Origin of the sequence: Borborobacter arsenicus, from assembly GCF_003934165.1 — a bacterium.
In the GTDB taxonomy this organism is placed as follows: Bacteria; Pseudomonadota; Alphaproteobacteria; order Rhizobiales; family Rhizobiaceae; genus Pseudaminobacter; species Pseudaminobacter arsenicus.
The window spans coordinates 507,908-550,454 of record NZ_ML133508.1; the positions used below are offsets into that span (position 1 = coordinate 507,908).

40 protein-coding genes (1 of these 40 only partly in view) are annotated in these 42,547 nt (G+C 62.0%); 22 read left to right on the plus strand and 18 right to left on the minus strand.

The features are described 5' to 3' along the window. Together EET67_RS02515 and EET67_RS25530 are read left to right on the plus strand one after the other, a co-directional pair. On the plus strand, positions 1–708 hold the 3' portion of the coding sequence (locus EET67_RS02515) for a type 1 glutamine amidotransferase (protein WP_128624609.1). It extends 3 nt beyond the left edge of the window; the window shows 708 of its 711 coding nt (coding positions 4–711); its start codon lies off the left edge, out of view; it ends in the stop codon at positions 706–708. Positions 709–914: 206 nt separating this feature from the next. Further along, positions 915–1,055, plus strand: coding sequence for a hypothetical protein (locus tag EET67_RS25530; protein ID WP_165899766.1), 141 nt, complete (start codon positions 915–917; stop codon positions 1,053–1,055). Positions 1,056–1,113: 58 nt separating this feature from the next. Here the strand turns inward: EET67_RS25530 and EET67_RS02520 are convergent, their stop codons facing one another. Then, positions 1,114–2,265, minus strand: coding sequence for an alpha-hydroxy acid oxidase (locus EET67_RS02520; protein ID WP_128624610.1), 1,152 nt, complete (start codon positions 2,263–2,265; stop codon positions 1,114–1,116). A 21-nt stretch (positions 2,266–2,286) separates the two neighbouring features. Further along, complete coding sequence (locus EET67_RS02525; protein ID WP_128624611.1) at positions 2,287–3,081, minus strand: FCD domain-containing protein; 795 nt, start codon at positions 3,079–3,081, stop codon at positions 2,287–2,289. Positions 3,082–3,303: 222 nt separating this feature from the next. Between EET67_RS02525 and EET67_RS02530 the strand changes: the two genes are divergently transcribed. From EET67_RS02530 to glcF, 6 genes are all read left to right on the plus strand, one after another. Further along, complete coding sequence (locus EET67_RS02530) at positions 3,304–4,623, plus strand: DUF3422 family protein (protein WP_128624612.1); 1,320 nt, start codon at positions 3,304–3,306, stop codon at positions 4,621–4,623. A gap of 207 nt (positions 4,624–4,830) precedes the next feature. Continuing rightward, positions 4,831–6,327 carry an FAD-linked oxidase C-terminal domain-containing protein gene (locus EET67_RS02535; RefSeq protein WP_128624613.1) on the plus strand — a complete coding sequence of 499 codons (1,497 nt, stop codon included), beginning with the start codon at positions 4,831–4,833 and terminating at the stop codon, positions 6,325–6,327. An 11-nt stretch (positions 6,328–6,338) separates the two neighbouring features. Then, complete coding sequence (locus EET67_RS02540) at positions 6,339–6,851, plus strand: endonuclease domain-containing protein (protein ID WP_128624614.1); 513 nt, start codon at positions 6,339–6,341, stop codon at positions 6,849–6,851. Between the two features lie 181 nt (positions 6,852–7,032). Then, positions 7,033–8,289 (plus strand): glycolate oxidase subunit GlcE, encoded by a 1,257-nt coding sequence (gene glcE / locus EET67_RS02545; RefSeq protein WP_128624684.1) that lies wholly within the window; start codon positions 7,033–7,035, stop codon positions 8,287–8,289. Beyond that, positions 8,286–8,666: a DUF4870 family protein gene (locus EET67_RS02550; RefSeq protein WP_128624615.1), complete on the plus strand. Its 381-nt coding sequence runs from the start codon at positions 8,286–8,288 to the stop codon at positions 8,664–8,666. The genes glcE and EET67_RS02550 overlap by 4 nt, the downstream gene beginning before the upstream one ends. A gap of 16 nt (positions 8,667–8,682) precedes the next feature. Next, a complete protein-coding gene (glcF, locus tag EET67_RS02555; RefSeq protein ID WP_128624616.1) occupies positions 8,683–9,990 on the plus strand; it encodes a glycolate oxidase subunit GlcF in 1,308 nt (435 codons plus the stop codon). Between the two features lie 6 nt (positions 9,991–9,996). On the opposite strand, the gene EET67_RS02560 is transcribed toward glcF, so the two are convergent. Continuing rightward, complete coding sequence (locus EET67_RS02560) at positions 9,997–10,920, minus strand: bifunctional 5,10-methylenetetrahydrofolate dehydrogenase/5,10-methenyltetrahydrofolate cyclohydrolase (RefSeq protein WP_165899776.1); 924 nt, start codon at positions 10,918–10,920, stop codon at positions 9,997–9,999. A gap of 415 nt (positions 10,921–11,335) precedes the next feature. Then, positions 11,336–12,130 carry a L,D-transpeptidase gene (locus EET67_RS02565; protein WP_128624618.1) on the minus strand — a complete coding sequence of 265 codons (795 nt, stop codon included), beginning with the start codon at positions 12,128–12,130 and terminating at the stop codon, positions 11,336–11,338. A 211-nt stretch (positions 12,131–12,341) separates the two neighbouring features. On the opposite strand from EET67_RS02565, the gene EET67_RS02570 reads away from it, so the two are divergent. The 4 genes from EET67_RS02570 to hisG all read left to right on the plus strand — a co-directional run bounded on the left by EET67_RS02570 (position 12,342) and on the right by hisG (position 17,312). Beyond that, a complete protein-coding gene (locus EET67_RS02570) occupies positions 12,342–12,977 on the plus strand; it encodes a DNA-3-methyladenine glycosylase I (RefSeq protein WP_128624619.1) in 636 nt (211 codons plus the stop codon). Positions 12,978–13,854: 877 nt separating this feature from the next. Further along, a complete protein-coding gene (hisS, locus tag EET67_RS02575) occupies positions 13,855–15,324 on the plus strand; it encodes a histidine--tRNA ligase (protein WP_128624620.1) in 1,470 nt (489 codons plus the stop codon). A 171-nt stretch (positions 15,325–15,495) separates the two neighbouring features. Beyond that, the gene (locus tag EET67_RS02580) at positions 15,496–16,614 is read left to right on the plus strand and encodes an ATP phosphoribosyltransferase regulatory subunit (RefSeq protein ID WP_128624621.1); all 1,119 of its coding nucleotides are present in this window, start codon (positions 15,496–15,498) and stop codon (positions 16,612–16,614) included. Continuing rightward, entirely contained in the window at positions 16,611–17,312 is a 702-nt protein-coding gene (hisG, locus tag EET67_RS02585) for an ATP phosphoribosyltransferase (protein WP_128624622.1), read from the plus strand. The genes EET67_RS02580 and hisG overlap by 4 nt, the downstream gene beginning before the upstream one ends. Here the strand turns inward: hisG and EET67_RS02590 are convergent. Further along, positions 17,295–18,209 carry a hydrogen peroxide-inducible genes activator gene (locus EET67_RS02590; RefSeq protein WP_128624623.1) on the minus strand — a complete coding sequence of 305 codons (915 nt, stop codon included), beginning with the start codon at positions 18,207–18,209 and terminating at the stop codon, positions 17,295–17,297. The two genes, hisG and EET67_RS02590, sit on opposite strands and share 18 nt — an antisense overlap. Positions 18,210–18,352: 143 nt before the next feature. Between EET67_RS02590 and katA the strand changes: the two genes are divergently transcribed. The 4 genes from katA to EET67_RS02610 all read left to right on the plus strand — a co-directional run bounded on the left by katA (position 18,353) and on the right by EET67_RS02610 (position 22,592). Continuing rightward, positions 18,353–19,855, plus strand: a complete 1,503-nt coding sequence (gene katA, locus EET67_RS02595; RefSeq protein ID WP_128624624.1) for a catalase KatA — start codon at positions 18,353–18,355, stop codon at positions 19,853–19,855. Between the two features lie 149 nt (positions 19,856–20,004). Next, complete coding sequence (locus tag EET67_RS02600; protein ID WP_128624625.1) at positions 20,005–21,288, plus strand: RsmB/NOP family class I SAM-dependent RNA methyltransferase; 1,284 nt, start codon at positions 20,005–20,007, stop codon at positions 21,286–21,288. A gap of 157 nt (positions 21,289–21,445) precedes the next feature. Beyond that, entirely contained in the window at positions 21,446–21,904 is a 459-nt protein-coding gene (locus EET67_RS02605) for a PaaI family thioesterase (RefSeq protein WP_128624626.1), read from the plus strand. A 64-nt stretch (positions 21,905–21,968) separates the two neighbouring features. Then, complete coding sequence (locus EET67_RS02610; protein WP_128624685.1) at positions 21,969–22,592, plus strand: 5'-methylthioadenosine/S-adenosylhomocysteine nucleosidase; 624 nt, start codon at positions 21,969–21,971, stop codon at positions 22,590–22,592. 60 nt (positions 22,593–22,652) lie between these two features. Here the strand turns inward: EET67_RS02610 and rnk are convergent, their stop codons facing one another. The 6 genes from rnk to EET67_RS02640 form a co-directional block, all read right to left on the minus strand. Further along, positions 22,653–23,072: a nucleoside diphosphate kinase regulator gene (rnk, locus tag EET67_RS02615; RefSeq protein ID WP_128624627.1), complete on the minus strand. Its 420-nt coding sequence runs from the start codon at positions 23,070–23,072 to the stop codon at positions 22,653–22,655. 393 nt (positions 23,073–23,465) lie between these two features. Continuing rightward, positions 23,466–24,221: an ABC transporter ATP-binding protein gene (locus EET67_RS02620; protein ID WP_245450687.1), complete on the minus strand. Its 756-nt coding sequence runs from the start codon at positions 24,219–24,221 to the stop codon at positions 23,466–23,468. A gap of 5 nt (positions 24,222–24,226) precedes the next feature. Further along, complete coding sequence (locus tag EET67_RS02625; RefSeq protein ID WP_210211086.1) at positions 24,227–24,994, minus strand: ABC transporter ATP-binding protein; 768 nt, start codon at positions 24,992–24,994, stop codon at positions 24,227–24,229. 4 nt (positions 24,995–24,998) lie between these two features. Continuing rightward, positions 24,999–26,150 (minus strand): branched-chain amino acid ABC transporter permease, encoded by a 1,152-nt coding sequence (locus EET67_RS02630; protein ID WP_128624629.1) that lies wholly within the window; start codon positions 26,148–26,150, stop codon positions 24,999–25,001. Positions 26,151–26,153: 3 nt separating this feature from the next. Then, the gene (locus tag EET67_RS02635) at positions 26,154–27,179 is read right to left on the minus strand and encodes a branched-chain amino acid ABC transporter permease (protein ID WP_128624630.1); all 1,026 of its coding nucleotides are present in this window, start codon (positions 27,177–27,179) and stop codon (positions 26,154–26,156) included. A gap of 83 nt (positions 27,180–27,262) precedes the next feature. Beyond that, positions 27,263–28,609, minus strand: coding sequence for a substrate-binding protein (locus tag EET67_RS02640; RefSeq protein WP_128624631.1), 1,347 nt, complete (start codon positions 28,607–28,609; stop codon positions 27,263–27,265). A gap of 202 nt (positions 28,610–28,811) precedes the next feature. Here EET67_RS02640 and EET67_RS02645 point away from each other — a divergent pair, with 202 nt between their 5' ends. The 4 genes from EET67_RS02645 (at position 28,812) to EET67_RS02660 (ending at position 33,716) form a co-directional block, all read left to right on the plus strand. Next, positions 28,812–30,320: a helix-turn-helix domain-containing protein gene (locus tag EET67_RS02645; RefSeq protein WP_128624632.1), complete on the plus strand. Its 1,509-nt coding sequence runs from the start codon at positions 28,812–28,814 to the stop codon at positions 30,318–30,320. Positions 30,321–30,404: 84 nt separating this feature from the next. Further along, complete coding sequence (locus tag EET67_RS02650; protein WP_128624633.1) at positions 30,405–30,776, plus strand: response regulator transcription factor; 372 nt, start codon at positions 30,405–30,407, stop codon at positions 30,774–30,776. 4 nt (positions 30,777–30,780) lie between these two features. Next, positions 30,781–31,032, plus strand: a complete 252-nt coding sequence (locus EET67_RS02655) for a hypothetical protein (RefSeq protein ID WP_128624634.1) — start codon at positions 30,781–30,783, stop codon at positions 31,030–31,032. Next, the gene (locus EET67_RS02660; protein WP_128624635.1) at positions 31,032–33,716 is read left to right on the plus strand and encodes a sensor histidine kinase; all 2,685 of its coding nucleotides are present in this window, start codon (positions 31,032–31,034) and stop codon (positions 33,714–33,716) included. Before EET67_RS02655 ends, EET67_RS02660 begins: the two co-directional genes overlap by 1 nt. A gap of 79 nt (positions 33,717–33,795) precedes the next feature. Here the strand turns inward: EET67_RS02660 and EET67_RS02665 are convergent, their stop codons facing one another. The 7 genes from EET67_RS02665 to EET67_RS02695 form a co-directional block, all read right to left on the minus strand. Further along, complete coding sequence (locus EET67_RS02665; protein ID WP_128624636.1) at positions 33,796–34,500, minus strand: RNA polymerase sigma factor; 705 nt, start codon at positions 34,498–34,500, stop codon at positions 33,796–33,798. A gap of 31 nt (positions 34,501–34,531) precedes the next feature. After that, complete coding sequence (locus EET67_RS02670; protein WP_128624637.1) at positions 34,532–35,059, minus strand: plastocyanin/azurin family copper-binding protein; 528 nt, start codon at positions 35,057–35,059, stop codon at positions 34,532–34,534. Then, entirely contained in the window at positions 35,056–35,478 is a 423-nt protein-coding gene (locus EET67_RS02675; protein ID WP_128624638.1) for a DUF5602 domain-containing protein, read from the minus strand. Before EET67_RS02675 ends, EET67_RS02670 begins: the two co-directional genes overlap by 4 nt. A gap of 101 nt (positions 35,479–35,579) precedes the next feature. After that, positions 35,580–36,293, minus strand: coding sequence for a Tim44/TimA family putative adaptor protein (locus EET67_RS02680; protein ID WP_128624639.1), 714 nt, complete (start codon positions 36,291–36,293; stop codon positions 35,580–35,582). 55 nt (positions 36,294–36,348) lie between these two features. Continuing rightward, on the minus strand, positions 36,349–37,944 hold the full coding sequence (gene ctaD, locus EET67_RS02685) for a cytochrome c oxidase subunit I (protein WP_128624640.1): 1,596 nt from the start codon (positions 37,942–37,944) through the stop codon (positions 36,349–36,351). A gap of 163 nt (positions 37,945–38,107) precedes the next feature. Further along, the gene (locus EET67_RS02690) at positions 38,108–38,776 is read right to left on the minus strand and encodes a 5-formyltetrahydrofolate cyclo-ligase (RefSeq protein ID WP_128624641.1); all 669 of its coding nucleotides are present in this window, start codon (positions 38,774–38,776) and stop codon (positions 38,108–38,110) included. Positions 38,777–38,961: 185 nt separating this feature from the next. Next, positions 38,962–39,168, minus strand: coding sequence for a hypothetical protein (locus EET67_RS02695; protein WP_128624642.1), 207 nt, complete (start codon positions 39,166–39,168; stop codon positions 38,962–38,964). Between the two features lie 172 nt (positions 39,169–39,340). Here EET67_RS02695 and guaA point away from each other — a divergent pair, with 172 nt between their 5' ends. After that, on the plus strand, positions 39,341–40,903 hold the full coding sequence (gene guaA, locus EET67_RS02700; protein WP_128624643.1) for a glutamine-hydrolyzing GMP synthase: 1,563 nt from the start codon (positions 39,341–39,343) through the stop codon (positions 40,901–40,903). 319 nt (positions 40,904–41,222) lie between these two features. Continuing rightward, a complete protein-coding gene (locus EET67_RS02705) occupies positions 41,223–42,470 on the plus strand; it encodes a tyrosine-type recombinase/integrase (protein WP_128624644.1) in 1,248 nt (415 codons plus the stop codon). The last annotated feature ends 77 nt before the right edge of the window (positions 42,471–42,547 follow it).

Below are 42,547 nucleotides of genomic sequence, written 5' to 3' on the forward strand. Positions count from 1 at the left end.
CATGTCTTGGTTGTGCAGAATTTTGAGGGCACCGGCCTTGGCCAGGTCGGTAAGGCACTGCGCGAGGCCGGCGCGCGCATCGATATCCGCAATGCCCATCTCGGCGATGAACTACCAGCCGACGCCGGCCGTTACGATGCCATCGTCGTGCTTGGCGGCGGCCAGAACGCGCTTGCCGACGATGAGTATCCCTATATCCCATCGCTGCTGGGGCTGATGCGCGATTTCGAGGCGCGCGACCGGGCGGTGCTCGGCATCTGCCTCGGCAGCCAGCTTCTGGCGCGCGCCTACGGCGCGGAAAACCTGATCGGCACTTCGCCGGAATTCGGCTGGCACCAGATCGAATTGCGCGACGAGGCCAGCGATGATCCGGTTTTCGCTGCACTGCCGCGGCAATTCACCAGCTTCCAGTGGCATGACGACACTTTCACCCTGCCTGAAGGCGCGGTGCATCTGGCCACCAACGCGGCGACCCGCCACCAGGCCTTCCGGGTCGGCCGCGCCGCCTACGGCTTCCAGTTTCATTTCGAAGCCGACCAGGAGCTGGTGCGGCAATGGAACGTCACCTTCGCCGACACGATCTCGCGCAATCAGCCCGGCTGGTTCGACCGTTTCGAGAGCGAAGAGGCGTACCATGCAATCCGCGCCGATGCCGCCGGCCTGGCGCTCGCCCGCGCCTGGGTCGCCGCCATCCAGCCGGTCTCCTGAAGACCTACTTCTTTCGTACGTGGCAGAAATAGCACGCGCATGAAATTGTGCGTTGCGGCATGCCCGGACTGCTGGTGGATGCGTGCGCGAAGGCCTAGAAGGGCGCCGCCGTCATGGAAGACCCCGAGGGTGAGGGGCGGGAACTTTCAGTGAGCTGCAACGTATTCGTAACAAGTTCATGTTGAAATAGAAAAGTTTCCACCGAGATGACCGCCTTGAAAGCCACGCTCCTGTCCCTCGCCATGTTCAGCGCCATTGTCATGTGGGGTGTGGGCATCTACAGCGCCGATGCGGCAGGCGACCACATGGTCAGCGACGGCTACGGCATCAGCGCGGCTCGCTACTGAGCCGGCAGAGACCTGTCAGCCGGCAGGCCTCGATCAGTTTTTCCGGTTTTCTCCGCGCCTATCCGGCGTTTCGAGGCTGATAAAGCAGCTCTGGCCCGACATCCTTGATGTCGCGCTTGCCGCACAGCGCCATTGTCGTGTCAAGCTCCTTGCGGATGATCTCCAGCGCCAGCGTCACGCCATCCTTGCCCAGCGCCCCCAGCCCATAGAGGAACGACCGGCCGATATATGTGCCCTTGGCGCCCAGGCACAGCGCCTTCAGCACGTCCTGGCCGGAGCGGATGCCGCCGTCGAAATGCACTTCGATCCTGTCGCCCACCGCGTCCGCGATTTCCGCCAGCACCGAGATCGATGACGGCGCGCCGTCGAGCTGGCGGCCGCCATGGTTGGAAACGATGATGGCGTCGGCCCCGGTTTGGGCCGCCATCAAGGCATCTTCCTTGTCGAGGATACCCTTCAGGATCAGCTTGCCGCCCCAGCGTTCCTTGATCCAGGCGACATCCTTCCAGGACAGTTGCGGATCGAATTGCTCGGCCGTCCAGGTCGAGAGCGACGACAGGTCCGTCACCCCCTTGGCATGGCCGGCGATGTTACGGAAGGTTCGCCGCTTGGTGCCCATCATGCCGAGGCACCAGCGTGGCCGCGTCACCATCTGGTAGATGTGCTTGGGCGTGAATTTCGGCGGCGTTGACAGCCCGTTCCTGATGTCCTTGTGGCGCTGGCCGAGGATCTGCAGGTCGAGCGTCAGCACCAAGGCCGAGCATTTGGCGGCTTTTGCCCTGTCGATCAGCCTTCCGACGAAATCGCGGTCGCGCATCACATAAAGCTGGAACCAGAAGGGCGCCGTGGTCGATTCGGCGATGTCCTCGATCGAGCACACGCTCATGGTGGAGAGCGTGAAGGGCACGCCGAAGGCCTCGGCCGCCTGTGCCGCCAGGATTTCGCCGTCGGCATGCTGCATGCCCGTCAGCCCGGTCGGTGCCAGCGCCACCGGCATCGACACCTTCTGGCCGATCATGGTCGATTCAAGCGTGCGGTTGGTCATGTCCACCAGCACCCGCTGCCGCAGCTTGATCTTGGCGAAGTCCTCCTCGTTTGCACGGTAGGTGCTCTGCGTCCACGAGCCCGAATCGGCATAGTCGAAAAACATCTTCGGCACGCGCCGCCGCGCCAGTTCCTTCAAATCGTTGATTTCGACGATGCCGTTCATGATGCCCGTTTCCGTGTCTGCTTATTTTGCGTTTTTCTGTCCGGCCGCGCCGATCCGCTGGCGCAGCCGCAATTTCGACACCCGTTGCCAGTCGCCGGTCCGTTCGGCGTCCTGCATCGAGCGTTCGACATAGGTGATATGGTCCATCGCCGCCTTGCGCGCAGCTAGCGGGTCGCCGCCGGCCACCGCCGCATGGATTTGCCGGTGTTGCTCAAGCAGCGCCTCGCGTGCGCCCGCCAGGCCGAAGATCACCAGCCGGTTCTGAAACACGTCGTCGGAAAGCAGCCGGTAGCAGGAGCGCAGAGTGTGCAGCAGGATGATGTTGTGCGCGCATTCGCCGATGGCGTGGTGGAACTCCACGTCGATCTCGGCTTCGTCCTCGAAATCGGCGCGCTCATGCGCCTCTTCCATGCGCACCATGATGCGCTGAAGCAGCGCCAGATCGTCCGCCGTGGCGCGGCGGGCGGCATATTCGGCCGCCACTCCTTCGATCTCGCGGCGATATTCCAGATAGTCGGCGGTCGCCTTGCGGTGGGTCGCGATCAGATCCACCACCGGCTTGCTGAACACCTGGCCGATCACATCAGCGACAAAGGTGCCGCCGCCATGGCGCGTTACCAGCAGCCCGCGCATTTCCAAGACCTTCAGCGCCTCGCGCAGGATCGGCCGCGACACTTCGAACTGCCGCGCCAGTTCACGTTCGCCCGGCAGCCGGTCGGCAACGCGCAGCACGCCCTCGAGGATCAGGCTCTCGATCTGCTGCACCACCTCGTCGGCGGTGCGCGAATGTTCGATCCGGGAGAAGATGTCGCTCAATCGGTCTGTCCAACAGGAATGGGCTAGGACTGCCCTGATACGGGCATTTTTGCCCAGGATAGACGCTGCGTGGCAAAGTGGTCAATTTATTTATCCATTTAGGGCTGCCGCGACTTCTGCCAACAGGAGGATGCGGCGGATGCGGGCGAATTTGCCCTTTGCTTCGCCATCCGATAGGGCATATTTGCTGCGCATTTCAGCCACAGGCAGCCAGGGGCGACAATGCCGGCCGACCGATCAAAGCTCGATTTCACCCCCCGCACGACCGGCAGCGTGATGGGTTTTCCCGCGCATGAAGGCCGCCCGGAAGCGATCGGCGAGGTGCATGCGCGGCCGCGGCCGCCGATCGAGGCGCCGCGCGTGCTGATCCAGCTTGCCTTCATGACCGAGGGCGGTTCCAGCGTCGATCATGCCGTGCTCGCCGAATTGTCGCGCCGGCTCGGCATCGCCGCGCCCGAGCGCCAGGCCCGCCACCATGCCTTGAAATGGGGGCAGGGCGCGCTGCGCTGGGAGCGCCATACCGAATTTTCGACCTATCTCTGGGAGGGCCCGCTGGAGCAGGGACCTGTCGATTCGCCCTTCGGCAACGGTTTTTCCCCGCCCGGCACCGTCATTTCCGGCATCAGGCTGGAGATCCGCAAATGGACGCCTGAAAACGAAAAGCTGATTGCGGCTTTCGATCCGGCGAGCCTGTCCTATTCGCTGGTCGAGAACGGCAAGGCCGGCATCGCCACCGATTTCCATCAGGACGGAGACGGGCTGACCCGCATTCTGGTGCTCGACCGCGGCATGTCGCCCTCACGCATCGGCGCGCTGTCGCAGCGCCTGATCGACATCGAGAATTACCGCACGCTGGCCATGCTCGGCCTGCCCATGGCGCAGTCGCTCTCGGCACGCGTGCGCCGTATCGAGGATCGCCTGGCCGAGATCACACGCGAGATGAAGGTTCCTGAAACGCGCGACAGCGAGGCCCTGTTGGCCGATCTCACCGAGCTTGCCGCCGAGTTGGAGGCCGATGCCGCCGCCAGCTTGTATCGCTTCGGTGCCAGCCGCGCCTATAACGGCATTGTCGAGGAGCGCCTTCACGCATTGGCGGAAGAGGCGGTACCCGGCTACGAAACCTGGCTCGGCTTCCTGCAGCGCCGCGTCGCGCCGGCCATGCGCACCTGCCGTTCGGTCGAGGAGCGCCAGGCCAATCTGTCGCGCAAGCTCACCCGCGCCACCCAGTTGCTGCGCACCTGGGTCGATGTCGAGGTCGAACGCCAGAACCGCGACCTGCTCGCCTCGATGAACAACCGCGCCCGCCTGCAACTGCGCCTGCAGCAGACCGTCGAGGGCCTGTCGGTCGCCGCCATTTCCTATTACGTGGTCGGCCTCGTCGGCTATCTCGCCAAGGCAACGTCGCTGTTCGGCACTGTGGTAAAGCCGGAATTGGTCACGGCCGCAGCCGTTCCGGTCGCTATCCTGCTGGTCTGGTGGACCGTGCGGCGCATCCGCCACTCGCATGACGATGGCGCCAAGACCCCGCCGGCGGGCGAGTAAGCGCGCAACGTCCTTGCAATCCTGCCAAGCGGCAGATTGACGCGACGACGCATCCCTGCGCGCGCCTTGTCCCGTCTGCCACCTTTGTCGTGTTTGCAGGCAGGAAAAATCACTGGTAAAAGCTTTTTACCAGTAGTGCATGATCCTGCAAAATGGACGACCGGTTGGAAGGATCATGCTTTGACGGGAAGTGAGGAGGAGACGCCGATGACCGGTCTGGTCATGCCGACGCCGGATACAGAGACGATGCGCCGCCGCGCCGAGATCGTGGCGGATATGCGCATCATCGTGCCGGGCGAGGGCGTGGTCGATACCGTCAACGAGATGCGCGCCTTCGAAAGCGACGGGCTGACCGCTTACCGGCAGTTGCCGCTGGTGGTGGTCCTGCCGGAAACAGTGCTGCAAGTCGCGAAAATCCTGAAATATTGCGACGAACGCGCAATCCGCGTCGTGCCGCGCGGGTCCGGCACTTCGCTTTCCGGCGGCGCATTGCCGCTGGAAGATGCCGTGCTTCTGGTCATGAGCCGCTTCAACCGCATCCTCGAGATCGACTATCCCAACCGCACCGTCACCGCCCAACCCGGCGTCACTAATCTCGGTATCACCCATGCTGTCGAGCAGGAGGGCTTCTACTACGCCCCCGATCCATCCTCCCAGATCGCCTGCTCTATCGGCGGCAATGTCGCGGAAAATTCCGGCGGTGTTCATTGCCTCAAATATGGGCTGACCGCCAACAATGTGCTCGGCATCGAGATGGTGCTGATGAATGGCGAGGTGGTGCGCCTTGGCGGCAAGCATCTGGATAGCGAGGGCTACGATCTGCTCGGCCTCATGACTGGTTCGGAAGGCCTGCTTGGCGTCGTCACCGAGGTTACGGTGCGTATATTGAAGAAGCCGGAAACGGCTCGGGCGCTGCTGATCGGCTTTCCCACCAGCGAGCAGGGTGGGCAATGCGTGGCCGACATCATCGGCGCCGGCATCATCCCAGGCGGCATGGAGATGATGGACCGCCCGGCCATCCATGCTGCGGAAGATTTCGTCAATGCCGGCTATCCGCTCGAATGCGAGGCGCTACTGATCGTCGAACTTGACGGGCCGGGCGTGGAGGTCGACCACCTCATCGACAAGGTGGAGGCGATCGCGCTCGCCAATGGCTCGACCACCTGCCGCATCTCGCAGTCGGAGGACGAGCGGCTCGCCTTCTGGGCTGGGCGCAAGGCGGCGTTCCCGGCGGTCGGCCGCATCTCGCCGGACTATTACTGCATGGACGGCACCATTCCGCGCAAGGAACTGCCGAGGGTTCTGGCCGGCATGCGCGCGCTTTCGGAAAAATACGGCTTGCGGGTCGCCAATGTCTTCCATGCGGGCGACGGCAATCTGCATCCGCTGATCCTCTACGATGCCAATATCCCAGGCGAACTGGACAAGGCCGAGGATTTCGGCGCCGACATTCTGCGCTTGTGCGTCAAGGTCGGCGGCGTGCTCACCGGCGAGCATGGCGTCGGCGTGGAAAAGCGCGACCTGATGCCGGAAATGTTCACCGAAATCGATCTCGACCAGCAGATGCGGGTCAAATGCGCCTTCGATCCGCAGCACCTGCTCAATCCGGGCAAGGTCTTCCCGCAACTTCGCCGCTGCGCCGAACTCGGCCGCATGCATATTTCCGGCGGCAAGCTGCCTTTCCCGGACATTCCGAGGTTTTGAGGATGGCTGGGATGGCTCAGGATAAAGGTTCCTCGCCCCCGCGAAGCGGGGGAGAGGTGGCTCGGGCGCAGCCCGAGACGGAGAGGGGGGCTCTCGAACAGCCGAGCAGACGCTCTTCGGAAAATATCGAGCGCGCCCGCCAGCTCCGCCAAGGCGACAATATGGCCGAGGCAATGCTGTGGAACGAACTGAAGGCAAAAGGGCTGGGCGGCTATAAATTCGTGCGGCAGATGCCGATAGGGCCGTATTTCGCGGATTTTGCCTGCCGAAAGGCCAGGCTGGTTGTCGAGTTGGATGGCAGCCAGCATGCCGACAGCGAATACGATCGACGGCGTGATGCGCTCATGCGCACTGAAGGCTTTTCGGTGTTGCGCTTCTGGAGCTCGGACGTCGTAAAGCAGACGCCCAGCGTTTGCGAAACTATTCTGGCCGTGCTCGACGGGCGACTCAACGAAGATACGGTTGCCCCGGACCTGAGGTTCATTCTAGCCCGAACGCCCGAAACGACAGAGGGAGGTGTCTGATGATCTCCCCCTCTCCGCCTCGCTGCGTTCGGCACCTCTCCCCCGCTTCGCAGGGGCGAGGAACCGGCACCCACCAAGGTCGCGGCTTTTCAGAACTTGGGTTCCTCGCCCCCATGAAAATGGGGGAGAGGTGCCGAGCGCAGCGAGGCGGAGAGGGGGCGCTTTGCGCGTCTGCATGCTCATGACCACCTTCACTCCCACCTCCGCCGCCGAGACGCTCTCCGTCATTCAATGGGCGCTGGCCAATGAAGCGCCGCTTGAAATCATCGGCCATGGCTCCAAGCGCGCACTTGGTCGCCCGATCCAGACCGAACACACGCTCGACCTGTCGAAGCTGTCCGGCGTCATGCTCTACGAGCCGGAAGAACTGGTGCTGTCGGCGCGTGCAGGCACGCCGCTGGCCGAGATCGAGACGCTGTTAGCCGAACACGGACAGCAGCTTGCCTTCGAACCGATGGATTATGCGCCTTTGCTGGGCACGCAGGAGGGCAGGGGCACCATCGGCGGCGTGCTTGCCGCCAATCTGTCCGGTCCGCGCCGGCTCAAGGCGGGCGCGGCGCGCGACCATATCCTGGGCATCAGCGCCGTTTCCGGCCGTGGCGAGGCCTTCAAGTCCGGCGGCCGCGTGGTCAAGAACGTCACCGGCTACGATCTCTCCAAGGCCATGGCCGGCTCCTGGGGCACGCTCGCCGCCGTAACCGACGTCACCTTCAAGGTGCTGCCGGCGGCCGAGACCGAAACCACGCTCGCTGTTCGCGGTCTGCTTGACGAGGATGCCGCGACCGCCATGTCGCTGGCACTCGGCTCCAGCGCCGAAGTGTCGAGTGCTGCCCATGTTCCTTATCCCGCAGTGACCCGCATCGCCGATGGCGCACTTGGCAGCGACGCCGCAACGCTGCTGCGGGTTGAAGGCTTCGGCCCGTCCGTCGACTACCGGCTGCGAACCCTGACCGATCTGCTGAAAAACGCCGGCACGATCGACACATTGGCGGCCGATCTTTCCAGAACAGTCTGGCGCGACATTAGCGATTGCGTTCCCTTCGCCGATGGCAGCGAGCGTCCGGTCTGGCGCGTTTCCATGGCGCCCAACGAGGCGCATCGCATGGTCATGGCATTGCGTATGCAGGCGGCTTGCGACGCCTTCTACGATTGGCAGGGTGGCCTGGTCTGGCTGCGCATGGAGGCCGATCCGGAAGCCGAGGTGTTGCGCCATCTGGTGAAGAAATCCGGCGGCGGCCACGCCACGCTGGTGCGGGCCAGCCATGCGCTGCGGGCCGCTTTGCCGGTATTCGAGCCGCAGCCGCCAGCGCTTGCAGCCCTTGCCGCCCGGCTGAAACAGCAATTCGATCCGAAGGGCATTCTCAATCCCGGCCGTATGGTCCCTGCTGCCGGCTCTGCTAGTCTGCCGCCCGTCCACACAGAGGAGGCGACATCATGAGCGATACCGGCAACCAACCGACCGCCCCGCGCCAGACCGACCGCTGGCTGGAGCCGGGCAAGACCAATGTGCAGGTCATCTATGTCCTTTATCTCGCCGGGCTGGTCATCGGCATCAGCGGGCTGGTCGGCATCGTGCTTGCCTATATCAATCGCGGCAAGTCCGAGGCCTGGATCGAGACGCATTACACTTACATCATCCGCACATTCTGGATCGGCCTGCTCTATGCGCTGATCTCCTGCGTGCTGCTGCTGGTCTTCATCGGCATGTTCCTGCTGTTTGCGGTTGCCGTGTGGTTCATCGCCCGCTGCATCGTCGGCCTGCAGGCGGTCGGGCGCGGCGAGCCGGTCAGGAACCCGCAAAGCTGGCTTATCTGACTACAGGAATCTCGCCGTGCAGACCAATTTCACCCTTGCCCAGCTTGCCGATCCGCATGTGGCGGAATCGGAAAAGATCCTGCGCAAATGCGTGCATTGCGGCTTCTGCACGGCGACCTGCCCGACCTATGTGACGCTCGGCAACGAGTTGGATAGTCCGCGCGGCCGCATCTATCTCATCAAGGACATGCTGGAAGGCGGGAGGCCGGCAGACAAGGAGATCGTCACCCATATCGACCGCTGCCTGTCCTGCCTCGCCTGCATGACCACCTGTCCGTCCGGCGTCAATTACATGCATCTGGTCGACCACGCCCGTGCCCATATCGAACAGACCTACAAGCGCCCGCTGGCCGACCGGCTGATCCGCGCCGTGCTCGCCGCCGTGCTGCCCTATCCGTCGCGGTTCCGCTTCGCGCTCGGACTGGCAAAGCTCGGCAAGCCTTTTGCCAAAGCCTTCGATGCAATCCCGGCATTGCATCCGCTCGGTGCGATGCTGAAGCTGGCGCCAGGCTCCGTGCCGCCTGCTTCGCCCTTGGCCTTGCCCGGCAACCATGCCGCGAAGGGCCAGCGCCTGGGCCGTGTCGCCATCCTCACCGGCTGTGCCCAGCCCGTGCTCGATCCCGCCATCAATGCGGCGACTATCAGTCTGTTGACCCGCCTCGGCATCGAGGTGGTGGTGCCCAAAGGCGAAGGTTGCTGCGGCGCGCTGGTCCACCATATGGGTCGGGAAGGGGATGCGCTGGATTTTGCCCGCCGCAATGTCGATGTCTGGACGCGGGAGATCGAAAATGGCGGGCTCGACGCCATCATCATCACCGCGTCGGGCTGCGGCACCACCATCAAGGATTACGGCTTCATGCTGCGGCTCGATCCTGCCTATGCCGAGAGGGCGGCGCTTGTTTCGGCGCTCGCCAAGGACGTCACCGAATATCTCGCCACGCTCGACCTGCCCGAACCGGCGTTCAGACCCGGCCTGACCGTGGCCTATCACTCGGCCTGTTCCATGCAGCATGGCCAGAAGATAACGCGCCAGCCCAAGGACCTTCTGGCGCGCGCTGGTTTTGTGGTGAAGGAGCCGCGCGAAGGGCATCTGTGCTGCGGCTCGGCCGGCACCTACAACATCCTGCAGCCGGAAATCTCGGTCCGCCTGCGCGACCGCAAGGTCGGCAATATAGAAGCGACCGGCGCCGACCTCGTCGCCACCGGCAATATCGGCTGCATCACCCAGATCGCCTCCGCCGCCCGTCTGCCGATCCTGCACACGGTGCAGTTGCTCGACTGGGCCTATGGCGGGAAGAAGCCCGAGGCACTTGCTGAAGGCTGAGCCGCCTTACTCCGCCGCCACCTTGCTTTCCGTCGCGTAGGTCGACTGGTAGAGCGCGCGCTGGCGCGAGAGCGCCACCATCGTATTTCGCAGCAGGATCGCCACCGTCACCGGCCCGACGCCGCCCGGCACCGGCGTGATCCAGGATGCCACTTCCTTCACGCTCTCGGTGTCGACGTCGCCGACCAGCCGGCTGTTGCCGTCCGGGCCGACCTCCGAATTGATGCCGATATCGATGACCGCTGCGCCCGGCTTCACCATGTCGGCCTTGATCAGCCGCGCCTTGCCGACGGCCACGAATAGCGCATCGGCACGTCTTGCATGGGCCGCCACCGAGCGCGTCATGTGGTGGCACACCGTCACCGTCGCCCCCTCGCTCATCAGCAGGAAGGCGATCGGCTTGCCGACAATCTCGGAGTGGCCGACGATCACCACTTCCAGCCCCTTGAGGTCGAGTCCGGTCGCCTTCAGCAATTCCACCGAGGCCGCGGCCGTGCAAGGCGCAAGGTCGAGGTCGTTATAGACGATGTTGCCGATGGAGGAGGGATGCATGCCCTCCACATCCTTCAACGGGTGGATCGCGCCCTGGATCGCCTTGATCGGGATATGCGAGGGCACCGGCCGCTGGATGATGATGCCGGTCACGCGCGGGTCGGCATTCATGCCGTGGATCGCCGCTTCCAGTTCCTCGGCGGTGATTTCAGCCGGAAAGGGGCGTTCCTCGAAATCGATGCCGACCTTCTCGGCCTTGGCGCGCTGGTTGCGGACATAGACATCCACCGCTGCGACATCGCCCACGGTGATGGAGACGAGGCGCGGCTTGAAACCTTCCCCCGTTGCCTTCTCGGCGGCGGCGCGCACTTCGTCCATGATGCGGGCGGCGACCGGTGCGCCCTTTAGATAGCGATTGTCGTCAAGAGGCATTTTCAGGTCTCCTTCGGCAGCGGCAGACTAATCGGTTCAAGTCAGGCAGGCCGGCAACCGCCCGTCTCTCCGGCGCGGCCCACCGACACATACCATAAAGAATAATAGTTTCACATTAGGAAAATATAACGCAAACCCTATTTTTCGGGACTTTATAGCCCGTCGCAGCGGATCTGGCAGTGCGACAAAACGAAAGGGCGGGTCGCAAATCGGCTGAAAGCAGGAAAGGGCGGCACGATGGCAACCGCGCCGCCCTTTCTTCGGCATCGTCCGATGCCGCTCCGGTCCGTCCCCCGGACTAACGATTCAGATCAGGGCGAGCCGAAAATGATGAGTTTCGAGAACCGGAGCGGAGCGTACTGAAGTACGTGAGCACCGGAAGCGCAGAAAATCGTCATTTGCAGGCCGCCCTGGCCTGAATCTAACTCACGATCACCTGCGTCCCCACCTTCACCCGCTCGTAAAGGTCGATGACGTCCTCGTTGCGCATGCGGATGCAGCCGGAAGACACCGCCCCGCCGATCGTCCAGGGCTGGTTGGTGCCGTGGATGCGATAGAGCGTCGAGCCGAGATAGAGCGCCCGCGCCCCGAGCGGATTGGCCGGGCCGCCGGCCATATGCACCGGCAGTTCGCGGCCCTTGGCGCGCTCGCGCTTGATCATCTCGGCCGGCGGGCGCCAGTCGGGCCATTCGCGCTTCTGAGTGACCTTGTGGGTGCCTGCCCATTCGAAGCCCGGCTTGCCGGTGCCGACGCCATAGCGCCGCGCCTGGCCGTTGCCCTCCACCAGATAGAGGAAATTCTCCTTGGTATCGATGATTATGGTGCCGGGCTTGTGCGGCCCGTCATAGGCAACCGTCTGCGGCAGATAGATCGGGTCGATCTGCGGGCGCATCTCGCGCTTTGCCGGCCGCGCGGGGACTGCCGCCGTGCGCTGCAAGTCCGGCTGCGCCTGCTGCCGCACTTTGGGCTCATAGCGCCTGTCGAAGCGCGGCTCGGCCGCATAGGGCTGAACGACGCGCCTGCTGGTTTCCATTTGCTGGCGTACCTGCCGGCGCACCACTTTGCCGGGCTGGTGGCCAAGCTGCATCACCCACGGCGCTGCAAGGTCGGGGCTCACCACCACAGGCGGTCGTTCCATATAGCGGTCGTTTGCTTGCGCCGGCACGGCAAGACCGGCGATGAGGGCTGCTGCCCCCAGCAGGAGAATCTGTTTCATGGACGCACTCTTAAACGCGATCGTCAACAAGCGCGGGCCAACCCCACGCCCCGCGTTGATCCTGTCCGGTCGGGCACCACTGAAACGTGAATCGGAATGCGTAAAATGCGATTCTTTGCCTAAACCTTTTTGTGTGGTTACCGGCCGGTTCAGGAATCTGGTAAAGGCCGGGTAAAGCCGCGATTGCGAGCGTTAACAACCGGGAATTGCAATGGAAACCGAAAAGACCGGCTTGCTGGAAGGCGAAGATGGCATCGTGCGCTGTGCCTGGCACGGCAACCTGCCGGATTATCTTCACTATCACGATCACGAATGGGGCCGGCCTGTCGCCGATGACAAGCGCCTGTTCGAAAAGATCTGCCTGGAGGGCTTCCAGTCCGGCCTGTCCTGGCTCACCATCCTGCGCAAGCGCGAGAATTTCCGCCGCGCTTTCGCCGGGTTCGACTTCGAGCGCGTCGCCGAATTCACCGATGCCGATGTCGAGCGCCTGCTTGGCGATGCCGGCATTGTGCGTCATCGCGGCAAGATCGTCTCGACCATCAACAATGCGCGTCGCGCCCGCGATCTTGCCGAGGAAGCCGGCTCGCTCGCCGCCTGGTTCTGGAAGTTCGAGCCCGGCGCAGACGAGCGCCCGCAACGCTTCGACTATGCCACGCTGATCGCCAATCCCACCACGCCGACCTCCACCCGCATGTCGAAGGAATTGAAAAAGCGCGGCTGGAGCTTTGTCGGCCCTACCACGGTCTATGCCTTCATGCAGGCGATGGGGATGGTCAACGACCATATCGAGGGCTGCGTGTGCCGCGCCGAAATCGAACGTGAACGCGCCGCCTTCAAGCGGCCATAAGCTTGGGTTCCCGCCTTTTCCGAACCTGGGTTCCTCGCCCCTCTGGGGAGAGGTGCCGAGCGCAGCGAGGCGGAGAGGGGGGTGCGAAGCGGTCGGCGTAGCCGATCAATCGACAAGGATTTGTCGATTGAAGCGACGAATGCCCGGAGCCATAGCGGAGGGCAGGGTTTCTGCCCCGAAAGCGTGGACAGAATCCATCCACCTTCGCCCGCAAGCCCTTGCCACACCTGCCTTTGCCCACCCACGCGGCACTTTCTCATCCCCACCTTGCGCTTGTGCCCTCATAATCTTGGCATCGCCCTCGCGGGAACACGGGTCATGAACCGGATGAGCGTGGAGGGGACGGTGCCGGATCGGTGACGCGATGGTGGCGTTGCTGGGTGATGAGCCCTCAGGTCCGGGCCTTGGAGGGCGGCTTTGCCGGCAGGAGCCGGCATCCCGCACTCAAGGCAAGAACACCGGCGGGGCGCGAAGGTCGCGCCACATAACATAACTTAGGACGGCAAGGCCCTCGCGCCCCGCTTCCCATGTTCTTTGACAATGGCCAGACGCATTTGCGGGCGTGGCAATGGAAAACTGTGGCTAAGACCTTTCAGGACCTGGGTTCCTCGCCCCTCTGGGGAGAGGTGGTTTGCGAAGCAAACCGGAGAGGGGGGGCTTCGGCACGAGACGCATGACGAGGGCGATTGCGCTCTGTCGCAAAAACCCCTCTCCGGCTCACTGCGCTCGCCACCTCTCCCCAGAGGGGCGAGGAACCTTCTCCACCTACAGAACAAAGCCAAAGCGCGGTCACAACCCTTGCCGCTCCCCGGCGCATAAGTTAGGACACCGACGCTGCCGGAAATCGCGGCACAAGCATTATGAGAGTGACGACGCCATGGCCGAAAAATCGGAGAAAATGAAGGCGCGGCAGCCGCGCGGTTTTGCCGATCGGTCGGCCGAGGACATTCGCGCCGTCGACAAGATGATGGCGACGATCCGCGAAGTCTACGAGCTTTACGGTTTCGAGCCGGTCGACCAGCCGATGGTCGAATATACCGACGCGCTCGGTAAGTTCCTGCCCGACCAGGACCGGCCCAATGAGGGTGTCTTTTCCTTCCAGGACGATGACGAACAGTGGCTGTCGCTGCGCTACGATCTCACCGCGCCGCTTGCCCGCTATGTCGCCGAAAATTACGAGCGCCTGCCCAAGCCCTATCGCAGCTACCGCGCGGGCTGGGTATTTCGCAACGAGAAGCCGGGGCCGGGCCGCTTCCGCCAGTTCATGCAGTTCGACGCCGATACCGTCGGCACGCCGGGCGTGGCGGCCGATGCCGAAATGGCGATGATGATGGCCGATGTCATGGAAGCGCTCGGCATCGCCCGCGGCGACTATGTCATCCGCGTCAACAATCGCAAGGTGCTCGACGGCGTGCTGGAGGCGATCGGCCTTGGCGGCGACGAAAATGCCGGTCGCCGCCTCACCGTGCTGCGCGCCATTGACAAGCTCGACAAGTTCGGCCCGGAGGGCGTGCGCCTTCTGCTCGGCCCCGGCCGCTGGGACGGCGGCAAGGAAGGCGAGGGCGATTTCACCAAGGGCGCGGGGTTGGGCGAGGCCGAAATCGCCAAGGTGCTCGCCTATATCGAGACCGGCGAGATCGAGGCCAATGAAGGCGTCGAGGAATTGGCGCAGATCAAATCGCTTTGCGCAGCAGCCGGCTATGATGACGGCCGCATCAAGATCGACCCCTCCGTCGTGCGCGGCCTCGAATATTACACCGGCCCGGTCTATGAGGCCGAGCTTCTGGCCGAAATCCCCAATGAGGACGGCCAGATCGTGCGCTTCGGCTCGGTCGGCGGCGGCGGCCGCTATGACGGGCTGGTCTCGCGCTTCCGCGGCGAACCGGTGCCGGCGACGGGCTTTTCCATCGGCGTGTCGCGGCTGATGACGGCGCTGAAGAATCTCGGCAAGCTCGACATGTCCGATGTCGTCGCCCCGGTCGTCGTGCTGGTGATGGACAAGGACACGGAAAGCCTCGGCCGCTATCAGAAGATGGTGGCGGAACTGCGTAAGGCCGGCATCCGCGCCGAGCTTTATCTTGGCGGCGCCGGCATGAAGGCGCAGCTCAAATATGCCGACCGGCGCGGCAGTCCTTGCGCCGTCATCCAGGGCGGCGACGAGCGCGAGCGCGGCGAGGTGCAGATCAAGGACCTGATCGAGGGCAAGCGCCTGTCGGAGGAAATCGCCGACAATGCCGAATGGCGCGCCGCCCGCCCCGCGCAGGTTACGGTGAAGGAAGACGAACTGGTCGCGGCGGTGAAGAAGATTCTGGCCGCGCAGGCGGAAGAGCGCAGCCGTGGAAAGTGAGTGTATCCCCTTTCGGCGGTCGGCGCTGCCCCTCATCCCCCTGGCGGGACCTTCTCCCCGTATCACGGGGAGAAGGGGGGTGGCTGCGACGCCGACGCCCCCCTCGCCCCGTTTACGGGGAGAGGGTAAGGGTGAGGGGCAGCATCTGACGTCGGCTGCGAGGTGCCGGTCATGACCCCCCGCTACCCCGCCATCGCGCCAGACATCGTCAAGCTCTTCGCCGCGCGCGGAGCCGATCCGGTCGATGTGGCGATCATCCAGCCGGCCGATCCGTTCCTCGACATGGCCGGCGAGGATTTGCGCCGCCGCATTTTCCTGACCGAGAGCGAGACCGGCGAGACGCTGTGCCTGCGTCCGGAATTCACCATTCCGGTCTGCCTCGACCATATCCGCACGCAATCGGGCACGCCGCGCCGCTATTCCTATCTTGGCGAGGTGTTCCGCCAGCGCCGCGAGGGCGGCAACGAGTTTTTCCAGGCCGGCATCGAGGACCTTGGCGACCAGGACACGGCCCGCGCCGATGCGCGCTCCATCGCCGATGCCCACGCACTGCTGCAACTGGTGTTGCCCGGCACGGAATTGAAGGTCATGCTTGGCGACCAGTCGGTTTTCGAGGCGGTGCTGGCAGCCCTCGGCCTGCCGCGCGGCTGGCGCATGCGGCTTGCCCGCGCCTTCGGCACGGCGGAGAAGCTTGCAGCCGCACTCGACGATCTGGCGACCCCGCCGCGCAACGGCGCATTGCCCGAACCGGCCGCCTCGCTGGTGGCTGATGGCGATGCCGAGACGCTGGCGAACCACCTTGCCGAGGGCATGGCGGCAATCGGGCTTTCCCCTTCGGCTGGCCGCACCCCGGCCGAGATTGCCCGCCGGCTGATCGAAAAGGCCGAATTGCGCAGCGTGCGGCTGTCTGGCGAAGCGCTCGCGGCGCTGAAGACTTTCTTGGAGATTGATGTTCCGCTTGCCGAAGCGGCCGGCGCGTTGCGCGATTTTGCCGGCGGTGCCGCCTTGTCTCTCGGTGCTGCGCTTGACGGTTTCGAAGCGCGCATGGATGCCATCGCCGAACATGGCTTGCCGCTCGGCTCCATCCGCTATGACGCCGGCTTCGGCCGTCCGCTCGATTATTATACCGGCCTGGTGTTCGAGATATTGGCGGATGACGAGCGGGTGCTCGCCGGTGGCGGGCGCTATGATCGCCTGCTGACCCTGCTTGGCGCCAAAAGTTCCATTCGCGGTGTCGGTTTCTCGGTCTGGCTCGACCGCATCGAGGGGCTTCGGGAGAGCGGCAAATGACGATCACGCTCGCCATTCCCTCCAAGGGTCGCCTGAAAGAGCAGACGCTTGATGTGTTGGCCAAGGCAGGGCTTTCCGTCAGCCTGCCCGATGACGATCGTGCCTATCGTGCCCGTATCGAAACCCTGGCGGATGTCGAGGTGGCGTTCCTGTCGGCATCCGAAATCGCCGGAGAGATCGGCAAGGGCGCCGTCGATCTCGGCATCACCGGTGAGGACCTGTTGCGCGAGACTGTGCCGGATTGGGAGACGAAAGCCGAGATTTCGGCGCGGCTGGGCTTCGGCCATGCCGATGTCGTGGTGGCCGCGCCCGAAATCTGGCTCGATGTCGACACCATGGCCGACCTTGACGATGTGGCGGCCGAATTCCGCCAGCGTCACGGCCGCCGCCTGCGCATCGCCACCAAATATTGGCGGCTGACCCAGCAGTTCTTTTCGCAAAAGCATGGCATCCAGGTCTATCGCATCGTCGAAAGCCTGGGCGCGACCGAAGGCGCTCCGGCGGCGGGCTCGGCCGATGTCATTGTCGACATCACCTCGACCGGCTCGACGCTGCGCGCCAACCACCTGAAGATCCTTCAGGATGGCGTCATCCTGCGTTCGCAGGCCTGCCTGGTCACCGCGAAAAAGCCGCGCGATCCGGTCGATGAAAAGGCGCTGGAGGCGATCGTTACTGCAGTTTCACGCAGTCTGCGGTAGCAGCCGGTCGCGCAGGCCGCGCAAGGTCTTGGCGAGTTCCACGCATTCCTCGTCGCGGATGCTGTGACGCCGCCAGGCAAGGCAGATGCGGCGCGAGGGCATCGGCTCGGTGAAGGGCACGATCTTCAGGTTCCGCACAGTGCCCGCTGCCTTGGCCGCCATTTCGGGGATGAGCGTGACACCGAGCCCATGCGCCACCATCTGCAGCAGGGTGGTCAGGCTGGTTGCGCCATAGCTTGCCATCGCCACCGGCTTCACATCCCCACAGACTGCTAGCGCCTGCTCGCGCAGGCAGTGCCCTTCTTCCAGCAGCATCAGGCGTTCCAGCGCCGGGCTGTCCGGCGCCACCGGTGGTGCGGTAAAGCCCGGATCGTTTTCAGCCACTGCCAGAAAGAACCGGTCCTCGAACAATTCCTCCTCGACCAGCCCCGGATAGTCGAGCGGCATCGCCGCGACAAACCCATCGATCCGTCCGGCTGCGGTTTCCTCGATCAGCGTATCCGTCACCGCTTCCCGCAACTCCAGCACCAGTGCCGGAAAGCGGGTTTTCAGTTCCGGCAGCAATAGCGGCAGAAGATAGGGCGCGACGGTGGGAATGATCCCCAGCCGGAATTTCCCTTCCATGGCCGAGCGGCCGCGCCTTGCCAAAGTTTCCACGTCCCGTATGTCGGACAGGATGTTTTCGATGCGTGGCAGGAGTTCATGTGCCTCCGGCGTCATGGTGACGGATTTTCCGCCTCGCTCGAACAACAGGCATCCGAGTCGTTCTTCCATCTCCGCCATCTGTGCTGACAGCGCCGGCTGGGTGACGCCGACAAGTTCCGCCGCCCGGCCGAAATGCAGCGTCTGCGCCAGCGCGTGGAAATACAGCATTTGTCGGACAGTCAAGCGTATCATCGGAAAAAATTATCAATGTAAGCAGAAAAGGCAATTTGTTTTTATCGGCAAAATGCCTAGATTAGAACCATTCAAGACTGGGCCGGCTCGGTCTCCAGTGAAGCCCTTCAACATTTCAACCCGTTGATAAGGAGGCGAAAGCCATGACCAAGACGACTTTGACCACCTCCGCCGGAGCCCCCGTTCCGGACAACCAGAATTCCATTACCGCCGGCGAGCGCGGCCCGGTCCTTCTGCAGGACTACCAGCTCATCGAAAAGCTGGCCCACCAGAACCGTGAGCGCATTCCCGAGCGCGCCGTCCACGCCAAGGGCTGGGGTGCGCATGGCACCCTCAAGATCACCGGCGATATTTCGAAATACACCAAGGCAAAGGTTCTCCAGCCGGGTACGGAGACGCCGCTGATCCTGCGCTTCTCCACTGTTGCCGGCGAAATGGGTGCAGCCGATGCCGAGCGCGACGTGCGCGGCTTTGCCATCAAGTTCTACACCGAGGAAGGCAACTGGGACCTGGTCGGCAACAACACGCCGGTCTTCTTCGTGCGTGACCCGGTCAAGTTCCCGGACTTCATCCACACCCAGAAGCGCCATCCCAAGACCAATCTGCGTTCCGCCACCGCGATGTGGGACTTCTGGTCGCTGTCGCCGGAGGCCCTGCATCAGATCACCATCCTGATGTCGGATCGCGGCTTGCCGACCGACGTCCGCCACATCAATGGCTACGGCTCGCACACCTATTCGCTGTGGAACGACGCCGGCGAGCGCTATTGGGTCAAATTCCACTTCAAGACCATGCAGGGCCACAGGCACTGGACGAATGAGGAAGCCGAGAAGGTCATCGGCAAGACCCGCGAGTCGACCCAGGAAGACCTCTACAACGCGCTCGAGCGCGGCGAATTCCCCAAGTGGAAGGTCCAGGTCCAGATCATGCCCGAACTGGATGCGGAAAAGACGCCCTACAATCCGTTCGACCTCACCAAGGTCTGGCCGCATGCCGACTATCCACCCATCGACATCGGCGTGATGGAGCTCAACCGCAATCCGGAGAACTATTTTGCCGAGATCGAGAACGCGGCGTTCTCGCCATCCAACATCGTTCCCGGCATCGGTTTCTCGCCCGACAAGATGCTGCAGGCGCGCATCTTCTCCTATGCGGACGCCCATCGTCACCGCCTCGGCACGCATTATGAGAGCATTCCGGTCAACCAGCCGAAATGCCCGGTCCATCACTACCATCGCGACGGACAGATGAACGTCTATGGCGGTATCAAGACCGGCAATCCGGATGCTTACTACGAGCCGAATTCCTTCGGCGGCCCGGTCGAGCAGCCGGCAGCCAAGGAGCCGCCGCTGCGTATTTCCGGCGATGCCGACCGCTACAATCATCGCATCGGCAATGACGACTACGGCCAGCCGCGTGCCCTGTTCAATCTGTTCGACGAGGGCCAGAAGAACCGTCTCTTCTCCAACATCGCGGCTGCCATGGGCGGTATTCCGCAGCATATCGAAGAGCGGCAGCTTGCCCATTTCGACAAGATCCACCCGGATTACGGCAATGGCGTGCGTCGCGCGCTGAGCGCTGCGGACGGGCGGGAGCGTCGGGCTATCTCGATCACGGAAAACACGCCCCAGGAAGCCGCCGAGTAATCACGGTTTCCTCGACGATTGCAGGCAGGCGCGGAGCAATCCGCGCCTGCTTTGCTTCGGGCGTCTTCCCCCGACAAAATCGATTTCCGATTTCCCGCCTTATGGGTTAGGCAGGACTCCTCTCGGGTTGCCGAAATAGGGATCACCATATGCGACTTGGCGGACGACTGGCTGCGGCCATCGAGATTCTTGAAGACATCGACAAGCAGCAGCGGCCGGCCGCGGATGCGCTGAAGGACTGGGGTGTCTCGCATCGCTTCGCCGGAGCCGGCGACAGGGCTGCCATCGGCAACATCGTCTATGATGGCCTGCGCCGCAAGCGCTCGGCCGGCTGGCTTCTGGGGGATGATACGCCCCGTGCGATCGGCTTCGGTGTGCTCCTGCTGGAATGGCGCGAGACGGTACAATCGCTCAACGAAGCTCTCGAAGGCGACAAGTTCGCTCCCCCTCCGCTCAATCTGGATGAGTTGCAGGCGATTGCCGCGCGTGATCCTGAAGCCGCTCCGGACCCTGTCCGCGCCGACTGTGCCGACTGGTGCGCGCCCCTGCTGCAGCGGGCATTCGGGGATGAATGGGTGAACGAGGCTTCCGGTCTTGCAGAACGGCCGCCATTGGATCTGCGGGTAAACACGCTGAAGGCGGATCGCGCCAAGATGCTGGCCGAATTGGCAGAAACTGGCGCGGTGCCGACAAGGCTTGCGCCCAATGGTCTGCGTATCGCGCCCGTCGACGGGGCGGGGAGGCATCCGAACGTTCAATCAGACCCGGCATTCCGCCAGGGTTGGTTCGAAGTTCAGGACGAAGGCTCGCAAGCCGCGGCCGAATTGGTCGGAGCCAGGCCCGGCATGCAGGTGCTGGACTATTGCGCGGGGGCAGGTGGGAAGACCCTGGCACTGTCGGCGGCGTTGGAAAATCACGGCCAGATTTTCGCGCATGATTCGGAAAAAGGACGGCTGGCGCCGATCTTCGAGCGCATTCAGCGCTCCGGTAGCCGCAATATTCAGGTTGCGTCGAAATCGGCCGAATTGGCGGATTTGAGGGGACGGATGGATTGCGTTCTGGTCGATGCGCCTTGCACCGGCAGTGGCACCTGGCGCCGGCGTCCGGATGCCAAATGGCGGCTCACCCAGCGCCAACTCGATGTCCGCAAGGCCGAACAGGCGGCAATTCTGGAGGCCGCAAGCGCCTATGTGAAGCCCGGCGGGCATCTGGTCTATGTCACCTGCTCGGTCTTTGACGAGGAGAACCGCGACCAGATCGATGCATTCCTGGCCCGCGAGACTGAATTTGCCCCGGTGGACCACCATGCACTCTGGGAGGAGCGCTTTCCGGCCGAGAAAGCGCGCATCGACGGGGAGAGGGGAGTTTCGCTGACCCCGGCACGCAGCGGGACCGACGGCTTTTTTATCGCAAAGCTGCGCCGCAATTTTTGATGCCTGGAGCAGGGGGCGTTCTGACGAACGCAATTTGCGCAACGCCAGACGATTCGTTTGGCTGCAAAATGCTCTAGCAATATTGCGGTGCAATATTGCCAATTGCCCATGAGAGATGACTTTGCGATAAACGACGATCTCAAGACGGACGCGATCAATGGCAGCCACCATCGTAGCCTCGGCGAATTCAGAAGAGCGGGTACGGGCTTCCTTTGCCCGCCAGCAGGCAATGTCCACTATCGGTGCGACATTGACGGTCGTTACGCCGGGCACGGTGGAAATCGAGATGCCCTATTCGCAGGCGCTGACCCAGCAGCACGGCTTCCTTCACGCAGGGATCATCTCGACCGCGCTGGATTCGGCCTGCGGTTATGCCGCCTATTCCTTGATGCCGGAAAATGCAGCCGTGCTCACCATCGAGTTCAAGGTCAATCTGCTGGCGCCCGGCCGCGGCGAGCGGTTTTTGTTCCGTGGCTCGGTCACCAAACCAGGCCGCACCATCATCGTCGCAGACGGACAGGCCTATGCTTTCGCCGCCGATGGTGAGGCAAAGCTGATCGCTACAATGACCGGGACGCTGATGACCGTCCTCGGCCGCGGCGATATCGAAGGCTGAAATGCCGACCCGGCAAGTATCGGCAAAATCGGTGCCCGGCCTGGTGCCCGATACGACGCGTTTCATGGTCGTGGGCGGCAAGAAGCTCTTGTTCGTGATGGCGCTCGAAGCGGAATTCGGACCCCGTCTGCGGGAACTCATCACGCCCTTCATGACCGGGGTGGGGCCTGTGGAAGCAGGTGTCATGTTGGGTGCCGAACTCGCCCGGCTGAGGAGCGAGGACAACCTGCCCGATCTCGTCGTGTCATTGGGGTCGGCGGGCAGCCGCACCTTGCAGCAAGCCGAAATCTATCAGGTTGCGTCCATATCCTACCGCGATATGGACGCTTCCGTGCTTGGGTTTGAGAAGGGGATCACCCCATTCCTCGATCTCCCGGCCACCATTCCGATAGAATTGCGGATACCCGGCATCGAGGCCGCACGCCTCTCCACTGGGGCTTCGATCATTTCAGGCGCCGGCTATGATGCCATCGGCGCCGATATGGTCGATATGGAAACCTTCGCCATTCTGCGCGCCTGCCAAATCTTCGACGTTCCGCTCGTCGGTCTGCGCGGCATATCGGATGGGGCGTCCAATCTGAATCACATCGACGATTGGACCAGATATCTGGAGATCATCGATGAAAAACTGGCGGCCGCAATCGGCCTGCTGAGGAAGTCGATCCTTGAAGGTGCCTTGGTCGTCTAAGGTCTCGGGGGCCTTCCCTTGCAAGGCAGGCGTTCAGGTGATTGCCGGTCGGTCAGCTATTTATGCCGGCTCGCTGTCGGCAGACCGATAGACCTTGATGACGTTGAGTTCATGCGTGCGCCCGTCGCGCGCGGTCCACTGTATGGATTGTCCCGGCGCAAGGCCAAGCAGCGCCGTTCCGATCGGCGTGAGGATGGAAACCTTGCCGGCGGAAATGTCGGCATCGCCCGGGAAAACGAGGGTGACCGTCTTTGATTCGCCGGTATCCGGCTTGAATTCCACGGTCGAGCCCATCTGCACGATATCGTCGCTCATCGAACTGTCCGGCGTGACCCGTGCGCGGTCGAGTTCGGCAAAGAGTTCGTCCGCCACTTCGGCGTTGCGCTCCGCAGTCGTGTTGGCCAGCGTCGACAGCCTTGCATGGTCGGTTGCGGAGATCTTGATATTCGGCTTGCGCCGCGCCTTTGTCTTTTCCTGCATTTGAGCACTCATATGTGTTGAATCCGGCAGACCTGCGCCGGGCGGCGGCTGCTCTGGTTGAGAAATTGTCCTGGAATGCGCCTATGCAGCCGGTAGGGAGCTCATTGCTGCGTAGAATGTCATGTGGTGTTTAACGTACTCTCCCCCGAAGCTCGGGGGCGCATGAAAGCCGAGCCGGGGGCTACACTCCCGCGATGGGGCAAACCCGAAAAAAACTGCTGCGAATGTCGACCAGGGCGTTCATGCAGGAACTGTCCCTTAGTCGCGTGAGGAAGTCAAGCATGACGTGAAAACGCCATGCTGGCCAATAAGCCGCCCAATGAGGTCGGTCACCTCACATCTTTGAAGGGGGGACGGCTCTACTCGAACCGTCCCCTTGGCAGTCAGGACAATTCAGACTGCGAGATATTTGTTCCGCAGTTCGACATTGTCGAGCACTTCCTTGGCCGATCCGTCGAAGACGATCTGGCCCATGTCGAGGATCAGGGCGCGATTGGCAAGTTCCAGCGCTGCCACGGCATTCTGCTCGACGATGATGGTGGTGATGCCGAGGCTTTTGATCTGCTGGACGATGCGCTCGATCTCCTGCACGATCACCGGTGCAAGCCCTTCATAGGGTTCGTCGAGCAGCAGAAGCTTGATGTCGCGTGCCAGCGCGCGCGCCACGGCAAGCATCTGCTGCTCGCCCCCCGAGAGTGTGACACCATCCTGCTTGCGCCTTTCGGCAAGCCGGGGGAAATGTTCGTAGATTTTCTCCAGCGGCCAGCCTTTCGGCTCGGCGATCTGGGCGAGGACCAGGTTCTCCTCCACCGACAGTCCGGGGATGATGCGGCGATCCTCCTGGACGAGCTGGATGCCTTTCTGCGCCGCCTGGAAATCGCGCAGCGTGTGGATGGCGCTGCCGCCGAGATAGATTTCGCCTTTTTTCAATTCGGGGTCGGTAGCCCTTGCCAGTGTGCGCAGTGTGGAAGTCTTGCCGGCGCCGTTGCGGCCGAGGAGGGCGACGATATCGCCTTCATTGACATCGAAGGACACGCCCTGGACGATGTAGCTCTCGCCATAGTAGGCGTGAATGTCGCGGACGCTGAAATAGCCTGCCCCTGCGGGGGTCACCGCCTGTTCGATGGCTTTGGCATCCGGCATTGTCATCGCGTTCATTGGCGCGGCCCTCCCAGATAGGCTTCCTGTACTTTCGGATTTCCCTTCACCTCGTCGGGCGTCCCGTCGGCAATGATCTGGCCTTGCGCCAGCACGCTGATGCGATCGGCCAGCGAAAAGACGACATGCATGTCGTGCTCGATGATGATCTTGGTCATTCCGCGCGCCTTGATCTTGCGCAGAAGGTCGATCGTCGAGTTGGTGTCGTGGCGCGACATGCCGGCGGTCGGCTCGTCAAGAAGCAGCAGGCGAGGGCGCTGGATGAGGCCCATGGCGAGTTCCAGCCGGCGCTTGTCGCCGCGCGACAGGCTTGCCGCGGTCATATCCTTCTGGTCCTTGAGGCCGACATCCTCCAGCCAGTGCTCGGCCTCGTCACGGATGTCGTGCTGGTTGGACACGGTCTGGATGGCATTGAGCCTGAAGGCACCGTCGCGCTTGGCGAAGGCAGGAACCATGACATTCTGCAGCAGGGTCAAATCCGGGAATATCTCCGGCGTCTGGAAAACGCGGACCACGCCCATCTGGTTGATCTCGTGCGGCTGCTTGCCGGTGATGACCTCGCCATCGAAGACCACGGCGCCGGTGTCGGGCGGGATGCGGCCGATGCAGACATTGAGAAGCGTCGACTTGCCGGCACCGTTAGGCCCGATGATGGCATGGGTCGTGCCTTCCATGACCTGGAGATCGACATCGGAGAGGGCCTTGAGGCCCCCGAAGCTCTTGTGGACGTCGGCGACATGGAGAACGACATTGGACATCGACATGGGCTTACTCCGCCGGCTGGGGTTGGGCGACGGCGATCTTCTCGCCGCCGTCATGGCGGCGATTGAGCCGGCTCCAGATGCGGCGCAGCCCCTCCATGATGCCGCCGGGCAGGAAGATCACGATGAGCATGAAGACCACTCCGAGGGTGAGGTTCCATCCTTCCCCGACGAACAGCGACAGGAAGGACACAAGCGGCTGCTCGATGATGTCGGGCAGGAAGCCGAACACGCCGTGCAGGGTGTTGTCGCCGAAGGATGAGAAGATATTCTCGAAATATTTGATGACGCCAGCGCCGATGACCGGCCCGACCAGCGTGCCGACGCCGCCGAGAATGGTCATGAGCACCACCTCGCCGGACGCCGTCCACTGCATGCGTTCGGCACCTGCGAGCGGATCGGTTGCGGCCATCAGCCCGCCAGCCAGCCCCGCATAGGCGCCGGAGATGACGAAGGCCGCGAGCAAATAGGGGCGGGTATTGAACCCCGTATAGCGCATGCGGGTCTGGTTCGACTTGATGGCCCTCAGCATCATGCCGAAAGGCGAACGGAAGATGCGCACCGAGAAGAAGAAGCAGACGATCAGCGCGATCGCGCAAAGGTAGAACCCGCCGAGACCGCCGCCGCTGGTGTCGATGCCAAACAGCGTGGCACGCGGCAGGCCGGCGCCCGGCTCGTGGAACATCGCGTCGATCCAGCGCGGGTCCTTCAGCGTCAATTGCAGGCCGGTCTCGCCATTGGTCAGCGGCGTCAGCACCGAATAGGCCAGATTGTAGCACATCTGCGCGAATGCCAGCGTGAGGATCGAGAAATAGATGCCCGAACGCCGGAGGCTGATATAGCCGATGGCGACCGCGAAAATCGTGGTGAACACCAGCGCCATCAGCAGTGCCGGGATGATGTTCATGGTGAAGAGCTTGAACGACCATACGGCGGCATAGGAGCCGACGCCCAGGAATGCGGCATGGCCGAAGGAAAGATAGCCGGTCAGGCCGAAGAGGATGTTGAAGCCGATGGCGAAGATGCCGAAGATGCAGATTTTCTGCATCAGCGCCGGATAGGCAGCCCCGATGGGCTGGAGAATGATCGGCATCAAGAGCACGAAGGCCGAAAAGCCTGCGAGCAGGAGCCAATCGTTGCGTGATAGGCCTTTGAACATGGTTTAGTCCTCCATCACGCCACGGCGGCCCATCAATCCGCGCGGCAGGGTCAGAAGGATGACCACCGCGACCAGATAGATGATGATCTGATCGATGCCGGGGATTATGGCCTTCACCTCGTTCATGGAGGCGAATGATTGCAAGATTCCGAGCAGGAAGCCGGCCGCGACGGCGCCGCCCAGCGAGCCCATGCCGCCGACCACGACGACAACAAATGACAGCACCAGGAATTCCATGCCCATATGATAGTCGGGTGGCAGGATCGGGGTGTACATGACGCCCGCGAGACCGGCGACCACGGCTGCGATGCCGAACACGACGGTGAACCGGCGTTCGATGTTGATGCCGAGGAAGCCAACCGTCTGGCGATCATGCATGCCGGCCCGCACCACCATTCCGTAGGTGGTGAATTGCAGGAAGACAAACACAGCGCCGATCACGCCAAGCGAAAACAGAAGATAGATGATGCGCCACCACGGATAGGCGAGCGTTTGTCCCATTCCGAGGATCTGCCCGACATAGGCCGTGCCGCCGAAGGCGGAGGGCGCGGGCTGGGGGATCGGATTGGCGCCGAAGAAATGCTTGATGACTTCCTGAATGACGATGGCAAGGCCAAAGGTCACCAGGATCTGCTCGGCATGCGGACGCTTGTAGAAATAGCGGATCAGGCCGCGTTCCATGGCGATGCCGAATATCAGCATGACAGGTATGGCAAGCACGATGGAAGCCGGAACCGAATAGTCGTGCAAATAATTGCCGAAATCGCCAAGCAAGGCTTCGACATAGGGTGTGCGCACCTCGAGCGGCGACCCCCAGGCTGTCGTCTGGGTCGGATCGATGACGACGCTTTCCAGATTGAGAAGCTTGTTGAAGGTTACGGCACAGAAGGCGCCGAGCATGAACAGCGCGCCATGCGCGAAATTGACGACGCCGAGCGTGCCGAATACCAGGGTAAGCCCCAGCGCAATCAGCGCATAGGCACCGCCCTTGTCGAGCCCGTTCAGTATTTGCAGAAGAATCGCGTCCATACCCGCTTGATCCCGATTGCGGTTCCGTCACTGATGACGATGGAAAGCCCGGCCGCCGAGGCAGCCGGGCAAAGGTCAGTGGGTCAGCACTGCTTGGCGTCGGATGGTCCAAGCTCGCCGCCGAAGATCGACGGATCGTAGGTGGTCACCTCGCGCGGGACGACCTTGACGATTTCCATGAGGTCGTACTTGTCCTTCGGGGTTTCCTTGCCGCGAACGACCAGGCACGACTTCATACACTGATGGTCTTCGGCGCGATAGAGCGTGGAGCCGTTGCCCAGGCCATCGAATTCGAAGCCTTCCAGGGCCTTGATCACCGCAGGCGCGAAGAAGGTTCCGGCGCGTTCGCAGGCATCGGCATAGAGCAGCGCCTGGACGTAGCAGGTATGTGCGGCCTGCGAGGGCGGCGCGCCATATTCCTGGCCGAACGACTTGGTGAAGGCCTTGGTGGCTTCGTCGTCGAGCTTCCAGTCCCAGTTGCTGGTGCCGTAGATGCCCTTGACGGCATCGCCCGCGCCCTGCGCCATCAGTTCGGAGAACAACGGCACGACGATCTCGAACTTCTTGCCGTTCACTTCCTTGTCGCGCAGGCCGAACTGGACCGACTGGGTCAACGAATTGACCATGTCCTTGCCGTAGTGGTTGAGGATCAGCACGTCGGCGCCGGAATTGAGGACCGGCGTGATGTATTGCGAGAAGTCGGCCGAGCCGAGCGGCGTGCGTACGGCCGCGACCGTCTGCCAGCCCATCGCCTCGGTGGCGGCCTTCATCGATTCTTCCTGCGTCCAGCCCCAGGTGTAGTCGGCCGTCAGGTGATAGGCCTTGCGGTCCTTGCCATAGGCCTCGCCGATGACCGGGCCGAGCGCAACGCCCGACTGGTAGGCGTTGAAGAAGTGACGGAAGCCGTAGCGCTTCTTGTCCTTGCCGGTGGTGTCGTTGGAGTGGGTGAGGCCGGACATGTGGATGACGCCCATGTCCTGGCACAGGCTCTGCACGGCCACTGCTTCGGCCGAGGACGACCCGCCCGAAATCATGATCGCGCCGTCGCGCTCGATCATACGCTTGGAGTTGTCGCGGGCCGCGTCGGTCTTGGTCTGCGAATCGCCGTGGACCTGCGCGACCTTTTTGCCCAGCACGCCGTTGCCCTTCAGCGCACCCGGCTTCATCGTCGGTATCATGCCGCCGTCGCCTTCACCATTCAGGTGCTTGACGGCAAGCTGGAATGCCTTCAGCTCATCTGCGCCTTCGTCGGCATAGGGGCCGGTCAGCGGTACGCTCCAGCCAAAGGTGACGGTATCGCCCTTGGGCATGTTGCAGGAAACATCTTCTGCATAGGCACCGCGTACAAAATGCATCGGTGCGGCAAGGCCTGCGCCGAGAATGGCCGTGTTCCTCAAGAACACGCGCCTGTCGATTACCTTAAAACTCATTCCGGATCCTCCCGTTTGAACGAATTCCTCGCCGGCTAGTGTTGCCGGCTGACGGAGGCGCTCGTACACCTCGCAGCACATACTGCGCCTTCGTGTAATGAAAACAATAAGTCTTTGGTTTAATTGAATTATTTTGTGTTATTTTGTGATTGCAATCGCTCGTTCTTGTCAATAATTTACAAATTGTGAGCAGGAGGCCGGGATGGATCGCAATCTGACGGGACGCAAAATAAGAACGCACCGTCGGGCAGCCAGCCTGACACAGGGACAATTGGCCAGCCGGGTCGGCATTTCGCCGTCCTATCTGAACCTTATCGAAGCCAATAAGCGGCCGATCGCCGGTGGCCTGCTGGATCGCATTGCTGTCGCCCTCGGCATTTCGCGCACCGAACTCGACGATACGTCCGAGTGGCGCATCGTTGATGCCCTGAACGAACTGATCGCCGACCCCGAGATTGCCGGGTCGTCCGAACACTCCCGAACCGTTGCGGATTTTGTCGGGCGGAATCCCGAATGGGCCGATCTGGTGCTGAAGCTCTACCGTGCCTTCATCGACCGCAATCAGGCGGTGCTAGCGCTTGCCGACAGGCTAAGCCGCGACCCTTTCCTGGGCGAGAGCGTCCATCGCATCCTGACCAATGTGACGGCGATACGGTCGGCGTCGGAAATCCTGGAGAAGAACGACGACCTGAGCGACGCGCAGCGCCGGCGCTTTCTGTCTATCGTCGCAGCCGACAGCGAGCGGCTCTCCACGGCTGCAAGATCCCTGGCCGAGTTCTTCGACAATGCCGACATGCGCGTGCGCTCCGGCACCGCGATGGAACATGTCGACACCTTCATATTCGAATCGAACAACCACTTTGCCGAACTGGAGCAACTGGGCGAGGGCTTTCTGAGGCGCAATGCGCGAAGCGGTGCCTCCCATCACGCTCTCATAGAGATGATGGTCGCCGATCACGAAAAGGCGGCGCCGTCACCGGCAGCCGGTGTTCCGGGAGCCACGCCGGAAACCGCCCGGTCGAGGCGCTTTCGCATCCTGAAGGCCATGTCGGCGACGCTTGCCGGCGACAAGGTCTCACGACTTGTCCATGCCAGCCCGTCGCTTGCTTCGGAGGCTGCGCGCACGCTGGCGACCTCGGCGCTCCATGCCTATGCCGCTGCCGCGGTTCTGATGCCCTACGAGCCGTTCCTCGCCGCCGCCGAGCGCTGGCGTTATGATCTTGACGCGCTCTCCAGCCAGTTCGACGTCTCCTATGAGCAGGCCGCCCATCGCCTCGCGACCTTGCGCCGGCCGGGTGCGGAGGGCGTGCATTTCGCTTTCATGCGCTCCGACCCATCGGGTTATGTCACCAAACGTCTTTCACTGCCGCGGCTTCCATTGCCCCGCTACAGCAATGCCTGCCCGCTTTGGGTGATCTATTCCGCCTTCCAGAATGCCGGGGCGACGGCGCGGGCCTTCGGCGCGCTGCCTTCGGGAGACCGTTTCCTGTTTTTTGCAAGGGCGGTAGAGAAGGGACCGCAAGCGGTTACCTTCCCCCGCCATCTTCTGTCGATCATGCTTGCCTGTCCGGCTCCCGAAGCCGGGCGTGTGGTCTATGCCGACGGCATAGACCAGTCCAACCCGCAAACCACCGTTCCCGTCGGCACGACATGCCGCCTGTGCCCGCGCGAAAACTGCGGCCATCGGCAGGAGGCGGCCCTGGTCATCTGACCCGGTAATCACAAAGAACTATGCTGGGTTTTCGAGAAATGTGTAGAATGGAAAGAATTCGGTGAATGGGAGGGAAGCCGGCAATTGTCGAAAGCGCGCGTGCTGATTGTCGAGGATGAGCCGAATATCGTCGAGTCCCTGAGCTTCATCCTCGGGCGGGCGGGCTTCGACATAGAGACGGCTGTCGACGGGGCGGAGGCCCTGCAGCGGCTGCGCCGCCAAGTATACTCTGCCCTCATTCTCGATCTGATGCTGCCCGGCATCAACGGTTTTGATGTCTTGAGATCAGTGCGCTCGGATGGGGAATTGAAAGACATGCCGGTGATCGTGCTGACTGCCAAGGGGCAGGCGGCAGACAGGCAGGCTGCCGAGGCAATCGGTGCAACCGCCTTCATCACCAAGCCATTTTCGAATGCCGAGATCGTCCAGCGCGTCAGCGAACTGACGGGAGGCTAGAGCCTTGGCCTCCGAGGAGCCGGACCGGCAGGGTCTGCGCGACGCGGCGACCATCCTGCCGTTTGCCGCCGCCGCACTTCTGGCACCACCGCTCATCTGGATTTTTGCCGGACCGACCGAGCCCGGGCGCGTTCCGCTGATCGTCATTTACATTTTTGGCATCTGGGCGGTGATCATTCTGGCGGCATTCTTGCTGGCGCGGCGTATTGGCAGGCTCACGGATCATGATCCGCAGCGCCGCGACGGTGGCCCCTGATGCTGCCGGCCAATCTCGTTGTCCTGGTCTGTCTGGCCTATGTGGCGGTGCTGTTCGTGGTCGCTTTCGTCGGCGACCGGCGCGCCAGGAAGAACCCGGCCGGCTGGCTGTCTTCGCCGCTCGTCTATACGCTGTCGATTTCCATCTACTGCACGTCCTGGACGTTCTTCGGATCGGTCGGCTCGGCGGCCAAGAACGGGCTTGAATTCGCAACCATCTATCTCGGCCCGACAATCGTTTTCGTGGGGTGGTGGATTTTCCTGCGGAAGCTCGTCACCATCGGCCGCACCTACCACACCACCTCGATCGCCGACCTGATCTCCGCCCGTTTCGGCAAGAATCCGGCCCTGGGCGCTATGATAACCGTTCTGGCGCTGGTGGCGATCACCCCTTACATCGCCCTGCAACTGAAGGCGATCAGCGCCAGTTTCCAGGTCATCACATTCCCCGCCGGGGCGGTGGCGGCCGCCGCAGGCAGTCTGGAGCCGGATTTTGCCATCGCTTTCTGGCTCGCCGCCGGCCTGTGCGTGTTCTCCATCATCTTCGGCGTGCGCAATATCGACGTCAATGAGCGCCATCACGGCGTTATCGCCGCCATCGCGCTTGAGGCGCTGGTCAAGCTGGTAGCGTTTCTGGTGGTCGGGCTCTGGGTCTACCTTGCTCTTTCAGGCACGCCGGAAGAGATGTTCCGCAACGCGCCGGTAAGCCTGCTCAACCCGCAGCAAAGCTTCGGCGAGCGCTGGGTGGCTCTGTGCTTCCTTTCTGGCGCGGCGGTCATCTGCCTGCCGCGCCAGTTCCAGGTCACGGTTGTGGAAAATTCCAGCGAGGAGCAGCTTCGCACCGCCTCATGGATGTTTCCGCTCTATCTATTCCTGATCAATCTGTTCGTGATCCCGATTGCCATGGCCGGATTGAACTTCCTGCCCGAGGGCACGGACCCCGATCTGTTCGTTCTGGCATTGCCGATGGCCGAGGGGCAGGGCTCGTTGGGGTTGCTCGCGTTCCTCGGCGGCTTTTCCTCGGCAACCTCCATGGTGATCGTTTCCTCGATCGCGCTTTCGACGATGATCTCCAACCACATCATCATGCCGATCGCGATGCGCTTTTCGATGGTGCCGACCGGCAGCAGCCAGAACGTGCGCAGCTTTATCCTCGTCACCCGGCGCCTGAGCATCATTTTCATCGTCTTTCTCGGCTTCGTCTATTTCTGGATAAGCCGGACATCGGATGCATTGGCCTCGATCGGCCTCATCTCGTTTTGCGGCCTTATCCAGCCGCTCCCCGCCCTTGTCGCCGGCCTCTATTGGCGTCGCGCTACCCATGGCGGCGCCATAGCCGGTCTCGGTGCCGGGTTCCTCATCTGGTGCTACACGCTTTTCCTGCCGAGCTTCGAAGGCGCCTTCGTGCTGTCATCGGATGTCATCGAGCATGGACTGTTCGGCTGGAGTTGGCTGCGGCCGCACGCCTTGTTCGGACTGGAGGCCTTCGACCCGCTGGTTCACGCGCTGTTCTGGAGCATGGCTGTCAATTCCGCCTTGCTCATCGGTGTATCGCTGCTGCGGGAACCAACACCGCTCACGCGGTTTCAGGCGACTCTTTTCATCGATATCTTCCGCCGCCAGACCGAGAGCGAGCTGGGGGTCATCCGCCGCACGGCTCGGGTTTCGGATCTGCGACAGATCGCCGATCGGATATTGGGGCCTTCGGAAGCAGTACAGCTTTTCGAACATGGCGCGGCCGCGGAGAAAGCGGTGATTGCCAGCGATGAGCTGATTTCACAGGTCGAGCAGCGGCTGGCCGCCAATGTCGGCGCGGCATCGGCGCGTTCGCTGGTGTCGCGGGTCGTCACCGACGAAACCATCAGCGTCGATGAATTGAAGCGCCTTGCCGGCGAGGCCGAGCAGATCCGCGCCTATTCCGCCGAGCTTGAGCGCAAATCGCGCCAGATAGAGGCAACGGCGGCCGAACTTGCCGAAGCCAATGAAAGGCTGCGCGAGATCGATGTGCGCAAGGACGAATTCCTCAGCCAAGTCAGCCATGAGGTTCGCACCCCGATGACCTCGATCCGCTCCTTCAGCGAGATATTGCTCAACAATCGCGACCTGGACGAAACGCGGAAGCTCCATTTCCTCGGCATCATCCAGTCCGAGAGCTTCCGCCTGACCCGCCTGCTCGACGGCATCCTCGATATGAACCTGATGGAGCCGGGCATGCAGCCCTGGGAGGCGACAAGCTTCGACCCGGAAGACGCGCTGGATCAGGCAATCGCCACCTGCGAGCCCCTGGCTCGAGCGGCGGGCGCCTCGATCATTCGCCGCCGCCGTGCCCGCAACGCCCGCATCATGGGCAGCCGCGATCAGCTTGCGCAGGTCTTCATCAATCTGATCTCCAATTCGATCAAGCACAATTCCAACGCCGAACCGGAGATCGCCATTTCAGGCGGCACGCGCAAAACCGTCTATGAACTGCGCATAGCAGACAACGGGCAGGGCATCCCTGAGCGGGACCGCGACCAGATCTTCCAGAAATTCTATCGGGGGCAGCAGACGCGCCATCGCGGCGTCGGGCTGGGACTGCCGATCAGCCGTCAGATCGTCGAACGGTTCGGCGGCGAACTTGGTCTTTCCGATGCCAAAATCGGCGGGGCCGAGTTCATCGTTCGCCTGCCATTGCATCAGCCATAGAGCATGTTGCAGCCAAGTGGATTCACTTGGAGCGACCGGCAAAGGGGGCGGTCTTTGCCGATCGGTGGCATGGGTTTGCTCAGTTGCGGATATCGCGAAGCCTGGCGATCACTCGGTCAGCCATGTGTTCGCAGCGCGCGCCGTCGAACGGGAACAGCTCGGAAAACTGTGCCGACAGGTGCTTTTCGATCGTCGCCTTCATCAGGCGGCGGGCCCGATAAAGACGTGTCTTGACCGTCTCCGGCTTCAGGCCCAACTGGGTTGCGGTTTCCTCCGTGCTCATTTCTTCGATGTCGCGAAGAATGAAGACGAGCCTGAAGGTATCGGGAAGCTCATCGACGGCATGTTCGAGGAAGGCGCGTACTTCCTTGCGGGCTAACTCGCTATCCGCACCAGGCGGCATGAGTGAGGTTGGAAACATGATCACGCAACCCTTGTTGGCGCCGACCGCCATGTCGATTTCCGAGAGTTCGGCAGTAGGCCGCCGCCGCCGCATCCGCCCGAGTGCCTCATTGAGCGCAATTCGCGTGATCCACGTCGAGAACAGGGAATCGCCGTGGAAGGAGTCGAGCTTGGTGAATGCCTTGACATAGGTTTCCTGCACGACGTCTTCGGCCTCGTCGTCATTGCGCACGATCGAGCGGGCGACCCGAAACAGCCTTTGGTTGTTGTGTTTGATGAGCGCCCGAACGGCGTTCTCTCTTCCCTGTCGGGCAAGCTCGACAAGCTTTTCATCGCTATATCCATTGAGCGTGCCCTGTTCTTGTACGAGTGCCAATCGCATGAGAGCCTGCCTTTCTGCCGCTCCAGCCTGTTCAGACGCTATGAACAATGCCCTTGGCGACTATTTCATCTACTGACGGAAAGCCGTTCAGCGCGACCTCGGGCAATGGTGTCAGGTCGGCGTCTGCTGCGCCAGCGGTTTCATTCGAAGATGGGTTGCCGACCACGATCCGGCCCACCATTCCGGCGTGCTCGTGCGGGACGCAGTAATAGTCGTAGACGCCCTCAACGGTGAGTGTCACCGAAAAGGATTCGTTGGGAAGCAGATAGTCGGAATCCCACGGTTTGGCTGCAGCCGGGATGCGCCGCGGCCGGTCGAATATTTCGGGGTGATAGGCCGTGACCGTATGCGAGTTACCGGGGTCGCGATTGGTCCAGCGGATCGTCTGGCCCGGTTTGACATGAATGCCGACCGGATCGTACCACACATGCGAGCCGTCGGCCTTGCCCTGCATGACGACCTCGATGATGTCGTCAGCCCAGACAAATGCCGGTCTGGTGACAAGGGCGGCGAGGAAACCCCCACCGACCTTCATCACGCGTCTGCGCGTCAGGATCATTTGGCGACCAGCGCTTCGTCGGCGGCCGAGACGTGCCACAGGACGACGTGGACATGCGGTTCCTCGACGCCGGGGTGGCCGGCATTGTAGTAGACATCAACATGGTCGACATTGCCGCCGGGGGCTGCGAGATCGTTGAAGCTCTTGTCCGGGTTGAGGTCCTTGACCGGCAGCATGTAGATCGTGCTTACCAGCTTGCCGTCATGATCATAGGCAAGGAACGGTCCTGCCGGAAGGCTTGCCGGATCAACGAAAAGCTGGCCCATGCCGGGAAGGAAATCCGGCAGCTTCACCAGGCTGCTGACCGCCTTGAAGGCGCCGGCTGGCGGGGCCTTGGCAATTTCCGCCGGTACGTCATGGGCGAAGGCAGAGAATGAGCCGGCAAGCAATATTGCCAGTGCGGTGGGAATAAGTTTCATCGAACATCTCCTTAGGCGAACGCAGCCACATTATGTGGCGGGCTCGAACCATTCGATGCAGCTTTGCCGGAAAGGTTCCCGATGGTCTGTTGCCAATCGCGTCAGAGCGAAATGGCGTCTTTCGCATGTCCGGCCCGCCGGGCAGCATTGCAGCTATCGTCAGGCCTCGTTGCGGCAAGCTTCCAATTGGGATTGCTTGAGCTCAGGTCCCGCCGGAATGTCCATCTGTCCGTCATGCGAGCGATCTGCTCGGGGTCGCCGTCAATAACGGTCCCGTCTTCGGCATGAGTTGAGACAATCATGTCACTGACGAAGCGAACGGTAATCGTGGCCAGGCTGCCGTTGATCTTGCAATCGACAATCTGCGCTTGGCCCACTCCCACCAGGAACAGCGCAAGCGTCTGGTGCTTGTGCTGACGCTGCATGATGGTGGCGTTGAAGACGGAAAGCGGTCCTATGTCGAGGAGACTTTCCAGCACCGGGCGGTCGCCCTTCGCATAGGCGGTGAGGATGATTTCGAAGGCCCGGACGGCGCCGTCGAGGAACGCCTTTTCGTCGAATTGGCTATCGAGCGCCCGGACTGCGGCAAGGGCGTCCCCGTTCAAGGTCGGAGCTTTATGGATTGCGGACGGCTCTTGCAGTGCTTGTCGATACGCTGGATCCGGCAATGGCGGGGCAAGCTTGTTGTCGGGTTTTTCGTTTTCTGCCAGCGGATCTTTTGGTTGGGTTGGCAGCCACAAGCGAAACGCGACCAGATAGTAGATCACAAGGACGATATAAGGGAGGTAGATCTCCAGATTGGCCGTTTCGTTCATGACCCTGTTCCTGCGTAAAGGGGCAGCCCTTTCGGAACTGCCCCTCGTCTGGCGCTTATCGGATGTGCGGAAGTTTTTCGAACTGGTGGAAGGGGGGAGGTGACGACAGTGTCCATTCCAGTGTCGTCGCGCCGGCACCCCACGGGTTGTTGCCGACCCGCCGCTTCTTGATGAAAGCCTCTGCCACGGCGATGAAAAAGACCACCAGGCCGACCGTCGAGATGTAGGAGCCGATCGAGGAGATGTAATTCCAGCCGGCGAAGGCATCCGGGTAGTCTGCATAGCGGCGAGGCATGCCGGCAAGGCCGAGGAAATGCTGGGGGAAGAACACCAGGTTCACGCCCACGAACATCAGCCAGAAATGCAACTTGCCGAGGGTCTCGTTGTACATGTAGCCGGACATTTTCGGGAACCAGTAGTAGAACCCGGCGAAGATCGCGAATGCGGCACCTAGCGAGAGCACATAGTGGAAATGCGCCACGACATAGTAGGTGTCGTGAAGCATCCGGTCGACGCCGGGATTGGCGACCACGACACCGGTGACGCCGCCGATAGTGAAGAGCAGGACGAAGCCGGCCGCCCACAGCATCGGCGTCTTGAAAGTGATCGAGCCGCCCCACATCGTCGCCAGCCACGAGAACACCTTCACACCGGTCGGAACGGCGATCACCATTGAGGCGAAGGCGAAATAGCGCTGTGAATCCACCGACATGCCGACGGTGAACATGTGGTGGGCCCACACCACAAAGCCGATCACGCCGATTGCCACCATGGCATAGGCCATGCCGAGATAGCCGAAGATCGGCTTCTTGGAGAAGGTCGAAATGACATGGCTGATGATGCCGAAGCCCGGCAGGATCATGATGTAGACCTCAGGATGGCCGAAGAACCAGAACAGATGCTGGTAGAGGATCGGATCGCCGCCGTTCTCCGGAACGAAGAAGGACGTGCCGAAATTGCGGTCCGTGAGAACCATCGTGATTGCGCCGGCCAGCACCGGCAGCGCCAGGAGCAGCATGAAGGCGGTGACTAGCATTGCCCAGGCAAAGAGCGGCATCTTGTGCAGCGTCATGCCCGGCGCGCGCATATTGAAGATGGTGGTGATGAAGTTGATCGCACCCAGCACCGACGATGCGCCCGAAAGATGCATCGACAATATGACGAGATCGACCGCCGGGCCGGGCTGGCCCGAAGCGGAGAACGGCGGATACATGGTCCAGCCGCCGCCATGGCCAAGGGTTCCCGGTGCGCCTGGAACGAACATCGACATGATGAAGAGGATGAGCGAGGCGACCAGCAGCCAGAAGGAAATGTTGTTCATGCGCGGGAACGCCATGTCCGGCGCGCCGATCATGATGGGGACGAACCAGTTGCCGAAGCCGCCGATCATCGCCGGCATGATGACGAAGAAGATCATCACCAGACCGTGGGAGGTGACGAAGACATTGTAGAGGCCAGGGTCGTTGAAGATCTGCAAGCCCGGCTCCTGCAGTTCCATGCGGATCGCTACCGACAGGAATGTGCCCAGCACGCCCGACAGGATCGAGAACAGCAGATAAAGCGTGCCGATGTCCTTATGATTGGTCGACAAGAACCAACGGGCAAAAAAGCGGGGCTTGTGACTTTCATGAACGATTACGTCGTGTGGCATTTCTCTTCCTGCTGACCTCAAAATGTTCTTCCCCTTCGGGAAGGTAGTAAAATCCTTCGCCGCATTCGGCCTGCTGGCACGACCTGCCGTGCCGCCGAATCATGCGAAGCCCGATCGCCACTCACGACTGCCCTTGGCCGTCCCGGCCAACGGCCGGACCGCCTCACTCGTCGGTGAGGATCACGTCCATTGGAATGTCGTGCGGTTGCGGGTAGATCGAGCCGAGCTTGCTCGTGGCGTAGCCTACGCCGATCACCAGCGGCCTTGCCGGCATCGCTGCAAGAGTCCGGTCGAAAAAGCCGCCGCCATAACCCAGGCGATATCGGGCGGAATCGAAGCCGACGAGCGGGGCGATGACGACGCCCGGCTGGACCGAGGGGCCGTGCGAGGGAACGAGGATGTTCCAGATGCCGCGTTCCATCGGGTCGCCCGGTGCCCATCTGCGGAATTCGAGCGGCCAGCCCTTCTTGATGACCACCGGCAAGGCGATCCTGCCTCCGGCGCCGACGATGTCGGTCATCCATTTGCGCAGGTCCGGCTCGCCGCGAATGGGCCAGTAGACGCCGATCAGTTGATCTTTCACGCGTCCGATCGCGACTGTCAGCTTTTCGGCGATCCGGTTGGAGCGGACGATGCGCTCCTCCGGAGAAACGGCCAGTCGCGCCGCTATCAGGCGCTCCCGCTCGGCCTTGCGCCAACGCGTGACGTCATTCCACAGCTTCGGATCGGGATGCCGCAATTGCGCGCCTTCGCCCGTTTCCAACTCATGCATGAAGCAGGGCGGGGAGGCATATTCGCCAGCGAACGGCAGACTATCGTCAGTGTCGGTCATTGCGCCCTCCAGACGAGACGTCAAATTTGACGGACGCAAGCCGGGACCGGGCGATTCAAGCAGGTTGCCGGACGAATTCCGGACGTCCTCGGTCAAGTTCTGTGGCACACGAAAGGAGAAGGCAAACGGAATTAAATGCTAGTTTAAAGCAGGAATATTGCATTTATCCCGGAAGGGGAGGGCGTCTATTGTTCCCGGGCGGCCAGTAGCGTGTCGATCACCAGTTGCCGGCCCTCCCGGTTGATGCCGACGCCTGAAGCCCGCCGTTCCGCCAATCCGAGCGAAATCAACCGTTCCGCCAGCGCCTCGGACAAAGCGGGGTAGGGCCCACGATTCATGCGCTTCAGCGCGGTCCGCTCCTCCTCGCCAAGTTCTTCCCAGTTGATTGCCATGGTGGTTTTCTCCATCTTGAGCGATGCTATGCGATGCTTATGGCATAATGCCGCAGGCGGCAGCGAGCAATTGCATGGCAAGGCTGATGTGGAATGTGAAGAAATGCGATCCGTTTTACGACATCGTCGGCAGACCATTGCGCCGCCTCGTGCTTTTCTCTAAATGCCCGCCATGAAAACCACCCATCACCCCGATACAGTCCTCATCATCGACTTCGGCAGCCAGGTGACGCAGCTTATCGCGCGTCGCGTCCGCGAGACCGGCGTCTATTGTGAGATCGTTCCGTTCCAGTCTGCCGAAGCCGCCTTCGAAAGCATCGGACCGAAGGCGGTCATTCTGTCGGGCAGCCCCCATTCGACGGTCGATATAGGCAGCCCGCGCGCGCCCGACCTCATATTCCAGGCCGGCGTGCCGGTGCTTGGCATTTGCTATGGCGAACAGACCATGTGCGCCCAACTCGGCGGCAAGGTCGAGGGCGGACATCACCGCGAGTTCGGCCGCGCCTTCCTGAAGATCGAGGAAGACAGCGCGCTGTTCGATGGCGTGTGGGCAAAAGGCACCAGGCACCAGGTCTGGATGAGCCATGGCGACCGCGTCACCGATATCCCTGAAGGTTTTCGGGTCATAGGCACATCGGCCGGTGCTCCTTTCGCGGCCATCGCCGACGAAGCGCGCAAGTTCTACGCTGTGCAGTTCCATCCCGAGGTTGTCCACACGCCGGACGGCGCCAGGTTGCTGGCAAACTTTGTGCACAATATTGCCGGGCTGAAGGGCGACTGGAGCATGGCCGCCTACCGCGACAAGGCGGTTGCGGCGATCCGTGAGCAGGTCGGTGACGGCAAGGTGATCTGCGCCCTGTCGGGCGGCGTCGATTCCTCGGTGGCGGCATTGCTGATCCATGAGGCGATCGGCGACCGGCTGACCTGTATCCTCGTTGACCATGGCCTGATGCGCAAGAACGAGGCGGCCGATGTGGTTGCCATGTTCCGCGAACACTACAATCTGTCGCTGATCCTGGTGAATGCCTCCGATCGCTTCATCGATGCACTCGAAGGCGAAGTCGATCCGGAAAAGAAGCGAAAGACGATCGGCCGGCTGTTCATCGAGGTGTTCGAGGAAGAAGCCAGGAAGCTGGGCGGCGCCGATTTCCTGGCGCAGGGCACACTCTATCCGGACGTGATCGAAAGCGTGTCCTTCACCGGCGGTCCCTCGGTCACCATCAAGTCGCACCACAATGTCGGCGGCCTGCCCGAGCGCATGAATATGAAGCTGGTGGAGCCGCTGCGCGAACTGTTCAAGGATGAGGTGAGGGCGCTCGGCAAGGAACTCGGCCTGCCGGACCATTTCATTGGTCGGCATCCCTTCCCCGGGCCGGGCCTCGCCATACGCTGTCCGGGCGGGGTCACCCGCGAAAAGCTGGAGATCCTGCGCGAGGCGGATGCCGTCTATCTTGACGAAATCCGCAAGGCCGGGCTTTACGACGCGATCTGGCAGGCCTTCGCCGTGCTGCTGCCGGTGCAGACGGTCGGCGTCATGGGCGACGGGCGCACCTATGAGTTCGTCTGCGCTCTGCGCGCGGTGACCTCGGTCGACGGCATGACGGCCGACTTCTATCCCTACGACATGAACTTCCTTGGCCGCGCTGCCACACGCATCATCAACGAGGTGCGCGGCATCAACCGTGTCGTCTATGACGTGACCTCCAAGCCGCCCGGCACCATTGAGTGGGAATAATTCGGGCCTATCCGAACGCCGCCGATGACCGCCGATCTCCGCACATAAATAACTGAAATTATTACATAAATCTTCTACCGTCTATCGCGGTCTATCGCGGGGTAAACCTCGCGATAGACGGTATAGCTGACGGTATGGCGACTCTTGTCGCATCGCCAAAACAAATATACCGTCAGGGGCAAGAGAGCTTCTGACGGTATATTTTGCGACATTATCCCTTTGATAATAATAATAAATTTGCCGTTCAGATAGGCCATTTTTGGTCTGACGGTATATTGGGTGGCTCTCAGGCGTTTTTGAACGATCTCGGAGGCTCAAAATGCTGACTGATGCTGGTATCAAAGCACTGAAACCAAAGGACAAATTGTATAAGGTCGTGGACCGTGACGGTATGTATGTCGTGGTCAATCCCTCGGGCGCGGTGGTGTTCCGGTATGACTACCGCCTCAACGGGCGTCGGGAGACTTTGACGCTGGGCCGCTACGGCGCTTCCGACCTGTCGCTGGCGCGGGCGCGCGAGAAACTGATCGACGCCAAGCGTGCCATACTTGAAGGGCGGTCGCCCGCGCGAGAGAAGCAACGCGAGAAGCGCCGTATCAAAGAGGCAAAGAGCTTCGGCGAGTTTGGCGAACGCTGGTTGCTGGAGGCAAAGATGGCCGACAGCACCCGCGCCATGCGCCGCTCGATCTATGAGCGGGACATTCTTCCGACCTTTCGGAATCGGCTGCTGGCCGAAATCAACCCCGACGATCTCCGCGCCATGTGCGCCAAGGTGAAGGCACGGGGAGCCCCGGCCACGGCCGTCCACGTCCGCGACATTGTGAAGCTCGTTTATGCCTTCGCGATCCTTCACGGGGAAAAGGTGCCGAACCCGGCCGATGAGGTTGGGCCTGCCTCCATCGCGACCTTTGTGCCCAAAGACCGTTCGCTATCGCCCCCCGAAATCCGGGTCATGCTTGGCCAGCTTGAGCATGTGCCCACGCTGCCCACGATCCGGCTCGGAATGAAGCTGTTCCTGCTCACCATGGTCCGAAAGAGTGAGCTACAGGATGCGACTTGGGATGAGGTCGATTTCGAGAATGCTGTCTGGTCGATTCCCAAGGAGCGGATGAAGCGATCCAAAGCGCACAACGTCTATCTTGCGCAGCAAGCAATCGACATTCTCATTGCGCTCAAGACCTGCGCCGGCAATTCAAAATATCTGCTGCCATCGCGCTACGACGCGGATGCTCCCATGTCGCGAGCGACCTTCAACCGCATCACCACCGCTGTCGTGGTGCGAGCGAAGAAGGAGGGCTTGCTGCTCGAACCTTTCACGGTTCACGATCTGCGCCGGACAGGCTCCACGCTCCTGAACGAGCTGGGCTTCAATAGTGACTGGATCGAAAAGTGCTTGGCGCACGAGGACGGGCGCTCGTCCCGTGGCATCTACAACAAGGCTGAATACGAGCACCAGCGCCGCCATATGATGCAGGAATGGGCGAACCTCGTGGAGGCTTGGGTAGAAGGCCAGAAATACGTTCCGATGTCAATGACCATGGAATCGGGACCCCGTATTTTCGCGTAAAAGGGACCCCCTGCTTGGGTTGATGAAGGGCACGGCGGTGAGCGCCCGATCAGGCGAAGCTGGTCGGGGTTGCACAG

Coding starts and splice junctions, on each gene's coding strand:
- EET67_RS02695 (WP_128624642.1), bottom strand. CDS start 39,168: ATGGCAATCAACTGGGAAGAACTTGGCGAGGAGGAGCGGACCGCGCTG.
- EET67_RS02550 (WP_128624615.1), top strand. CDS start 8,286: ATGAGCGATACCGGCAACCAACCGACCGCCCCGCGCCAGACCGACCGC.
- EET67_RS02540 (WP_128624614.1), top strand. CDS start 6,339: ATGGCTCAGGATAAAGGTTCCTCGCCCCCGCGAAGCGGGGGAGAGGTG.
- EET67_RS02670 (WP_128624637.1), bottom strand. CDS start 35,059: ATGATCCTGACGCGCAGACGCGTGATGAAGGTCGGTGGGGGTTTCCTC.
- EET67_RS02630 (WP_128624629.1), bottom strand. CDS start 26,150: ATGTTCAAAGGCCTATCACGCAACGATTGGCTCCTGCTCGCAGGCTTT.
- glcE (WP_128624684.1), top strand. CDS start 7,033: ATGACCACCTTCACTCCCACCTCCGCCGCCGAGACGCTCTCCGTCATT.
- EET67_RS02620 (WP_245450687.1), bottom strand. CDS start 24,221: ATGACAATGCCGGATGCCAAAGCCATCGAACAGGCGGTGACCCCCGCA.
- EET67_RS02520 (WP_128624610.1), bottom strand. CDS start 2,265: ATGAACGGCATCGTCGAAATCAACGATTTGAAGGAACTGGCGCGGCGG.
- EET67_RS02705 (WP_128624644.1), top strand. CDS start 41,223: ATGCTGACTGATGCTGGTATCAAAGCACTGAAACCAAAGGACAAATTG.
- EET67_RS02590 (WP_128624623.1), bottom strand. CDS start 18,209: ATGATACGCTTGACTGTCCGACAAATGCTGTATTTCCACGCGCTGGCG.
- EET67_RS02665 (WP_128624636.1), bottom strand. CDS start 34,500: ATGCGATTGGCACTCGTACAAGAACAGGGCACGCTCAATGGATATAGC.
- EET67_RS02625 (WP_210211086.1), bottom strand. CDS start 24,994: ATGTCGATGTCCAATGTCGTTCTCCATGTCGCCGACGTCCACAAGAGC.
- EET67_RS02570 (WP_128624619.1), top strand. CDS start 12,342: ATGGAAACCGAAAAGACCGGCTTGCTGGAAGGCGAAGATGGCATCGTG.
- ctaD (WP_128624640.1), bottom strand. CDS start 37,944: ATGCCACACGACGTAATCGTTCATGAAAGTCACAAGCCCCGCTTTTTT.
- EET67_RS02675 (WP_128624638.1), bottom strand. CDS start 35,478: ATGAAACTTATTCCCACCGCACTGGCAATATTGCTTGCCGGCTCATTC.
- EET67_RS02530 (WP_128624612.1), top strand. CDS start 3,304: ATGCCGGCCGACCGATCAAAGCTCGATTTCACCCCCCGCACGACCGGC.
- EET67_RS02610 (WP_128624685.1), top strand. CDS start 21,969: ATGGTCGTGGGCGGCAAGAAGCTCTTGTTCGTGATGGCGCTCGAAGCG.
- EET67_RS02565 (WP_128624618.1), bottom strand. CDS start 12,130: ATGAAACAGATTCTCCTGCTGGGGGCAGCAGCCCTCATCGCCGGTCTT.
- guaA (WP_128624643.1), top strand. CDS start 39,341: ATGAAAACCACCCATCACCCCGATACAGTCCTCATCATCGACTTCGGC.
- EET67_RS02535 (WP_128624613.1), top strand. CDS start 4,831: ATGACCGGTCTGGTCATGCCGACGCCGGATACAGAGACGATGCGCCGC.
- EET67_RS02680 (WP_128624639.1), bottom strand. CDS start 36,293: ATGAACGAAACGGCCAATCTGGAGATCTACCTCCCTTATATCGTCCTT.
- EET67_RS02635 (WP_128624630.1), bottom strand. CDS start 27,179: ATGGACGCGATTCTTCTGCAAATACTGAACGGGCTCGACAAGGGCGGT.
- EET67_RS02660 (WP_128624635.1), top strand. CDS start 31,032: ATGCTGCCGGCCAATCTCGTTGTCCTGGTCTGTCTGGCCTATGTGGCG.
- EET67_RS02690 (WP_128624641.1), bottom strand. CDS start 38,776: ATGACCGACACTGACGATAGTCTGCCGTTCGCTGGCGAATATGCCTCC.
- EET67_RS02580 (WP_128624621.1), top strand. CDS start 15,496: ATGACCCCCCGCTACCCCGCCATCGCGCCAGACATCGTCAAGCTCTTC.
- EET67_RS02600 (WP_128624625.1), top strand. CDS start 20,005: ATGCGACTTGGCGGACGACTGGCTGCGGCCATCGAGATTCTTGAAGAC.
- katA (WP_128624624.1), top strand. CDS start 18,353: ATGACCAAGACGACTTTGACCACCTCCGCCGGAGCCCCCGTTCCGGAC.
- hisS (WP_128624620.1), top strand. CDS start 13,855: ATGGCCGAAAAATCGGAGAAAATGAAGGCGCGGCAGCCGCGCGGTTTT.
- EET67_RS02640 (WP_128624631.1), bottom strand. CDS start 28,609: ATGAGTTTTAAGGTAATCGACAGGCGCGTGTTCTTGAGGAACACGGCC.
- EET67_RS02605 (WP_128624626.1), top strand. CDS start 21,446: ATGGCAGCCACCATCGTAGCCTCGGCGAATTCAGAAGAGCGGGTACGG.
- rnk (WP_128624627.1), bottom strand. CDS start 23,072: ATGCAGGAAAAGACAAAGGCGCGGCGCAAGCCGAATATCAAGATCTCC.
- hisG (WP_128624622.1), top strand. CDS start 16,611: ATGACGATCACGCTCGCCATTCCCTCCAAGGGTCGCCTGAAAGAGCAG.
- EET67_RS25530 (WP_165899766.1), top strand. CDS start 915: ATGACCGCCTTGAAAGCCACGCTCCTGTCCCTCGCCATGTTCAGCGCC.
- EET67_RS02645 (WP_128624632.1), top strand. CDS start 28,812: ATGGATCGCAATCTGACGGGACGCAAAATAAGAACGCACCGTCGGGCA.